The organism is Bradyrhizobium sp. Bra78 (assembly GCF_024519855.1).
Lineage (GTDB): Bacteria > Pseudomonadota > Alphaproteobacteria > Rhizobiales > Xanthobacteraceae > Bradyrhizobium > Bradyrhizobium japonicum_G.
Window position 1 is genome coordinate 165,504 of the sequence record NZ_JALJRE010000013.1, and the last position, 49,061, is coordinate 214,564.

Genomic DNA, 49,061 nt, shown 5'->3' on the forward strand with positions numbered 1-49,061 from the left:
GTCGCGCAGTTCCGAATGAGTCAGATCGACGCCCGAGGCAATTGCGCTCTTCAGCGCCATCCACAGCAGCGCACATGCGATGAAGACGGTCAAAGCTACGTGGATCGAGAACCAGAATCGGGTGGGAATCTCGGCGAGAGCGGGTGCCAACAAGGCGACCTGCGATGCTGCCCGATCAGACTCGGCACTGCGCTCGAATGAAGCCTCGCCGTCACCGTGCTGTGCGCTTGAACTCATCGGGACGTGGCACCCTTCTGCCGATGCACGTTCGTTCTCGAAAGCAGACGCCGCCCGCCATCGCGCGCCGCGCGATAAATTCGATAGCAACCAATTGTAATCATTACATATTCCGACACAAAGAATACTACAATTGCCGCGTCAGCCGGTTACGACCTTCGCGAGCAGGCTATGAAAATGCATACCGGCTTTATCGCGCCAATCAAGAACTGATCTCGTTATCCGGACCAGGCGTTGGATGAAGGCCTTTCACGCGACGCGGCCTTCCGGTCGCCGTCATGGAGATTCCGCCTTCGCGTAGACAAGCTGCGGCGCTTTCGCTTGCCCGCAATCCCCCCGCTGTGATTACTTCCCCCGCCCGGGTGCGGATGCTATCAGGGCCGTCGGTGCACAGGCAGTCGCCCATCGTGCATTGCTCAAACGTTCCACTGCGTGAGCTTGTGTCTTCACCGTCATCGTCGTGGTCCTGAGCGGCCTGGCCTCAGCCCTGAATTCGCGTTTATGAACAACTCTCCCATCGGCCAAAACGAAAGCGTCGACTATCGTCCCGATATCGATGGACTCCGAGCGATTGCAGTCGTTTCGGTCGTCGCGTTCCACGCGTTTCCCGGCCTCGCGCCGGGCGGGTATGTCGGAGTCGACATCTTTTTCGTGATCTCCGGCTTTCTGATCTCCTCGATCATCATGAAAGGTCTGGATCAGAACAGCTTCAGCTTCGCCGACTTCTATGCCCGGCGCATATTGCGGATTTTCCCTGCGCTGATCGTGGTCCTGGGATCGTGCCTGATCTTCGGCTGGTTCACGCTGGTGCCTCACAAATATCAGCAACTCGGTCAGGAGATCGAGGCCGGCACGACCTTCGTGGCAAACATCCTGTTCTGGCGGCAATCGGGATATTTCGACACCGCAGCAGAGGCGAAGCCGCTGCTGCATCTGTGGTCGCTGGGCGTTGAAGAGCAATTCTATATCGTTTGGCCGCTGGTACTTTACCTGTGCGCTCGCGCGCGCATGAAGCAGTTGCCGGTCATCGTCGCCATCATGGTCGTTTCATTCGCGGCGAATTGCTACGCGGTCAGGATCGAGGCGGCCGACGCCTTCTACCTGCCGCACGCCCGATTTTGGGAGCTACTGGCCGGGGCAGTTCTCGCCTGGTTCAAACTTTCGGGCGCGACACGGGTCAAATCCGCCATCGACCAGTCCTTTCAGGCTCGCACCGGCCGCACGATCTCGCTCGCCGACCTGGAATCCGTCATTGGATTATGCCTGATCGCGATTGCTCTCTACCGTCTGAACAAGGACAGTCTCTTTCCCGGCTGGCGCGCATTATTGCCGGTGGGAGGTGCGTTCCTGCTGATTTCGGCCGGCCAGCAGGCGTGGCTCAACCGAAATGTCCTTTCAAATCGCGCGATCGTCTTCATCGGTCTGATAAGCTATCCGCTTTATCTTTGGCACTGGCCCGTCCTGTATTTCATCCGAACGAACGTGCTCGTTCCCTCCACGGCCCAACTTGTCGGCGCCATGGCATTGAGCGTTCTTCTTGCATGGCTCACGTATGTCGTCGTTGAGCTTCCGCTCAGGCGCAGCAAATCTCGCTGGCGTTCCCTCAGCCTATCGGCGACGGCGACTGCCGCAATCATGGCAGCGGTGCTCGGCGCCGGCTTTGCAGCCAATATCACCAACGGGCTTCCGCAACGAAACCTGGACAACGTTGCGAGCGTGCTGCAGTACCGGAAATACAACTACTGGATCGACTACAGGAACGACCACTGCCTGCTGTTCGGCAAGGAGCAGATTTTCTCGCCGATTTGTGTCGAGGCAGACAAGATCGCTGCCGGCGCTCCGGTGCTGGCCATCTGGGGCGACTCCCATGGCGCCCATCTTTACCGCGGGATCAAGGACAACCCGGCAAGCGACAGGTTCGCCATCGCTCAATTCACGTCGAGTTCCTGTCCGCCCGTCTTTGATTTCGACAAGGTTGGCGTTCCGCTCTGCCGTCCGATCAACGACTCGATCCGAAAGGAATTTGGGGAGATCAAACCCAAAGTCGTCGTGCTAGCTCATGACTGGCCGCAATCGGAGAAAGAGGACGCGCTCGACCGACTTGCCGGGACGGTGGAAATCCTGAGGAACATGGGGGTTGAAAGAATTGTCCTGATAGGCCCGGTGCCGCATTGGGAGGGAACGCTGCCCGATGTGCTGTCACGCTATGTCGGTGAGCACCATTCGGCGACGTTGCCCGGCCGCATGACCTTCGGAGTGGTCCACCACATGGAGGATATCGATCGCGATATGGCCGGGCGGGCCGCCACCCTCGGGATCGAGTACATTTCGCCAATCAAGCAGCTGTGCAATACGGATGGTTGCCTGACCATGGTGCCGGACGCACCCGATATTCCAATGGCGTGGGATGCCGCGCACTTCACCCGCGAAGGTTCGCGCTATTTCGTCAATCTCGTTGCCGAGAAGCTGTTTGCCCTGCCCCGGCTTGGCAGCACCGCACCGGCAAATACGCTGACCCGCTAGGTCGAGCTATCCGCGGTCTCGGCTCTGGCAAGCATCGCCTTCGCTTTCTCGAGCTGTTGCTCCAACACGTCGCGGTGCTCGGCCTGAACGCCGGCCGCGACCCTGCGCGCCCATCGCTCGGGCAGGAATTCGTTGAGCAGGATCATTGTCCATCGCAGGGCATAGAGCGGCAGGCAGACGCGCAGTCGCACGTCGAAACCGCGTTCTGCGCCGAACAGGCCGACCATGCCCTGGCGGAATTGCCGCGCAAGATCGGGCGACAAATTCATGCCGGGATGCAACATGAAATCGCATGTCAGCTTCACCGGGTCATCCCAGCCGAAATATTCGAAATCCAGGAACACGAGACGCCCATCCGGCCGCTGCAATGCGTTGTGAAAACCGAAATCGGACGGACTAAGGCAACGGGCGGACGAATCGAGCGGTGCGTCGAAATCCACATGCTCTCCACGGCACAGTTCCTTCGCACGCTCCACCGTACGAACGGCAGTTCCGGCAAATCGGACGGCGAGAAAAGCATCGAGATGTGCGTGCGAAGCCGCGGCGTCCTTCAGCACCGCAAACCGCCGCTCTACCTGCGCAACAATATCTGCGGGACTGAAGCAGGCCTCGGACGCGGTCGGCATCATGGCAGCGGTTTGGTGGCCGGAAAGCTTAAGCAGTTCGCCCACGAATGCTATCGCCGCCTCGACCGTGGACGCATTTGCCACGGGGGACTGTCCGTCGATCCAGTCATACAGTGCGAACCCTGACATGGGATCAGAGGCCAGCGGCGCCGGTACCTGCGTCGCACCGGCCTGTCGCATGAACTGAAGGGCCCTGAACTCCGTAGCCAGCCGGTCGCGCGGATCGGATGCCTGCCGGGGATATTGCTTGAGCGCAAAGCGCGCGCCGTCGACCGCGGTGATCCGGAACAATCGGTTGTTGCCGCCGGCTCGCACCGGCTCGATCGATCGTATCGGAGCCCCGATCAGATCGACCGCGATCCGCGTGGTCTCGTCGAGTATGTTGGCCGCGGCGGCTTCCGGTTCGCCAAGGACATGCCGCGTGATATCAGCCCAGGTCGCCTTGGCGATGATCGCACCGCTGCCGACGGGCGCGTTCCCAGACGTGAACAGAACCCGGCTGACGTCGCCTGGAAATGCCGGATCTACGAACACTTCCTCGAGGTCGTCTATGAAAACGGTGCAACCGAGCATCCCGATGCGCGCGATCTTCTCGGCGCGCGTGTCTGCGAAGAAGACGTTTGGGCGCACGAGTCCGCTGCGGTCCTGCTCGAAGAAGCCCCGCGCCTCCATCCAGCGCAAGGCGCCCTCGCGCAGGTCGGCTCGCGTCTCGTCATAGTTCGCAAATCGGGTCTTGTGGCTGACGATGAACAGGCTGAGTCCGCGCCGATGAGCCGCCTCGAAGAACTCCATCACGCCGGGAAACGGTACGGCCTCGTGCATGCGCGGCCCGTAGACCTCACCTTGCAGGACCTGCCACTTGATTTCGCCGTGATCGAGCTTGCGGACCGAGTCGCGCAGCTGCTTCTTGGTGCCCTCGAAATCGGCGGCAACCCAGCCTCGCCCGCGCGCGGCCTCTACGAAAACCGCGTCGTAATTCGCGATAGTGTTGTCGAAATCGACTCCGATCCGCACGAAACCCGCCTACTTCAGCTGTGACCCACCCGGGGCGCTCCGAGGCCCGACTCGGCTGGACGCCGGCCGTATCGCGTCAACCAGGCCACCGATCGTCCCCGCAGAAAATATGTCATGTCGACCTCTCCGAGGGCGGCATTTATCCGGGAATAAGGTTCGACGAGCACTTTGTCGATTCCTAAGTTTCAGCCGTTCCAGGCCGTTTTTGCAGAGCCCCGTTCGCAGTTTCCGGCGCCGGCCACGCCAGGCGGGACGTCCGGCAAACGGAGCGGAGGCCCATTCCGGTTTCTTCGCGTAGGGCCCTTCCAGTCGGCTTGCGATATCAGCTATAATTCGGCGCAGCACGCGGGAGTTGTTTTGCATGATCGACACGGCGTTCGTTTCGGCCGAAGAGCAGTCGTTAACCAACCGGTTCATCGACGAGGGGTTCATCACGACCCCGGCGGATGACCGCGCCGGGCTTGATCGGATTCAGCGGCGGGCCGCGGAACTCGCGGCGGATTTCCTGCGCCTGCCCCATTCCAACGATCCGCAGGATCTACTGGACAACATTCATACGCGGGTCAGCGTCGCCGAGCTCAACGCACTCCGAATGCACGTGATCACCGGTCTCAATGCGGAGCCGTGGCTGCGCCCGACCTATTTCCGCCTGGCGCGCTCGACGATCGAGACCATCGTCGGCAACGAGCTCTGCATGCAGCGCCGGGTCAATCTCAGCATCCAGCTCCCCGGCGACGACTCCTCCCTGCTCGCCACACATTCCGACGTCTGGTCGGGCGACTCGCCGTTCGAGGTCGTGGTATGGGTGCCCCTGGTCAATGTCCACCGGACCAAAGCGATGTACCTGCTGTCGCCGTCCCTGAACGGCGAGATGCAGGACCGGATGGCGAGCCTGCGCAGCGCTGAGGAGCTGTACAAGACGATCAAGCCGCACGCGACCTTCATCGAGATCCCCTACGGTCACGTGATGCTGTTCAACCAGACCCTGATGCACGGCAATCGCGTCAACGAGGAATCCAGCACGCGCTGGAGCATGAACTGCCGCTTCAAGAGCATCATGTCGCCCTACGCGGACAAGCGCTTCGGCGAGTTCTTCGAACCGATCCTGCTGCGCCCGGCGACACGGGTCGGAATGCAATACAAGCTGCCGGGAGGCTTCCATGGCTGAGCGAGCCGGCCATCGCGGCTATATCGGCGCCCGGCCGCTGAACGGCAGCCGCACTCCGCAGCACGTCCAGAACATCGTGATCCGCGACTACGCGAAGCGGAAGAACCTGCAATATCTGCTCAGCGCCACCGAGCATATCATGCCCGGCAGCTACATGGTGCTCGAGGACATCCTGGACGAGTTGCCGCGGCTGCGCGGCCTGATCCTCTACAGCATCTTCATGCTGCCGCCCGACGAAGCGCGGCGACGGGAGATCTACGACCGCGTGCTGCGCGAGGGCTGCGACCTGCACGCAGCCGTCGAGGAGATCACGCTTTCGTCGCGGGACGGCATTCAGGCCGTCGAGGACATCCTGCTGGTCAACAAATTCGCGACCATCCTCTGACAATGTCGCGAACAGCCTGTGGCGACCATGGCTTCATCTTCTTCGAGTGAAACGACCGAGCTGCGCCGGACGACGTCGCTACGCGCGCAGAATCCGGAAGTCTACTATTCCAATGACGCCATCGTCACTGCGGACGACGCGACGATCAGCGAGCTGAAACGCATCGCCGCAGGCAATCCGCGTTTGCGCAGCCGGCTATGCACGCATCCGGATCCATCGTCCGGCCTTCATGAGATGCTGATCGTGCATCATCGCGAGGCCTATGTTCGACCCCACATGCACCTGGGCAAGCCGGAGTCGTTTTATGTAATGGAAGGAACCGCGCAGGCGGTAATCTTCGAAGACGATGGCCGCATTCGCGACGTGTTCGAGATGGCGCCCTACGGACAAGGCTCCCTCTGCTACTACCGGATGCCCGAAAAGGTGTTCCATTCGCTTCTGATCACCTCGGAATGGCTGGTGTTTCACGAAACCACCGCTGGCCCGTTCGATCCGTCTCGCACGGCCTTTCCCGACTGGGCCCCTGATGGCAGCGATGCCTCAGAGGTCCACGAATACGTGGCGAGGATCGCCATGCTTGCCGCCGGGCATCGAGCCGGGCAAGGCAAGGTTCTGCGAGCGTGAGCGTCTTTGCCGGTTTCGATGATTTTCGCATGAAGACTGCCTCGAAAGCAGCAGCTCACCGTTCCTGGAGACGGCCAGGCATTGCCTATGTCTACCTGGCAATGGCACTGGCGATCGCCGCGAGCGTGCCTGCGCTGTTCGCGCGCCAGGTCTTCGGCGACGACTGGACCGTCTACTACATCTATTGGACCCAAGGCGCAGTCGGTCTTGCGCGCCTGCTATGGGAGGCAGCCCATGCCGGCTTTGCCATCCCCATGACCGTGTCTGTTGCGCTTTTGCCCGACATGCCCGATCTCGCCGCGCGGCTCGCCGGACTGGGTTGCCATATCGTGAACGGCATATTGCTTTACGCCGTTCTTTCACGATCACCGCATACAAGGCGGATCAGGGACCTCGTCACGGCGCTGTTCCTGCTCAGCCCATTCTATGCAATTCGCCTGACGCAAAACGCGGTCTATGACTTCTTTCTCCTGTTCTATTTGCTGTCCTACGAGTTGAGCTACTCGAAGGTCCGGGCACTCCGATGGACGGCGCCGTTCAGCCTGCTCTTCGCATTGTCCCTCGAGACACTGATCGCCCTCGAGCCGCTCCGCATCGTGCTGGCGCGGTCCCCGACCGAACGTTGGACGCAGACGCTCGCACGTCTTGTTCCGTTCTGGCTGGCCATCGCGGTCATGATCGTGCTGCGGCTGACAATTCTGGGAAAGAGCGGTCACTACGCCGGGCAGTATGGTTTCACGCCTGACATTGCCGTCATCAGCCAGGCACTGGCTACCCATCTGCTGGCCTTCCCGCGCGGCCTCGCCTACGCATACTCCCAAGGCTTCAAGCTTCTCGGCCGCCCCGTTTCGACCATGCTGACATTCGCAGCGATCGCCGTATTCGTCCTGTTCTCATCAGGCGCACTGCGGACGTCCTGGATGCTCAAGAGCCGCGCCTCGACCGGAAGCCTGCTGCTTTTGCTGCTGTTGGGAGCCGCAATGGCCGTCCTCGGCGCCATTCCCTACGCGCTTGCCGGGCTCTATGGCGACATGGGACGGGGCGAATCGAGACTGCTCTTTCCATCGCAATTCGGCATGTTGATCCTGATGGCCGCCATCATGCAGATGATTCCGACACCCCGTCTTCGTACGGCGGCCGCTGGTGGCGTGATCACAATTTTCGCACTTTCGTTGGTGCACGATTCCAAATGGCTGCTGTACGACGGGCTGGTCACCGGTGACATGCAGCGGCAGGTCCGTGCAGCCTTGCTGGCGGATCCCGAGCCCAAGGTCGTGAAGCTCCTGATCTCGGACAGTTACGGCATTCCATTCCGCGCGCGGTGCCTTGCGGCAAATGACATGAATGTCGCACAAGCGACGCTGCGTGACGAAGGTCGAGGACGATCGTTTGTCTACACCGACTTTTGCGGGGATCTTACTTCAGGGGCCGCCTCGCGCGGCCGCTGCTCGATTTCCTACCTCGAATTCTTTCCTTGCCCACAACGCCAGGAGACCTGGCGTTATCGCGCCGCGCCCGCGATTCCGCCGCTCAATGACATGAGCTTGTTCGAGATCCTGAGGGAGGTCCTCGAGGATGCTCCTTCAGCCACCGGAGGCCGTGGGGAGCTCATGCAATTGAAGGATGGCGAGCCGACGCCCCTGGCGAGAGCGGAGTATCGGCCGCCGTGCCGACGGCCTGGCGTCCGTGGGGCGGCTTGGCTCCTGGCCCTGCCGTCACCCGCATGCGATGAAGCATCTCCGGGAGTTCAGTAGAACGTCCAGATCGAACCTGGACCCGGGCCCGGCAACTTAAGAATTGTGACGCAGCCTGCGGCGCTATATAGGCTTCAGCGACGCCGCGTGTGTTTTGGCGCCGATGTTCGCCCGTCATTCCGCAAAGAGCCCGAACAGTGACCGACTCTTGCCGCCTCCGCCCTTCGACCGATCCGTGGCCGGTCATTGACCTCTCGAGCGAATTCGGTCGGCGCGCGACAGCCACAGGGGCGCAGCATGGCTGAGGACAAGCTTTTCAACTATTACGAACGTCAAAACATCCTGCCGACGTTCGCGAATTTCAAGTCACCCGGCGAACTCGATGCCTATGCCCGTGCGCGCCGCGAGCTGTTTTCGGACAAGCTGGTGTTGCCGCCACGCCTGTTCCGTGACGCCGAGGTCCTCGAGTTCGGTCCGGATTCCGGCGAGAACGCCCTGGTGTTTGCCGGCTGGGGCGCAAACATGACGCTCGCCGAACCGAACCGGCAGGCCCACGCGCGGATTCAGGCCTATTTCTCGCATTTCGGGCAGACCGCCCGCCTTCGCGAGCTGGCATCGTCAGATGTCGAAGGATTTGGGAGCGATCGCCGCTTCGACGTGGTCGATGCCGAAGGCTTCATCTACACGATCCAGCCGAGCGCGACCTGGCTTCGCATTTTCCATCGCCTGCTCAATCCGGACGGATATGCCATCGTTTCGTATTACGAGCGCTACGGCGGCTTCTTCGAACTCGCGCTCAAGGCCATCCATGCGGCCGGCAAGGCCTTGTCGGAACGTCCAGCGCTGGAAACGGCGAAGCTGCTGTACGAGGCGAAATGGAACAGCATTCCGCACACCCGCAGCTTCGAATCCTGGCTGATGGACGTGCTCGAAAATCCCTTCGTCCGACGCCGGTATTTCCTCGATGCCGTGGAATTGTGCACGTCGGCGCATGAACTGGGGTTCGACATCCATTCGGCATGGCCGTCGTACCACGACAATGTTGACGTCTACTGGCACAGGAAGGTCCTGTCCTCCGACGAAAAGCTGCGTCGCTCCGTGCGCCATCTCGAGCGGAGCCGACTGAGCTTCCTCGGCGGACGAAAGCTCTATCTCGTCGGCAAGGCCGACGCGGTGAGCACGATCACGACCTTGATCGAAGGTCTGCTCGTCGACGTCGACAGGCTGATCGACGACCCCTTCGGAGACAGCCTTCCCCGTGTGATCTCGAGCCTCGCCGAATTGCGCGACACAGCGCGCGCGACCGAGATCTTCGCTGACGATGCTGCCGACATCGCAGCAATCAACGCGACGCTCGACAGTTTCCATCGCATCTTCAGCGCGATCGGACAGCGCGATTTTTCCGCGGTCACGGCCCTCACCCGAACTGAAGCGGCGTTCATCAACACCTGGGGACAGCCGACGCACTTCCTCGTCGTTCGCAAGCGTTTCGAGGAAGAGTAGCAAGTGCGTCCTGGCATTGGCATCATCGGGACCGGCATGGTCGGCCAGATGTGCCATCTTGCCAATTTCGTTGCCAATCCCACCTGCCGCGTGGTCGCGATCGCCGATCTCCGACCGGATCTCGCTGCCGCGGCGGCGCAAAAATTCGGCATCACGCGAGTCTACGCCACACACCGGGAACTGCTTGCCGACAACGAAATATCCGGCGTGGTCGTGGTGACGAAACGCCGGGCCACGGGCCCGATCGTCCTGGATGCGCTGAACGCCGGACGGCACGTGCTGTCGGAGAAGCCGATGGCCTACACGACGGCACAGGCAAGCACGCTCGTCGCGGCTGCCCGGCGGCAGAGCCTTGTCTACAGCATCGGCTACATGAAGCGCCACGACGCCGGCGTGGCGCGCGCGCTGGCCGAGCTGGCGCGCATTCGAAGCGAAGGGACGCTCGGACGCATGATCGGCGCGCGAGGCTGGTGTTTCGCCGGGAACACCGGCGGATCGCGCGAGACCTTCGTCATGACCGGCGAGACCCGGCCCGACGGGCTCGAGCTCTGGCAGGACGGTCCGGACTGGATGCCGATCGCGATGCGGCCGGGCTACGACAACTTTCTGAACGTCTTCAGCCACATCATCAATCTGGCGCGCCATGTGCTCGGGCCTTCGCCCGCTGTGGCCGAAAGCAGCGTCGAAGTCTCCGGCGCCGCGCGCCTCACTCTCGACTTCGACGGCGTCGGCTGCGTGCTGGAACTTGCAAATGGATCGGAGGGCGCCTGGCGCGAAGGACTGACGATCAACTTCGAGCGCGGCGCCGTGACCATCGAACTGCCGGCTCCCTTTGCCGGGGAAGAGGCGCAGATCATCCTCGACTGCGATGGTCGTCTCACCCGGCTGCCGCGCGAAAAGAGTTGGGCCTTTCGACGTCAGGCCGATGCATTCGTCTCCGATATCATCGAACGAAAGGCTCCCCTGGCGTCCGGCGAGGATTCGATCGTCGACATTGCACTGGCAGAGGCGGTCTGGAAGCGGCAGGTCACTGGCTAGGCTTCGCGCCTTCGATCGGCAGGATGCCGGCGATCGGCCCAACGTCGATCGTGACCTGCGCGAGTTGATCCAGGAACTGCGATACATCGCAGCGCGCAAGCAGCCGGCAGGCGTAATATCTCCGAGCCAGCACCATGTTCGGCGCGGCGGCGGGGCCAGGCTGCAATGAGATCGTCGCCTGCCGTCCCGACGGATCGAAATGGCGGAACGCGCTTCCGGGCGCCGTGCGCGCCTCTTCCATTTCCCGGAGGATCGACGGCCTCTCCGCACGCAGCGCGAAACCGAAGAAGGGCTGATTGCCCCAAGCGAGCCGGAGGATGCCGCTGACCTCGGCGAGACCGAACGGCACGTGTCGCGACGGGAAATCGACGAAGCCGTCGTCGAGCGCGAAGACCGTCGCAGCCGGCTGGGTCCGGCTGGCGAGAGCGCGCGCCAGGGCCTCCTGCTTCAGTGTCCTCGCCTGCATGAAAATGTAGCCGTTCCACAGCATGCCGATCGACAGCATCGTTCCCAATCCGAACACGACTGCAAAGGCGAGGCCGGGACGGGTCCAACGTTCGGCCGCCCGCTTGAAGGCGAGCAGCGTCAGCGCCGACGGTAGGCCGAACATCAGGAGATGACGGCTCTCATAGAAATGCGATGTCGCAGGCCTCAGGCCGGCGATGAGATAGGGGAGCGACAATGCCAGGAACAGAATTACGGCGAGCGCGAGCGGCAGGGCGTTCAAGCTCCGACAGCCGGTCGGCTCTGTGTCGGAGCGCAGCAGCATCAACGCGATGCCGACGAGGACCGCGGCAAGGATGAAGAGCTTTGGGCTGTCGACCGCCGCGTGAAGGGTGTTGACGACGACGTCGGTGTAGCCGGTGGCAAAAAAGACCCTCCACCCCTGCACCAATTCGCCCAGGTTCGGCAAATGGGCGTTGTAGTGCTGCGCATATACGCCGCTACGCTTGAACCAGACATTGAGCGCGCCCCAATAGACCAGAGGCAGCACGACCAGTTCGGGATAAGCCACGGCGCAGCGCCAGGCCGCGCGCCATGTGCGGCGAACGAAGCCCTGCCCCGCGTCACAGGCCCGCCAAAAGGCAACGAAGAGACCGAACATCAGGAAGGCGTAGAGCACGATCGTCGAGTTCAATGCGAAGCTCAGCAGGAACACGAGCGCACACATCACGCGGAGCAGCAGGGATCGCAAGCCGCCGGCGCCATAGGCGAGACTGAGCAGCCACGCGCCGACGAACGACAGCCCAAAGCTCAGGACGTAGACCGCGTTCGCCTTGCCCGCCCAGAGCTGGTAGCCGGGATAGGTCCAGACGATCAGTGCAACGCCGACGGCCTCGGCGCGGTCGAGCAGATTGAGCCGCGTGGCCGTCAGCACCAGGCATGTCGCGCCGAAGAGAATTCCGGCGATCGCCATCGATACCATCGCAACAATTGGAGCGCCCGTCCAATTTGCGAAGGTGTCGTAGCTGTAGAAAATCGGATGGCCGGCACCGGACAGCAGGAAATCGATGTCGATGACGAAATCAGGACGCGGCTTGAGCACCAGCCAGTCGTCCATGAAGAGACCGTCGTTCAGCAGCATAGGCGCGTGCGCAGCCAGCAACACCACGAGGAGGATTGCTATCGGGCGCAACAGCGAGGATTTGCCCGGACGGTGGAGTAAGGTCATCGGGCGTAGATTTCGCACGCTTGCCAGAGCCCCGCAAGGGAGCGAAGCCGGCCTCCCTTGACCGGAAAAATCCGACCACCTATAGACTTTTCAGTCTGGCTCGGCCTGAGAGGCAACCGGGGCGATTTTCCGCAAATGAACATGCTTCCGGGTCCCGCGCAGATCGCTGCGATTTGTCTCAGTGCCGCGCTTCCGCTGCTTTTGATGTGCTATGCGCGGATCATTCGCGGATCTGGCCGTCGCTTTCGGCTGGGATGCGTGAGCGTGGTCGTTCTCTTTGTCATCGCCTGCATCGCGATTCCGGGTCAACGAAATCTTGACGACGTGCTCGGCGGTCTCTTCCTGCTGGCGACGGCGATCATGCTTTGCTACGTTCTGTTCAGCCTGCTGGCCTGGGGTTTCACGCTGACGCTGCTCACGTCACTGGTCCAGGCCGGGCGCCCCCTCACGTCGGAGCAATGGGCCGCGGCCTACATGCAGGGCGGCGACATCGGGACCTTCGCGCACAATCGACTGAAGCTCCTGACCGGTTCGGGACTGGTGATGACGACCGATGACAAGCTGGCGCCGACGGCCAAGGGGTTGGCGGTGACTTATCTCGTCAAGCTGGTTCGCTTGTCGACCGGCCTTGGGTGAATTTTCGATGTCCTTTGCTGTCGGGTTCATCGCCGCCATCGCCTTCGCCCTGCTGGCACCAGTCCTGCAATTCATGGCCCGCGCTTTCGCGTGGTCGATTGCGCCGGTGATCCTGCTCGCAATCGGTGCAATCGTCTCACATGGTTTCGGCGTCGTACTCGGCGTTTTGATCGTCCCGCAATTCCGGTATTGGGACGCCGCCTCGATTTTCGCGTTTTGCGTCATGGGCTATGTTTTCGCCTTTGGGGCGGTGTACAAGTCGGTTTCGCTGGAGATCCTGCTGAGCCTCGTCGACCGGCCGGAGCGGACCGCCCCGCTATCCGAGGTCGTCGAACGCCAGGTTCCACATCTGTTCCAGGGACGAGCTAAGATTCTTGTCGATGGCGGGCTGGTCGAACAGGTCGACTCGCGCTTTGCCGCGACTGCGGCCGGCCGGAACATGGCAGGCCGCATCGGTCGTTTGCGCCGATTCTTCGGCATTGGAGACACGGGCCTCTACGACTTTATCGATTAGTTGCCTTGAGGACACGCCCCCGCCCAATTGTGACAGTTCCGCAGACCGGTGTGTCGGCGCGATGTTGTTCGGTCGGCGCGGATGACTTAGAGTTGCATCCGGTTTCAACTATACAGAGTGGCCGGAAACGGCAGTATCCGATGACATCTCCCAAGGCCGCCAAAAAGCTGACCATCGTCATTCCGGCATTGAACGAGCAGGACAAGATTGCCGACACCATCGACGGTGTCTTGCCGCTGGCCCGCGAGCTGCTCGACGATTTCGAGATCTTCCTGATCGACGATGGCAGCGATGACGCGACCGGCGCGATCATGGACGACTACGCGACCAGGGATTCGCGGATCATCGTGCGGCATCACGCGGAACGGCGCGGCGTCGGCGCTGGCTTCAAATACGCGCTGTCCCATGCGAAGTTCGATGCCATCACGCTGATCCCCGGCGATCACGCCTTTCAGGACGAAGGCATCGCCAGGATGTTCAAGGCGGCGGGCGCCGCCGACATTGTGATCACCTACCGCGACAATCAATCGGACCGTTCCGTCAATCGCTCGATCCAGTCGCATTCGCTGCGGTTCATCCTCAATTGCCTGTTCGGCTTCTGGTTGTCCGACTACCACAGCATGATCATCTACCCCGTGAAATGGCTGCGCCAGATCGCGGTGGACGTCGACGGCTACGGCTACCAGATCTGCTCCCTGATCTCGCTGCTCCAGCTCGGCCTCACCCACGTCCAGGTGCCCGTGAGCCTGAATGCGGAGCTGAAGGGATCATCGCGCGCGCTGCGTCCGCACACCTATCTGCAGCTCGGCCAGACCATCCTTTCGCTGCTTCGCCGCGTGCCGATCCGCAACATTGATCTCAGCCAGGTGCCTTCGGACGCCGGGCGGACCGCTGCTCGCTGAGCGGCGGTCGAAGACCGCGCGCGCGACCATCGGGTCGCGACAGGTCTGTCTCAGGCCTTGAGGGCCTATCTCCGGGATTCAAGACGCGAGACCTTGTCCAGCCCGCCAGCAACTAATCTAACTATTTGATTTCGCTGGCAGGAGTGGCAGGGCTCGAACCTGCGACCCCCGGTTTTGGAGACCGGTGCTCTACCAATTGAGCTACACTCCTACGAACCTGCGTTGCCGCGGCTCAGGGCCGCTTTCAAGCACAGGGGGCGACCGGATTGCAAGGGAGAAGCGCACCGGCGCCGCTTGTTCACACCGCGACTTCTGGGCGAAGGTTGGTCTCCAACGACAAGAACAACCCGGGAGCCCCCATGACCGCCCAAGCTGCCACGACAGCCCCCTCCACAGCCCAGACTCCGCCTTTGCCGGAAGCCCGCCCCGAAACGCTCGGGCTGTCGCGTCCCCGCCTCCAGGCCATGTCGGACGCTTTCAAGCGCGAAATCGACAAGGGAACCGTTCCCGGCGTCACCGTGCTGGTGGCGCGGCGGGGCCAGGTCGGCTGGTTCGAGGCGCTCGGCAGGCAGAACCCGGCGGCCCCGGCACCGATGGCGCAAGATTCGATCTTCCGGATCTTCTCGATGACCAAGCCGATCGTCTCGGTTGGCATCATGGCGCTGGTCGAGGACGGTTACCTCCTCCTGAACGACCCTGTGGCCAAATTCATCCCGGAGTTCGGCGATCAAAAGGTCGGCGTGGTCAGCGGCGGCAAGCTGGAACTGGTTCCGCCCAAGCGGGCGATGACGGTGCAGGACCTGCTCCGCCACACCTCGGGCCTCACCTATGAGCACCAGGGCGATGGCCCCGTGCACAAGATCTACCAGGACTCGCGGGTACGCAGCCGCAAGATCACCAATGCCGAGCACGCCGCGATGGTGGCGAGCTTCCCGCTGGTCTGCCATCCCGGTGACGAGTTCAACTACAGCCGCTCCACCGATATCCTCGGCCGCATCATCGAGGTCGCCAGCGGCAAATCACTCGGCGCGTTCCTGACCGAGCGCGTGCTTGCCCCGCTCCGAATGGCCGAGACCGGCTTTGCCACGAGCGAGGCCAATGCCGGTCGGCTGGCCGAGCCGTTCGCGGCCGATCCCTGGACCGGCGACAAGGTCGCGCTGTTCAACATGCTCGAGCAGCCTGTGATGGAGTCCGGCGGCGGCGGTCTCGTCTCGACCACGATGGACTATGCCCGCTTCGCGCTGATGCTGCGCAATGGCGGCACGCTCGACGGCAACAGGATCATCGGCCGCAAGACGCTGGAGCTGATGGCCTCCGATCACCTCGGGCCGCACGTCGTGACCAACGGCACGCTGCTGTCGCCCGGGCACGGCTTCGGCCTCGGCTTCGCCGTGCGCCGCGAGGCCGGCATCGCGCCCTTCCCCGGCAGCGTCGGCCAGTATTTCTGGAGCGGCATTGCCGGAACGTTCTTCTGGATCGATCCGAAGGAGGATCTGTTCGCGGTGTTCATGAGCCAGGGCCCGGGCCAGCGCGACTACACGCGGACGCTGGTGCGGGATCTGGTCTACGCGGCGGTTGAGTAGCCTTTTCAGGCACGCGCCAACACGGCAGGCTCCGCAACAGACGGCGCGGAGCCAACCTGGCCTTGTGCCATGGAGACGACGATTTGCGCCGCCTCGCGCAGCGAGGTGGCAAACAGATCGGCCTTCGCCGTCTCACGCAGCTCGTCGATGTTTGCGACGTCCTCCGCCCAGCATCCAACCATGATGGACGCATGCGGCAGCTTGCGGCGAAGCCGGCGCACCGCGTAGCGCAGATGCGCCGGGCTCGTGATGCCGACATAGCCCAGACAGACCAAGGCCACGCCTGACGTCTCGAGACGGAAGATGCTGGCGGTGGACAAGGCCTCCGGTCCTTCGACACGGCTGCCGACGCCATGCGCGCGGCACAGCTGCGCGAGCATGATCGCACCGGCCTCGTCGAGCATGGTACGGCCGCCAATGCAGAGCACGGCATTTTCGCCGCGAAATGGCTCCGCAAGTTTGGCTGCATCGAGCACGGGGATGTCCGGTCGGTCACTGGCCGGGGCGACGGTTTCGACGGCATCGGCTGCTTCGGCATCCTCGGTGCGCTCACTCCCGACGGGACGGCCGTCATCCAGGTCGGAGAGATCGTCGACAAATTCAACCACGGTATCGCGGATGCGTGCGAGCCGGATCTGGTCCAGGGCAGCGCGGTCGAGGTCCGATTGGGCCAGTTGCATACCCTTGAGCGCGACTTCATCGTAATAGGCCGCGAGCGACCGCTCCTTGAGAAATTGCTCGGCCTTTTCGGCCGCTTCGGTCGGGTCCCCGGCCAGCATGCGCTGATAAAAGATCTCCGGAGGCGACAGCGCCGGGCGATCGCCGAACATGACGTCCAGAAAGGACAGCCTTTCGACGTGGCGGCCCAGCACGACCAGACAGACGGTGAGCGGCGTGGCGAGGACCAGCCCGATCGGTCCCCACAGCGCCGTCCAGAACGTTGCCGAGACGACGACAGCCACGGGCGAAAGCCCCGTGGTGTGACCGTACAACAGAGGTTCGACGACCTGCCCGACCAGCGGTTCGATGACGAAGAAAAGCGCCGCCGTCCAGGCCAACATCCACCAGCCCGGATCGACCGCCACCGCGAGCGCAAGTGGAAACGCCGCAGCTATGATCGAGCCGATATAAGGCACAAAGCGAAGCACGGCCGCGAGAATGCCCCACAGCGCTGCGCTGGGAATCCCGATCAGCCACAGGCCGGTTCCAATCAACACGCCGAAACCCGTATTAAGCATGAGCTGATTGAGGAAAAGCCGGCTCAAGCGAGCCGCTGCGTCGTCGAGTGCCGCGGTCGTCCGTTGCAGATCGTGTGAGCCGGCTAGCCTGATCAGGCGGTTTCGAAGATCTTCGCGCTGAATCAGGATGAAGATCACGAAGATGACGATGATGCCTGTCGTCGCCAGCGGCGACACCAGGGGCGCGATCAGCGAGCGCAGGCTCTCCAGCGCGCCGGGATCAGGCTGCAGCACCTCCACTGGGACGGGCTTGACGCCGGGGTGAGCCGGCGTGCCGGAGGTCAGCGGGTTGGCCGGCGCGACCGACTTGGGCTTGTCCAGCTCCTTGCCCAGGTCCTGAAGCATCTCGGCGGCACGCTCGAGCGTGGAACTGCCCCCTGCGACGCCGCGCACCGACTGGATCTTGGACAGAATCGTGACTTGGTACTTCGGCAGATCGCCAGCCAAGCCGTTCAGCTGCGTGGCGATCACGCTTCCCAAGGCGAAAATGATGGCGAAGGCAAACAGCACGACACCGACGACAGCCAGCGCACGCGGGGCATGGAGACGCTGCACCAACCTGACGGGTGCTGCAAGAACGAAGCTCAGCAGAATGGCGAGCGCGACAGGAACGAAGATTTCCCGCCCGAGATAGAGCCCCGCGACGATAATGACGCTCAGGATCGCCGCGCCCACCGTGACAACCATTGCGGAGACGTCGTCGGCGGATTGCGGCTTGATCACCGTGGGGATCATCTGTCTCGCTTTTCGCCCTCGCCCACCCTACCGGTTGACGATGAATGCGAGGGCTAACGAGCCGGAAAGTGGTTGGTTCCTCGCCGGATCGGCTCGGCCAACCGTCTTCCCTCCTGCGCGAGGCCCTCAGCTGATCGTCGCGCCGCCGTCGATCACCATGGTCTGGCCGGTCATGAAGTCCCCGGCCGCGGATCCCAGGAACACGGCGGCACCGGCGATCTCGTCGGGAATGCCGATGCGCAACAGCGGTGAGCGCGCGGTCGACGCCTTCAAATTCTCCGGATTGTCCCACAGCGCTTTCGCAAAATCGGTCTTGATCAGGCCGGGCGCGATGCAGTTCACGCGGATGTTGTGCTTGCCGTATTCGCAGGCGAGGTTGCGCGCGAGCTGCATGTCGGCGGCCTTCGAGATCGCGTAGGCGCCGAGGATGGTCGAGCCCTTGAGACCGCCGATCGAGGACACGATGATGACCGAGCCGTCCTTGCGCTCGATCATCTGCGGCACCACCATCGAGATCAGCCAGTTGTTGGCGACGATGTTGTTGTCGAGGATCTTCCTGAATTGATCGTCGGAGATGCCCGCGAGCGGACCGTAATACGGGTTCGAGGCGGCGTTGCAGACCAGCACGTCGATCTTGCCGAAGGCGCGGTTGCTTTCGTCGACCAAATTTTGCAGATTTTCCTTGGACGAGATGTTGGCGGCGACCGCGACCGCCGTGCCCTTGCCGAACTTGCCGTTGATGCCCCTGGCGACTTCCTCGCAGACGTCGGCCTTGCGCGAGGAGATCACGACCTTGGCGCCGTGCTCGGCCATGCGCTCGGCGATCGCAAGCCCGATGCCGCGCGTCGATCCGGTGATGACGGCGACTTTCCCCTTCATGTCGAACAAGGTCATGTTTCTCTCCCAGAGTGCGTTATGATTGGTTCGAAGCTTACGCCGCGTCCGCGCGAGCGGATAATGACTTAGGCAAGTTTTGGCCTCAGGCGAGCTTCTTGACTTCCGGACCCGCCAGCTGATGCATTGCCGCGTGCGCATCGTCCGCGATCCACGGCTGCTGGTTCACCATCGGCAGCCGCCAGACCGTGCGCTCGGGGCTTGCGAAATGATCGAGCCGCGTGATCGAGCAATTGTCGATGTCGAACGACAGCGCCTTCTCCAGCTGCCCCTCGAGCGCGAGCCCGAGCGCCGCCTTGATGGTGCCGCCATGGGCGACCGCGATCACGTCCTGGCCGGCTGCCTCGGCATTGATCCGCTCGATGGTGCGGCGCGTGCGGTTGTAGAGGTCCATGAAGCTTTCCCCGCCGGGCGCGGGCTCGTTGATGTCGGCGAACCAGCTCGAGCCGACGGGGCGGCTTGCGATGAACTGGGCGCGGTTCATGCCCTGCCAGCGCCCGAGGTTCTGCTCGGCAAGGTCTGCTTCCCACTTCATCGACGCAGGCCGGGGAAAGCCGGCCGCCCAGATCGCTTCGGCGGTCTGATGCGTACGCATCAGATTGCTCGAATACCAGACTGCCTTGCGTGGCAGCACCTTGGCAACAGCATTGAACACGTAGGTGTCGCTGGTGTCGCAGGCGAGATCGCTCTGGCCGTAGATGTTGCCGCCGTCATTGCGCACCGGCGCGTGACGGACCCACCACCAGCGTGTCGTGACCACATTGGGCTTGTCTGCGCCTGCCATCGAACCCCTTCCATCCCGTGTGATGTCGCTGTACGTCAGGTGTGAACGTGTCTCAAGACACTTTACTGTTTCAAATTCTGTTTGAAATTCCGTCGCACGGCAAGCGTCGCGCGCGCACAAAGGGAGAAACGCATGGGCCGTCTGCAAGGCAAATCCGTCATCATCACCGGCGCCGGCAGCGGCATCGGCCGCGCCGCCGCGCTGCTGTTCACCAGGGAAGGCGCCAAGCTGATCGCGGTCGACCGCACCGAGGCGGTGAAGGAGACCGTCGACGAGGTGAAGAAGGCCGGCGGCGTCGCGGAAGCCATGATGGCGGACGCGGGCTCCGAACAGGACGTCATCGCCGTGATCGACAGGGCGGTGAAGGCGCATGGCCGTCTCGACGTGATCTGGGCCAATGCCGGCGTCAGCGGCGGTCTCGTCCCGCTCGGCGAGCAGACCGTGGAGCAGTGGCAGGAGGTTTTGCGGATCAATCTGATCGGACCGTTCCTCGCGGTGAAGCATGCCATGCCGCACATGGTGAAGCAGCAGTCCGGCGCGATCGTGCTCACCGCGTCCGTCGCCGGTCTCAAGGCCGGCGCCAGCGGTCATCCCTATGCCGCGAGCAAGGCCGGCGTCATCAGCCTGGTGCAGACCACGGCGTATTCGCTCACCGGCACCGGCGTGCGCATCAACGCGGTCTGCCCGGGCCTGATCGAGACCGGCATGACCAAGCCGATCTTCGACCGCGCCAAGGAGCGCGGCACCTCCGACAAGATCGGCCAGCTCAATCCGCTCAAGCGCCCCGGCCAACCGCACGAACTCGCCGCGATGGGATTGTTCCTGGCCAGCGACGAAGCCTCGTATGTGAACGGCCAGGCGTTCCCGGTGGACGGCGGCCTGACGGCGTCGATGCCGTATACGGGCAAGCCGGTTTAGCACACAGTGTCGTCACGGCCTTCGCCGGGACGACGGCGGAGAGATAGCGAGCCGGCTGCATCAACCTCGTCATTGCGAGCAATGACGGAGTGCGGGGCGACGCCGTCGCTTTTCTCATTTCGTATTTTCAATTGCAGACACGCCTTCGCATCCTCGCGGCCTGTTCGCCCGAGCTTTGCTTCGTCGCCTTCCCCCCAAATGAAAGAGGGCGCAGGGAAGACCGGGTGCCGGCTGGCACCCGCGGTCCACTGTGCGAAGTTGCAGTGAGAAATCTGCACAGCGGCATACAGGTGTAGCCAGGACATCCGGCCTTCCCTGCGCAGTGGCTTTACGGCTTATGTCGCGCTCTCCCCGGGGAGCGATGCACTATTGCCCCCGTCGCCTTGCGGATGGCTGATGCGCGCGCCCGGTTGGACGGCACACATCACCACAAGACTTGACGCACAGACCCCGGGCGCCAGGACCACACGATTTTGCCGTACGCGGATCACACCGGTCGTGTGCGCGAGGCCTTCACTCACGGTTGCCCGCCCTGCGAAGCCGTTCGCGCCGATGTGGCCTGCGTCCACCGCCGTCCGGCCCGCGTTCGTGACGATCGCGATACGCCCCTCTTCCTTGGGCCGGAGTGAGACGACAGATACGTCGTTTCCGAATTTCGGTAAAGTGGAATATTTTCGCCGACCGGCATGGACCCATGGATGGCGTGTTTTGCCCGTCGGGCAACGCAAGGGATTGTGATGCGTAGGGTGGGTTAGCGCAGCGTAACCCACCTCTTGTGCGTCCGCGGAAAGAGAAATGGTGGGTTACGCTGCGCTAACCCACCCTACGATCCTCTGTGTTGATTTGCGCAATCAGCCACCGCGTTGGTATGGTTCCTGCAAGCACCTCAGCCTCACTCCCCCTGACAGAACGAGACAATGCCAAGCTCAAGACCCGACCGGATTCGCAAGCTCCTCGCCGACCTCGTCGGCTTCGACACCGTCAGTGACCGCACCAACCTGCCGCTGATTGCCCATATCGAAAGCTACCTCGCCGCGTTCGGCATCAAGGGCGAGCGCATCGTCGATGTAACAGGGCAAAAGGCCTCGCTGTGGGTCACGATCGGCCCCGAGGACCGCCCGGGCCTAGTGCTGTCGGGCCATACCGACGTCGTGCCTGTGGTGGGGCAGGACTGGAGCCACGATCCGTTCAAGCTGGTCGAGCGCGACGGCAAGCTCTACGGCCGCGGCACCACCGATATGAAGGGCTTCGTCGCGGTGTGCCTTGCCATGGTGCCGGAGATGGTGGAGGCCAAGCTCGCAACGCCGATCCATCTCGCCATCTCCTACGACGAGGAGATCGGCTGCGTCGGCGTCCGGCCGATGCTCGGCGAGGTCGCCAAGAAGAAGGTCCGGCCGCTCGGCGCCTTCATCGGCGAGCCGACCGAGATGAAGGTCATCATCGGCCACAAGGGCAAGCACGGCGTGCGCGCGACCTTTCACGGGCTCGCCCGCCATTCCTCGATTGCGCCCGAGGGCGTCAACGCGATCGAATATGCGGCCGAGCTGATCGTCGAGATCCGCCGCCGCGCCGTGGCGCTCGCAGCCGTACGCGCAACCGACAGCCTCTACGACGTTCCGCACTCGACGCTGCTCACCAGCATCGTGCATGGCGGCGCAGCGCTGAACATCGTGCCCGATACCTGCACGGTGGATTTTGAATGCCGCGGTATCGGCATCACCGAGTCGCGCGAGGTGACGGATGCGATCGTCGCCTGGGCCAAGGCTGAGATCGAGCCCGCGATGAAGGTGCGACACCCGGAGTGCGGCATCGATTTCGAGGAGATCCTCGACTACCCCGCGCTCGACACCGCGGCGGATGCGACAATCGTCACGCTCGCCAAGAGCCTTGCGGGCCGCAACGATCACGCCAAGGTCGCCTTCGGCACCGAAGCCAGCCTGTTCGCCAGCATGGCCGATATCCCCTCGGTGGTGATCGGCCCGGGATCGATCGCGCAGGCGCATACGCCGGATGAGTTCGTGGAGATGGCAGAGCTGGAGAAGTGCGCAGGCTTCGTGGAGAAGCTGATCGCGCATTGCGCGAAGGGGTAGCGCGCCTCCTCGTCATTGCGAGGAGCTCTTGCGACGAAACAATCCAGACCGTCACCGCGGAGATACTCTGGATTGCTTCGCTTCGCTCGCAATGACGGAGTGTCGAGAGACACCGTAGCCCGCATGAGTGAAGCGACATGCGGGACCCTTGCCCCGGATATCACTGCGCTCGTCCGGGCTACGAACGCAAAGCAAAAGGCGCGGCCATCGACCGCGCCTTTGCATTCCCTAAACCGCCCCCGCCTTCTGCGCGTATTCCCATGACGCCTGCGACAGCGGCACGGTGCGCTTGGCGGATTCGAGCGCCTTGGCATTCGCTGCGGTGCCGTCCCGGACGCGGCCGGCTATTCCCTGCGTGATGCCGGCGAGGCGGAACAAATTGTAAGCAAAATACCAGTTGAGATCGGGCACCGTCATCTTGGTGACGTTGCAATAGATCTGCGCGGCCTCTTCCACGCTCGGGATGTTGAGCGCCTTGAGGTCGGCGCCCTGCAGGCCCGGCATGATCCACTGCATCAGCAGATAGGTGAAGTCGGCCATGGGATCGCCGAGCGTCGACAGCTCCCAGTCCAGCACGGCCTGCACGCGCGGTTCCGTCGCGTGGAAAATCATGTTGTCGAGGCGGTAGTCGCCGTGGACGATCGAGACGCGCGCCTGCTCCGGCACCGTCTTCGGCAGCCATTCGGCGACCTTCTCGAATTCTGGAATGTGCTGGGTCTCAGACGCGCGATACTGCTTGGTCCAGCGGTCGATCTGCCGCGCAAAGTAATTGCCGGGCTTGCCGAACTCGCCAAGGCCGATCGCGACGGGATCGTACATGTGGAGTTTTGCGAGTGTCTCGATCTTGCTGGTGAATATCTTGCGGCGATCCTCCGGCGTCTGGCTCGGCAGCGTCGGATCCCAGAACACCCGGCCATCCTCCATCGACATGATGTAGAAGGCCGAACCGATAACGCCGTCGTCCTGGCACAGCGCATAGGCGCGCGCGACCGGAAAACCCTGCTTTCCGAGGGCGGCGATGACGCGATATTCGCGATCGACCGCATGCGCCGACGGCAGCAGCTTGCCGAACGGCTTTCTGCGCATCACGTAGGAGCGGTTCGGCGTGTCGAGCCGGTAGGTCGGATTGGACTGGCCGCCCTTGAACTGCAGGACCACCAGCGGGCCTTCATAGCCTTCGACGTTGTCGCGCATCCAGGCTTCGAGCCGCATCTCGTCGATACGATGACGCTCCTCGACCGGCTTGGTGCCCGAGAATTCCTCGTCTTTCCTGACGCCGTCAGCCACGGTGACGCTCCCTCTTCAGTCCTGACCATTTCAGGTCGGGCATGATCCTAATCGGTAACCGCTGACGCACTTGCGTCAAGCGGTCATTCCGAATGCGGATCATGCCCTGTCGTTTCTTCAAGACGGGAGCGCGCTTTCGCCCTCCCCCTTAGCGATTGGGAGAGTTGGCATACTTCCGAACCTCGAGCCTGGCAATGGCGCGATTGTGCACCTCATCCGGACCGTCGGCGAGCCGCAGCGTGCGGATGCCCGCATAGTCCTTGGCCAGACCCGCCTCGTCGGAAACGCCAGCGCCGCCGAAAGCCTGGATCGCCTCGTCGATGATCTTCAGAGCCATGTTGGGCGCTGCGACCTTGATCATGGCGATCTCGGCCTGCGCGGTCTTGTTGCCGACCTTGTCCATCATGTCGGCGGCCTTGAGGCACAGCAGCCGCGTCATCTCGATATTGGTGCGGGCCTCGCCGATGCGCTGCTCCCACACCGAATGCTCGACGATCTTTTTGCCGAAGGCGGTGCGCGACATCAGCCGCTTCACCATCTTCTCCAGCGCCTCCTCGGCCTTGCCGATGGTGCGCATGCAGTGATGGATGCGGCCCGGACCAAGGCGGCCCTGCGCAATCTCGAAGCCGCGGCCCTCACCGAGCAGGATGTTCTCCTTCGGCACCCGCACGTTCTCGAGCAGCACCTGGGCGTGGCCGTGCGGCGCGTCGTCGAAGCCGAACACGGGGAGCATCTTCTCGACCTTGATGCCGGGGGTGTCGAGCGGAACCAGTATCTGCGACTGCTGCTGATGCTTGGCCGCCTTGAAATCGGTCTTGCCCATCAGGATCGCGATCTTGCAGCGGGGATCGCCGACGCCGGACGACCACCATTTGCGGCCGTTGATGACGTAGTGATCGCCGTCCTTCTCGATGCGGGTCTCGATGTTGGTGGCATCGGACGAGGCCACCGCCGGTTCCGTCATCAGGAAGGCGGAGCGGATCTCGCCGTCCATCAGCGGCCGCAGCCATTTGCGCTTCTGCTCCTTGGAGCCGTAGCGCATGAACACTTCCATGTTGCCGGTGTCGGGCGCGGAACAATTGAAGACTTCCGAGGCCCAGGAGATGTGGCCCATCTGCTCCGACAGCAGCGCGTATTCGAGATTGGACAATCCCGCACCGCGGAATTCATCATCCTCATGCTCGTTCGGCGGCATGAACATGTTCCAGAGACCTTCGGCCTTGGCCTTCTTCTTCAGGTCTTCCAGCACCGGGATCACCTTCCAGCGCTCGCCGGCCTTGTCCTGCTCGTTGTAGATCGGCACCGCCGGACGCACGTGCTTGGTCATGAACGACTGCACGCGGTCGAGCCATTCCTTCTGCTTGGGCGACAGATCGAAATCCATGGGACGCTCCTCGGTCTCTCTTTGAAAGCCTGCTTTGCGCCGGACTGTCCTCCCGCCCCGCGCGCCCCGCAAGCGTGAATGCGCAAGCTGGCGAGCTTCCGGGAACCGACCGCGTGTTGCGAACGAGTCCCGATTGCGGATTGACTTTTCCCGGCCTTCAAACGATAGTTTCATACAAGTGTTTGAAATGCAACTCCCTCCCTGAGGGGCACCCATGGCCAGCGATCATACCCGGACGTCCATTCTCGCCGCCGCCGAACGGCTCTACGCCGATCGCGGGTTCGGCGACGTGACGCTGCGCGACATCGTCGCGGAGGCCAATGTCAATCTGGCTGCGGTGAACTATCATTTCGGCTCGAAGGACGAGCTGATCGCGGAATTATTTGTCACACGCTCGATCGCCACCAATCGCGAGCGACTGCGCGAGTTGAAGGCGGCGGAAGAAGAAGGCGGCGGCCGTGCGCCGATCGAGGTGATCCTGCATGCGCTGGTCGGCCCGACGCTGCGCGGCTGCCTCGGCCCCGAGAACCAGCGCTCGACCGCGGCGCGCTTCATGATCCGCGCCTCGATCGAATCCGTGCCGCCGATCCGCCGGATCAAGAACCGCGAGATCGACCATTTGCGCAAGTTCGCCGGCGCGATGCGCCGGGCCCTGCCCGACCGCAGCGACGTCGATATCTACTGGGGCCTGAATTTCGCGCTCGCCATGGCGCACCACACCATCCGCGAGAGCGAACGGCTGACGAAACTGTCGGAAGGCAAATGCGATCTCGACGACGTCGAGGACGTGGTCGCCCGCGTGGTCAGCGTGGCGACGATGGCGCTGACGGCGCCACGGACGGAGGCTAAGGCGCCGGCGCGCGCGCTCGCGAGAGACGCGCGCTAGCCCCTCACATCATCGCGATGCAGTCGATCTCGACATCGAAGGGGCCGAACCATTCCGGCGTGCAGACGAATATCCTCGCCGGCGGATCTAGCGGGAAATAGCGCGCATAGACCGTGTTGAACGCGGCGAAGTGTTTCGTCGAGGTGCAGTAGACGTTGCACTTCATGACGTTGTCCAGCGAAGCACCGGCCGCCCGAAGGCACAGCTTCAACTGCTCCATGACGATCTCGCTCTGCCGCTCGATCGGCATCTCCTTGAGCTCGCCCGTCTCCGGGTCGAACGGCGGCAGCCCGGCGACGAAGATCATGCTGCCGGCGCGCGTGACCGGCGAGGTCGGCGCCTTCCAGCGGTCGAGAAACGTCGAGATCGGTTCGACGCGGAGCGCTTCGCGTTTCATGGCGGCCACCTTCGGTTCGAGCGGGACTGACGGCTGACTACATCATCCTGCAGCCGTCATGTTTCGCTTCTGATCGAAGTGTAGTCGTGGAAGCGCTTTACGCTCCCTGCGGCATCTCCTCGGCCTCTTCCTTGGCGAGCAGCAGCAGCATCTCGATGCCCATCTCGCCTTCCTGCGGCGAGCGGATGAACTTTATTTCGTCCGCGCTTTGCCGCAGCGCGGCAATGATGGCCACGGCCTGATTGGCCGTTGCCGCCTCGGTCGCCAGAATGGCCTTCTGGTTCTTGGCTTGAAACCCGATCGTGTACGACATGCACGTCCCTCCCGAAGTCAGTGAAGAGATCGAATCTGAGTCGCGCGCGAAGCGAAAGCCTGTGTGTTTACGGACCGGGTTTATCTGGGGATTGCGCGCAAGCCTCGCGCAAGGCCGCGCGAGCGTCACACTGCTGCCATCAACGCTTATGCCAGCCCGAGCATCGCGCGCGCGTCGGCAGCGGTCGCAACGCTCGCACCCAGGCTCTTCAGGATGCCTGCCGCATGGGCGACCAGCTCGGCATTGGTCTGCGCCAGCACACCCTTCGACATATAGAGATTGTCCTCCATGCCGACGCGGACATGGCCGCCGAGCAGATACGCCTGCGCCACCATCGGGAATTCGGCGCGGCCGATGCCGAAGCCGGACCAGATCGCGCCCGGCGGCAGCAGGCTGCGGGCGTAGAACATCGTCTCGGGCGTCGCGGAGAAGCCGTACTTCACCCCCAGGACCAGCGAGAACAGCCCCGGGCCCTTCAGCGTGCCGTCGGCGAACAGGTCGCGCGCCAGGTGGCAGTCGCCGGAATCGAACAGCTCGATCTCCGGCAGCACGCCGGCCGCCGTCATCCGGCCGGCCATGATGCGGACGTTGCGCGGAGTGTTGATCACGACCTCGCCGCCGGAATTCATGGTGTTGAGATCGAGCGTGCAGATGTCGGGCTTGAGCAGCTCGATATGCTCCACGCGCTTTTCGGGTTGCAGCAGCGTGGTGCCTGCAGCGGCGATGCGGGGGTCTTCGACCGAAGGCACGAAGCGACCGCCGGGGCCGGTGGTGAGATTGATGACGAGGCTGGTGTTGCGGGCGCGGATCTTCGCCATCACCTCGCGGTAGAGATCGATCTCCATCGAAGGCCGCCCCGTGGCGGGATCGCGCACGTGGATGTGGACAATGGCAGCGCCTGCTTCGCCGGCTTCCAGCGCCGAGGTCGCGATCTGCTCGGGCGTGATGGGCAGATATGGCGACTGCTCGGGCTTGGTCAGATTGCCCGTGATCGCGCAGGTGATGATGGTTTTGCCGGTCATGCGATCAGATGATCCCCTGCTTCTTCAGATCCTCGATCTTCCCCGCATCATAGCCGAGCTTGTCGCCGAGCACTTCCTGCGTATGCTCGCCGAGCAGCGGCGGGGCGCGGTAATTCTTGATCGGGGTCTCCGAGAGGGTCAGCGCGTTGCGGATCAGCGAAAGATCGGGCTCGAAGGGATGGTTGACCTTCACCCGCATGCCGCGCGACTGGACGTGCGGATCGGAAAACACCTGCTCGAAATTGTTGATCGGACCAGAGGGCACGCCGGCCTCCTCCAGCTTGTCCAGCCAATAGGATACCTTCTGCTTCAGGAACAGGCCGGCGAAGATCGCCATGATCTCCCTGCCGTGGACGACGCGGTCGTTGTTCTTGACGAAGCGCTTGTCGCTGGCGAGCTCGGGCTCGCCGAGCACGGCGCAGGTGCGCTGGAACTGGCCGTCATTGCCCACCACCAGCATCAGCTCGCCGTCGGTGCAGCGGAACACGCCGGCCGGCATGCCGCCATTGCCCCAGGTGCCGCGGCGCGGTGGGGTCTTGCCGTTGACGAGGTAGATCTGCAGCCAGTGCGACAATGACGCGATGACCGTGTCGAACAGGCAGACGTCGATGTGCTGTCCGACACCCCCATTGACGTCGCGATGGTAGAGCGCCGAGAGAATTCCGATCGAGGTGTTCATGCCGGTCATGTAGTCGACGATCGACGGTCCGACCTTCATCGGGCCCTCGCCGGGCTCGCCGTCGATATGGCCGGTGACGCTCATCAGGCCGCCCATGGCCTGCAGGATGGCGTCATAGCCGGCGCGCGGCGCGTAGGGGCCGGTCTGGCCGAAGCCGGTCACCGAGCAGTAGATGATGCCGGGATTGATCGCCTTGATCGTCTCGTAGTCGAGGCCGTAGCGCTTGAGATCGCCGACCTTGTAGTTCTCCATGAAGACGTCGACGTCCTTGGCGAGCTCGCGGATGATCGCCTGCCCCTCGGGCTTGGCGATGTTGACGGTGACGGACTTCTTGTTGCGGTTGGCGCAAAGGTAGAACGAATTGTTGTTGTTCGCCTTGCCCTCGGGGTCGGTGAGGTAAGGCGGCCCGAAGGCGCGCGCGTCGTCGCCGGTGCCCGGCCGCTCGATCTTGATCACCTCCGCACCTAAGTCGCCCAGCATCTGGGCCGACAGCGGCCCGGCAAGCACGCGGGTGAGGTCAAGGATCTTGATGCCTGAAAGCGGCAGGGCCGACATGTCGATTTCCTCCGGGAACGGGATATTGGCGCGGCGGCCTTCAGCCGTGGCTGCGCTCCCTGCGGATACACTATTTTGGTGCCCTGAGCACTGCACTCCGGGCATACGGCTATCCCCGCCCCGGCGGCCCGGATAGGCGGCGGAGTGAATTTCCGCAGCGCGAATATTCTCAGGTCGCGGCCGCAGCGGCGACTTGCGGGCGCCGGCGGCCGAGCAGGACCAGGATCAGCACCGTCGCGCAGGAGCAGACGAAGGTGAGCCCCAGCGCGCCGCGGCTCCCGAACTGGGTGAGCAGACCGACGAGCAGCGGCGGTGAGAGCGCGGATGCCAGATTGAGCGGCAGCGCGATCATCGACATCGCCTTGGCGAACTCGGCCTGGTCGTAGAACACGAGCGGGATCGTCGCCCGCGCCACCGCCATCGCGCCGCTGCCGGCGCCATAGAGCAGGACGAAGACCGCGACCGCCCAGGTCGCGCCTTCGTTCGTCATCAGGAGCATCATGGCCACCGGCAATGCCGTGCCCGCGACGAGCCCGGTCGTGATCCCGTCCCATCGTCCGCCGCCGAGGAGATCCAGCCCGCGGGCGCTGACCTGGATCACGCCCAGCATCGAGCCGAACGCAAGCGCCTGCGCCGGCGCCAGACCTTCCGCCCGGAGCAGCTCGATCATAATGGCGCCGATGCCGAAATTGACGAAAGCATTGAGGGTGATCGCGCAGACCACGAGGCCGAAGGTGCTCCTTGGGATCGCGGGCGGCGGCGACGCCTTGACCGGCGCACCACCATGATCCTTTGCAATTTTCCGGCGCGGCGCGAAGAACGTGTAGAGCGGAAGGCTGATGACGAGCAGCATCGCCGCATAGACCAGGCAGGTCCCGCGCCAGCCGAAATAACCGCTTAGAAAGGAGGTGGTCGGCCAGAAGATGCTGCTGGAGAGACCCGTCACCAGCATGAGCGCGCCGATGGCATTCTTGGCCTGCCGCCCGGCGACTTCGTTGAGCATGATATAGGCGCCGGTCGACAGCGTGGCGCTGCCGCCCATGCCGAGAATGACCCAGGCCACCAAATAGAGCATCGGCTCGCGCGCGAAATACAGGACGACGTAGCCCGGCACGGCAACAACCGTGCCCGCCATCATCACCTTGCGTGCACCGTGCCGCGCAAAGGCCCTGGCGAGCCAGGGCGCGCACAGCCCCATCGTGACGTAAAGCACCGAGCTGCCCGCGAACACCATCGGCAGGCTCATGCCGAGATCGGCCGCAAGGTCGCGGCCGACAACGGCCGGAAGGCCGATCGTGCCCCATCCGATCAGTTGGGTGATCGCCAGCACCAGCAGGACGCCGACGAGCCTGCCGTCAGATTTCAGAAACCGCATTCCAAACGTCGCCTGCCCGGAAGGCGCGGATCACGCCTGTCAGCATGTCTTAGCCTGAGACTCGGCCAGCGGGAATATAGGTTCCGAGTAGCATAGCAGCGCTGCCCGCAGAGCGGCCCTGCCGAACCAGCAGCAAGCAGGGTCGATATTCTCGCCTAGCTGCCGAGCGCGCTCTCGCCCGCCTCACGGCCGGGTACGCTGACATGGACCTCATGTCCCTCGCGAAGGGCCAGGGATGCCGCGGCGACCGCCGATTCGAACGCGGCTTCCTTGGTGGCGTATCTACTCTTGACGTCGCCGTCGTGCAGCACGCCCCATGCGTCCTGCACCGGCACGATGGCATATTGAGCAAGGCCCATTGTTCAACTCCTCCCGTTCTCAGGTCTATCGCTCCGTGAGCTGCGGATGCGCCGCCGTCACGCGCCACACGGTGTTGCCGCTGTCGTCGGCGACCAGCAGCGCGCCGGTCTTGTCGATGGCGACGCCGACGGGCCGCCCGCGCGCCTGGTTGTCATCGTTGAGGAAGCCGGTGACGACGTCCTGCGGCGGGCCGCTCGGCTTGCCGTCCGTGAACGGCACGAACACGACCTTGTAGCCGTTCAAGACCAGCCTGTTCCAACTGCCGTGCTCGCCGACGAAGGCACCGCCCCGATAGGCGGCCGGCAGGCTCGTGCCGGTGTTGAAAACCATCCCGAGCGGCGCGACATGCGAGCTCAGCGCATAGTCCGGCACGATTGCCTTGGCGACGAGGTCAGGCCGCTGCGGCATGACGCGGGGATCGACGTGCTGGCCGTAATAGCTGTAGGGCCAGCCGTAAAACCCGCCGTCCTTCACCGAGGTCATGTAATCGGGGACGAGATCGGGACCGAGCTCGTCGCGCTCGTTCACCACCGTCCAAAGCGCGCCGGTCCGCGGCTCGAAGCTGAGGCCGTTGGGATTGCGCAGGCCGCTCGCAAAAATGCGCCAGCGGCCGCTTGCACGGTCGACCTCGAGGATGGCGGCGCGATTGTGCTCGGCCTCCATGCCGTTCTCGGTGATGTTGCTGTTGGAGCCGACGCCGGCATAGAGCCTTGAACCGTCGGCGCTCGCGACCAGGCTCTTGGTCCAGTGATGGTCGATCGGCCCGCCCGGCAGCTGGGTCAGCACCGTGCCCGGCGCGGTGATTTTCACATCCCCCTCGGCGTACGGATATTTCACGATTGCATCGGTGTTGGCGACATAGAGGTCGTTGCCGACCAGCGCGACGCCGAAGGGCGAGTTGAGATGGTCGAGGAAGACGCTTTTCGTGTCCGGCACGCCGTCGCCGTTGCTGTCGCGCAGCAGCGTGATGCGGTTGCTCTCGCCGGTGTCGCCGCCCGACGTCGCCCAGGACTCGATGTAACCCATCACGATTTCCTTGGGCCGCTTGATCGGGGCGCCCTTCGGCGCCTTGGATTCCACGACCAGCACGTCACCGTTGGGAAGCACGTAGAGGAATCGCGGATGCTGCAAACCGGTCGCGAAGGCCTTGGCCTGCAAGCCCTGCGCGACGGCCGGCGTCTCGTCCTTCTTCCAGCCGACGATGCGGGCGATGTGCATCGGCGGCAGGAGGTATTGCTGGATGTCAGGGAGCGTCGGGTTGGCGCCGGTTTGCGCCTTGGGATCGCCGCTGCCGTCGTTGCATGCGGCCAGACACAGCAGCGAAGAGCACAACAATGCGCGAGCGATTGGAGATTTCATCGCGCAACTCCGACGCCGTGGCGATACACCATGGCCCAGCCGAGCCAGCCGGTGACCGGCACGATCAATACGGTGACCGCTGAAAGAATGAGCCCGGTCGGCCACACCGAGGTCCAGGCGTCGCGCGTGTGGATCAACGTATTGACGATCGCAAGGATCAGCGCCACCGCATTTCCGACCAGGTGGGGCCAGGCCGGCGCCTGCGCCCGCACCAGGCGGTTGCCGAGGAAATCGGTCAGGCCGGCGATGGCCGCCAGAATGCCGAAGATGACGCCGACGACCAGAAGCCAGGCTGAAAAATCCGCCCACATGATCTCGGCGCTGACGACATAGGAGATGTCGGTGAGCAGGGCCCCGACGAAGCACGAGATCGGTATCGGCACCAGCATCGGATGAATCGGATGACCCGCGATCTGCGCGGTGGTGCGCACGCGCACGTCTTCCTGCACGGTTGGCCTCGTGTGTCTTTCGCCCTGCCCGACGGCCAACTCGTGCTGGCGGTGATGGTTCCTACGCGGAGACCGGCATGCCGGCCTGATACGCCGCATATGCGCGCTTCAAGCCGTCCTCGAGCGAGGTCGTCGCGTGCCAGCCGAGCCTGGCGAGGCGGCTGACGTCGAGCAGCTTGCGCGGCGTGCCGTCAGGACGCGAGGCGTCGAAGGCGATCTCGCCGCTGTAACCGACGACGGCGGCCACGACGCGTGCGAACTCGGCGATGGTGATGTCCTCGCCGGTGCCGATGTTGACCAGCTCCGCGCTCGAATAGGTCTTCATCAGGTGGACGCAGGCATCCGCCATGTCGTCGACATAAAGGAACTCGCGCCGCGGCGTGCCGGTGCCCCAGACCACGACGCTCTTCGCGCCCGAAACTTTCGCCTCGTGGAAGCGGCGGATCAGGGCGGCGACCACGTGGCTCAGCTCGGGGTGATAATTGTCGCCGGGGCCGTAGAGATTGGTCGGCATCACGCTGATGAAGTCGCTGCCATATTGGGCCCGATAGGCCTCCGCCATCTTGATGCCGGCGATCTTGGCGATCGCATAGGGCTCGTTGGTCGGCTCCAGCGGACCGGTCAACACGGAATCCTCGCGCAGCGGCTGAGGGGCCAGCTTCGGATAGATGCAGGACGAGCCGAGGAACATCAGCTTCTCGGCGCCGTTTTGATGCGCGGCCTGGATCACATTGGCCGCGATCGCGATGTTGTCGTAGATGAACTCGGCGCGCAGCGTGTTGTTGGCGACGATGCCGCCGACCTTGGCCGCGGCGAGGAACACCACCTGCGGCCGCGTCCTCGCAAACCAGTCGAACACGGCGGCCTGGTTGCAGAGATCGACCTCGCGCCGGTCCACCGTGACGAGCCTGACGTCCTCCCGCGCCAGCCGGCGCGCAAGGGCGCTGCCGACCATGCCGCGATGGCCGGCGACGTAGACGGACTTGCCCTTGAGCTCAAACGCTGCGTTTGCCACTGCCGGCGTCCCGCTTTGCCTCGGCCAGATCGCTCGCCATCATCTCCTCGACGAGCTGGGCGAAGGTGCGCTTCGGCTTCCAGCCGAGAACCTGATGCGCCTTGCTGGCGTCGCCGACGAGAAGATCGACCTCGGTTGGCCGGAAATAGGTCGGATCGATCTTCACCACCGTCTTGCCGCTGGCCTCATCGACGCCGGTCTCCTCGACGCCCACTCCGCGCCAGGCGATGCGGCGGCCGACATGGGCGAACGACAGCTCGACCATCTCCCGAACCGAACGGGTCTCGCCGGTGGCGAGCACGAAATCGTCGGGCTTGTCGGCTTGCAGGATCTTGTGCATGCCCTCGACATAGTCGCGCGCATGGCCCCAGTCGCGCTTGGCCTCGAGATTGCCGAGATAGAGCGTCTGTTCGAGGCCGACCTCGATGCGGGCGACGCCACGGGTGATCTTGCGGGTGACGAACGTCTCGCCGCGGATCGGGCTCTCGTGGTTGAACAGGATGCCGTTGCTGGCGAACATGCCGTAGGCTTCGCGGTAGTTCACCGTGATCCAGTAGCCGTAGAGTTTTGCGACGCCGTAGGGCGAGCGCGGATAGAACGGCGTCGTCTCCTTCTGCGGGATCTCCTGCACTAGGCCGTAGAGCTCGGAGGTCGAGGCCTGGTAGAACCGCGTCTCCTTCTCCATGCCGAGGATGCGGACCGCTTCCAGCAGCCGCAGCACGCCGACGGCGTCGGCGTTCGCGGTGTATTCCGGGCTCTCGAAGCTGACGGCGACGTGGCTCTGGGCGGCGAGATTGTAGATCTCGGTCGGGCGGATCTGCTGCACCAGGCGGATCAGATTGGTCGAATCCGTCATGTCGCCGTAGTGCATCAGGAACGGCACGTTGCCGGCATGCGGATCTTGGTAGAGATGATCGACCCGCGCGGTGTTGAATGAGGACGAGCGCCGCTTGATGCCGTGCACGACATAGCCGAGCGACAGCAGATATTCGGCGAGATAGGCGCCGTCCTGCCCGGTAATGCCGGTGATCAGAGCGATCCGCTCAGCCATATGTGCACCTGCTCCTAACTGTATCCCAAGAGGACAGCGGCGTTCCGTTCCAGCCGCCGTCCTTCTCTGACATATCGACCGTCGGGGTCAACCCAATACGGCGATGCAACGCCAGGAGACGTCCGCCTCGAGGTCCGCCCAGCCGAAGCCCTTCCGGCCTACAAACCGGCACGAGGTTTTTGTGCATAAGTCGCGGCCCCAGGGGCCCGGAACCTCGCTGGCGAAGCCTGTTGCACGTACCATCTTAGGTAGATTTTTGAGCTTTGCCCTGCCGGCGTTCGCCATTTTCGAGGAGGGATCCTTGTTCGATTTCGCGCAAGCTGCCGTGGCGCAAATTGGAAGCCGCTGCCGCGCTTCTGATTCCCTGAATGGGATACGCGCAATTCTGTTCGCTTCTGCCCTGCTGGCTGCCCCCTGCCTTGCCCAGCAGGCAGGCGATCCCGCCAGTCCGGCGGCGGAGACGAAAGCCGTCCAGCCCGCTGCCAAGGATGGGACTGCCAACCCGAAAAAAGCCAACGTGAAGGACGCTGCCGCGGCGCGGACGGAAATTTCCGACTGCGCCGGCGGCGAGATTTTCCAGGCGCTCGCCAATACGGCCAACAGCGCTGCGATCATCTACAACAGCAATCTCGTGCCCGCCGGAAGCAATGTCGAATTCGGGATCGCGAGCTCTCTCGATCCGGAGGCGCATTATTTCGCGGTCTTCCTGGAGAACAAGGAAGTCCCGCGGGACGAGGTCAGGCACGGCGCCCGCGCGCGAAGAGCGGGCGAAACCGACGACCTCGTCGTGAAGCGCTTGCTGAAGTCCGGCGACACGATCGTTTCGATCGACGTTCCCAATGATGTCGCGGGATGGTGGACCCGGCGGAACCTCTACATCTACCAGTGCGACAGCACGCGAAGGCCGCTCAACGTTTCCTACCTGCCGGTCTATCTCAGCCCCTACTCCCTGAGCATCGGGCTGGCACTCGCGATCGTGCTCGCCGCCTATTTTCTCTCCGCGAAGGCCTTTGCGCGTTTGAGCGGGACGTCGTCGAAAGGCGTTCAAGCCTGGAACCCAATCCGGATCACGGCCGGCTCCGACAATCGCGGCAGTCTCTCGGCCTTCCAGGTGTTCTTCTTCACGATCCTGGTTTTTGCGATGCTCGCCTATATCCTGCTTCGCACGGGCGTGCTCTCCGACCTGTCAACCACGATCCTGCAATTGCTCGGCATCGCAGGCATCGGGGCCGCGGCCGCCAAGGGAGCGGAGTCCTCAAAGATAGCGCTCGAGCCCACAAATCAGGCCTGGCTCATGAACAAGGGCTGGTTCGACAAGGACTCGACCCGCGCCACACCGGAGCCGAGCTTCTACGACCTTATCTCGAGCGACGGCGGTTTCGACGTTTACCGCTTTCAGAGCCTGATATTCACAGGCGCGGTAGGGCTCGCGCTTTTCGCCGGCGGCGTGTTTCAGCTTGCGTCCTTCACGGTACCGCAGAACATCCTCGGTATTCTGGGTCTCAGCCAGGTGGTGTATATCGCAGGGAAGCTCGTGACCTCGAACAACGCAACGCAGTTGAACGCGGTCGTCACCGATCTGCGCAACGCCGAAACCGCTTATCGCGAAGCCGCTCAGGCCACCAGCGATACCCAGGAGGCAAGAGACAAGGTCGCCCGTGCGAGAGCCGCCTTCGTCGACAAGGCGGGAGGGGCGGCAAAGCTTTTCACCGACGTCACCAACCGTCCTGTCGACGCTGCCAAGCTCCAGCCGTCACCGGGACCGACTTGATCTCCGGGTTCGGGAGTCGGGACTCATCAATCGATGGGGGCTGGAGCCGGTGAAGCGCCCGGTTCGAAATGGCGATCGTCCTCTGATTCAGCGAGAATGAGGATCCGCTGAATTTCCGTCACCCTCGTCTCGGCGGAGCTTCCTGATGAATGCCGCGATGGCATCATAAGCTTGCAGCAATGGTGGGGTCAGAGAAAAGAAGGAGCCGAGCGCGATTGCAATGATGGCGTGCCGAAGCGAAAAACCCTCATCCGCCTCCACCAGCCGGCTGTTGGGATTGATCAATGCCGGCGACAGGTCGCTCTGTCCACTCTCAGCATTAGACCTCCGCGGCTTTCGCGGCGGGATCATGATCACGACGAAGAGAGCATTAATCAGCAGCCAAATGCCGAGGATAATGAACAGGGTGCGCATCGGAAATCCAAAAAAATACAATTGGAAAAATCAGTCACGTCGCTTCTAGGTATGTTCGTTCACGCTTCCGTCACAATCATCCAGGTACTCGTGACAAGCTAGTTGATGGCCGGCCTATCGAGTTGCCTTCCCGACTCCAAGTTCAAGATCTGGGTGTGCGCTATCTTGTGTCTTGCGGTAAGTCCGAGAGCAATCGTTTGATCTCGGCTCCATCCGGGTTCGCCGCGCGCCCGCCGCTCTCGATAATCGATCAACCAGACAGTTTCTTCATGAGTGAGGCCCGCGAAGACGTCACGCCGCTCGGAATCAGTCTCTATTTCGCTCAGGTAGGTGACGTGTGTCCGCAGCTTCTCTGCCGTCATGTTGGTTTCTTCGCTTGCCGATTTGCTATGATTGCGGTCTTCGCAGGGGAATGACCTGTCCCGAGCTCACCGGCTCTGGAGGTTCGGGTGAAGTTGATTCCGGTCTTTTTCCGGCCTTGAACCTCGTCCAGCGAAGCTTGGTCGTGTAGCCGTAGAGCACGTTGAGCCAGGTCTCAGACAGCGTCGCGCTCGTGAAAGGCAGTTCGGGCATGTTCCAGTCTGCGTCGTCCTCGATGCCAGGATCCATAGGCACCGGAACCGCCGACCCGGCCCATACGATGCCGCCCCCAGGAAGTTGGACATATTCGCAGAGATCCCCGTCCGTCCAGTCCTGGACCAAAAGGGCAAGACCTCTGGGATGATCGGCGAAGAAAAAGCCGACGATCTGGTGAGTGTCGATTGAGCGGACGAGATAAGCGGGCATTGGCAATCCAAAAATTGTAGATTGCCTCTTTTTCCCGAACTTGCCAAGCCCCCCGCCCGCTGGGATTTGAGCTTACTTGCCCGATGATTTGTTCAGGTCGTAGCTCGCGGCAGCTCGAAAGAAGGGTCTTCCCAACAGGGGTCCGATTGACGTTGTTCCTGTTTTTCCCGAGTTCTCAACCGAACGGTTGATGTTTTGCAGTGCGGAGCAGGTACATTCGGCGTGATTCACCAATCGAGCGGTTTTGGTTTGACCGCGGTCAACGAAAGCGCAGACTCGAAAAACCGGGATTTTGCATCACCCTCCCGGGGCTGGAGCAGCGCCGTCCGCCGTTACATTTCAAGCGGACGGCGCTGTTGGAAACATACGGATTGCCCCCGGAGCAGCAAACGACACCGGACAACGGCGGTTCGCCGTCGGCTGGTCATGAAGTAGGGTCGACTATCCGTCTTCAGGGTGAAGTGCAGCCTTCATGCTCCGCAGCCTGGCTATTCTCCACATGATTTGTTCCACCAGGCCCGTATCGAAATCGGACAGCTGAACGACGAGTTCCTTGAATCTCTGAATCTTCCTATCGAAGATCGAGCAACGCTCACACATCGTATGCAATGGCCCTGGCAAAAAGGCTGCTCCCGATACTCACACGGGCAAAGCAATCAAGTATCGAAGCAAAATTAACGCTCGCAGCATGTGGCGTAAAGGACGCACTCCGACGCATCACGATTGCACGGCCCGCGGCCGCGTCGGGACCGGCAGGGCGCTTCCGTCAAAGTGCGGACGGCGGCGATCTTTTCGGGTCGACATAAAGGTCTATAATGAATTTTTTAATCGACAGGTATTGCCTTGCCATCATCCATTGAACTGATCGTTGCTTCTCTGGTGGAATTGAAGGACCGGCCGGGGCTGGCAGAACTGCGAGAGCATCGGTGCCAGTTGCTCGAGCAACTCCGCACCGTATCCGGTATTGATCCGACCCGGACCATCGAGCGGATTGAGGAAGACATTCGGACGATTGATGAGGGGCTCGAGCAACTCAAGCCCCCGCCAGGAACGTTGCCCGACAACGACTGGCGCTGACTCAGATCTGCGCCTTCAAAAGCAGCCTTGTCTGCCGCTCCATTTGAAGCGCGAGCTGTTTGCGCTCAAACTTGAGGGCGGCTTGTTCGTCGAGCGTGATGTGCCCTTCTCGCTCGAGAACGTTGATCAGAAAAACCTGGTCTTCAATATGCCTTTGGCGCTTTTGGATATCTTCCATGAGGCCTTCGAGCTCGGTTCGGAGGTCTGTATCCATAGTTGATGCCCTTCAATCGCATGCTGAAATGCATTCACTATGTGTCCGAGACCTTAAGCAAGGTTTGCCGTTCGAATTGCTGCCGTATCGGCCACCATAAATAATGTAAATAAAAAGCGCGTGCCGTTAACTCCGGAAGCGTGTTGCCCGAGGTACTATGAGGATGATCCCCGGCCGGACCGTTCGGTAGGCCGCCCGTCTGCCCTGCCGCCCAAACATCGAAACGCTCAGAGGTTGCGTTGATGGCCGGCGACCGAGAAGGCAGGCCGTACATTCCGACCTTCCGGCCATTGACGCGCCCCGGGATCCGAATCGACGACAGCAGGATCATGCTGGCTGACCTGATGCGGTCCTCAGCGCCCGGCGCCGACGCGCGCGTCGAAGTCCTCGGCAAAGCTCCCTGGACTACCCCTGCCCCGGTTCGCGGACCCTCATGCACTTCGCCTTTATCGGAAGAGGCGATACCTGAGGTTGCCACATCGCAGCACAGCAATAATCCAATTCAGCAGTAAAATCAGATTGCTAAAGAGCAGAAAATGCGCAGACTTTGTGCGGCGCGGCAAACGCCCCGGTGTCGAGGATTGGGAAAGGGCTAAGCTGCCTCAGTTGCACGCCTATTGGGCGCGAAAGTCGAAGCCTTGAGCGATTACTGCAAGCTGTGTCTGAAATGTCATAGGTAAGATCACAGCATTTTGCTAACTCTTCCCGGTCAATACTATTTGTTAAATGCCTTTTATGGTGGGGACGATGAAGCCGGCGTATTTTGCCTTCGCAACGATCATCCTGGCGGCCGCCCCGGCACAAGCGGAGCAGTTCTCAATCAATGACGCCCTGCGTCAGGCGATGCAGACCAACCCGGGTGTGGGTGAGGCATCGGCAAACCGTCGTGCAACCGAGAGCGAACTCCGCCAGACCCAGAGTACGCTCTTACCGCAAGTGCGGATTGACGCCAGCTATGGGCCGGAAAAGTTCGACCAGCCCCCTGGCTTTGTAGCTCCAAGCATTGCGGTCCCGACGACGGGATCGGGGCCGTGGCGGAACGGGAGCCAGGAATCGGTCGTCGTCCGGCAGCTTCTTTTTGATGGTTTCACCTCGATCCACGAGGTGTGGCGCCAAAATGCGCGCGTGAACGCCGCCGCAGCACGCGTCAAGGAACGAACCGAGCTCATCGCCCTTGATGCCGCCGAGGCTTACGTTGACGTCGTGCGGTACATGCGTTTGGTCGGCCTGGCCGAGCAGAACGTTGCCAATCATGACAAGATCTTCTCGAACGTAAACTCGCGGTTTTCGGGCGGACGGGCCGGCGAAGGCGACCTTGAGCAGTCAAGGGAACGCGTCGAAAGTGCCCGCGCGGCCCTGGCCGAGTTTCGCCGTAGCCTCGAGGATGCACGGGCAAAGTTCCGCAAGGTCGTTGGCGTAGAGCCCTACAATGTGCGCTTCCCCGGCCCGTTGCGGGGGCTTCCGGCCAGCCGGGATGAAGCACTCGCGGTCACGCTGCGGTTCAACTCCACGATTGCGGCGGCTCAATCGGATGCCGATGCCGCCAAGCATGCCTTCAAGTCCACGGACGGTCTGTTCACCCCCAAATTCTATCTTGAGGGTCGGGCGACGCATTACGACAACTCCTTCCCCTACGTTGCGGCCGCCGGCTCGCCCGCCGTTACCCATGAGGACTACAGCGGCAAAGTCGTGATGTCCTGGGACATCTTCCGCGGCGGACAGGATGCCTGGAATCGCTCGGAAAAGGCCGAACGGTTCACGGAAGCCACGGCACGGCACGCCCGCTTGCAGCGGGACGCATATGAGTCCATCGACAAGGCCTGGAACGCTCGCACGATAACACAGACCCGCATTTCGGCGCTGACCGGCCAGCTGGAGGCGGATCGCAAAACCATCGCCGCGTTCCAGAAGGAGTATGAGCTGGGCCAACGCTCGCTCATCGACCTTCTGAATGCCCAAAACCAGTTCTTCAATGCGCAGGTTTCGCTGACGTCGGCGCGAGCAGTCGTGGTGTTTGCCGATTATCAGTTGCTCGCCGCGACTGGAACGCTGATCGAATATCTGAAGGCTCCTCCCCCGGTCGACGCGGCTCCAACCGATCTCAACCTGTTCGGCCTGCCGGATTACAAGGCGCCCACGTTCCGCTGGACGCTTCCGCAGAGCGGTTCTGAGCCGCTGCGGGTTGCTGTCCCGGCGCCGACGGCCGCGCCGGTTCGGCTGTCATATGCTGCGACCGAGCCCACCACGACGGGTTTCGGCGATCGCTGGTCGGGCGAGCCCGACAAGACCGCCGCCTCGGCCAAAGTCGCTGGCGTGTCCGCCTGGTTTGCACAGCGTGCAGGCTCCAGTGGGCCGATCGTGCTCGATGGCTCGACGGGACAGCGCAGCTCATATGCCCCGACCGAGAAGCCCCATTGGCTCCTGACCGCATTCTCGCCAGCTGCAAAGTAGCGACATCGGTCGACCGACCAACTAAAAGCCCGCACAGATGTGCGGGCTTTTTTAGTTCCAGGCCTGCCCCCGATAACGCACGGATAGCTTTCCTGCCTGCGATCGTTAATCCTTAATCGCGCCCGTCCAAATAAGTAAATGAATTAACTGGCAGTTTGTCGTATTCTGCGACGACTTTGCCAAGCTCGTTTCATCGCTTTTCATTTAAGGCTTATCAGCTTGTTGTTTCGTCAAACAAAGAAGTCCTCGGCAGAAGGCGCACGCCCGCATAACATCGGCGAAGAGTCCACGGCATCGGTTCGGGCCGAGAAGGTCGGAGCGAAACAAGGCGATCCCTTGCTGGACTCGCTGATCTTCCTGGCCGGGCATCACGGCAGAGCCGTGACCCGCGATGGCTTGCTCGGCGGCCTGCCGATCCTCGATGGACGCCTGACGGTTTCTCTCTATGAGCGGGCGGCGCGCCGTGCCGGCCTGGAGACTGAGGCCACCAAACGCAAGCTGCTGGACATCCCCTCTCTCGTTCTTCCCGTCGTGCTGATCATGAAGAACGGAGCGACGCTGATCTTGCTGAGCATTGACGAGGGCAAGCGTACCGCCAGGGTGATTGACCCAAGCGACCGGCCGTATGTGCCGCAGATATTGACGTTGGACGTCATCGCCGCCGGTTATACGGGGTATGCTTTTCTGGTCCGGGCGGCCGCCGAGTCGGACGCGCGAGCCGTCGCGGCCGGCAGCCTTCCCCGGCAGCACTGGTTCTGGTCCGTCGTAAAGGCCCATTGGCGCAACTACGGGCATATCGCGCTGGCGGCCCTGCTGATCAATGTTCTGGCCCTGGCCATGCCGCTCTTCACAATGAGCGTCTATGACCGGGTCATCCCGAACGGAGCTATCCCCTCGCTCATTGCTCTTTCGATCGGCATGGGCCTCGCAATCGTCTTTGATCTGATCCTGCGGATGGTCCGGAGCAAGATGATCGACGTGACGGGCAAGACGATCGATGTCGTCCTTGCAGCCAACATTTTCGAGCATGTTATGGCTGTGAAGTTGTCGCAACGGCCGACATCCGTCGGCATTATTGCCAACCAGCTTCGGGATTTCGATTCCGTTCGCGAATTCTTCACCTCGGGCAGCGTGGTCTCGGCAACCGATCTGCTCTTTGCCATCCTGTTCGTAGCGGTTCTCTTCGTGGTCGCGGGACCCTTGGCTTGGGTGCCGTTGCTGATGCTGCCGGTCATGATCTTAATTGGACTGGTCTTACAACGCCCGCTCAATCGGGCGATGAAACGCTTGCAAGCCGAGTCGGCAGCTCGCCACGGCGTGCTCGTCGAATCGCTCGCCGGTCTGGAAACTGTGCGCGCGTCCGGCGGTGAAGCACGGATGCAGACGGCTTGGGAGCGTTCGGTTGCAGCGACAGCAAGGTCCGGCGAGGCCGTACACTTCTGGTCGTCCCTGGCGCTGACCGCGGCCAACTCGGCACAGATGCTGACAAGTCTGCTCCTGGTCGTAATTGGCGTATTCCTGATCCAGAACGGCACCCTGACAGTCGGTGCGCTGGTCGCAGCCAACATGCTCGCCGGCCGCGTTTTGGCGCCGATTGCAGGCATCGCGTCCGTGATCACCCGTGGCACCCAAACTTTTTCGTCGCTCAAATCCATCGACCGAATCATGAGCTTGGAACGGGAACGTTCACCGGAACGGACCTATGTCGCCAGAAAGATCGAGCAAGGCACCATCAGTTTCGAAAACGTCTCCTTCGCTTACCCCAATGCGCCTGGAAAGGCGCTGGAGAAGGTCACGTTCAAGGTTCAGAGCGGTGAGCGCGTTGGAATCATTGGTCGAGTTGGTTCGGGGAAGACGACTGTCGGGCGCCTGTTGCTCTCGTTCTACGAGGCGCAAGATGGCCGCATCCTGATCGATAGCGTCGACTCGCGCCAGTATGATCCCGCTGACTTGCGCGCCGGCATCGGCTTTGCCATGCAGGACACCGATCTGTTCTTCGGGAAGCTGCGCGACAACATAACCTTGGGCTATCCGGCCGCGACGGACGAAGAAGTGCTTGCGGCTTCGCGCCTGGCCGGAGTGGAAAGCTTCATCGCAGGGCACCCCATGGGCTACGACATGCCCATAGCAGAGGGCGGACGCAGCCTGTCGGGCGGTCAAAAGCAAGCCATCGGCTTGGCGCGCGTCTTGATCCGCAAACCCAAGATCCTGTTTCTGGACGAGCCAACCGCCCATTTCGACGTCCGCAGCGAAAGCGAGTTCCTCGAACGACTCAAGACGCTCGATAATGCGCAAATGACCATCATCATCTCCACTCATCGTCTTTCACTGCTGTCGATGGTCGATCGCCTGCTGCTGTTCGACAACGGGCGGCTGGTCGCCGATGGACCGCGCGACCACGTCTTGAGCTTGTTGCAAGGAAAGGCTCCGTCGACCGAGTCTGTCGCCAATCCCAGAGTGGTTCAACCCGTCCCCCCGGCGCAGAAATCCAATGTCAGCTGATTTCACTTACGCCAACGACATCCGTGCAGCCGTCAAGCTGAGGACGCCGAAAACCTCGCGAATGTTGCTGTGGGCCTTCTTCGGCCTGTTTGCGACATTCCTGACGTGGGCTCATTTCGCTGTGCTCGAAGAGGTCAAGCGCGGCAATGGCAAGGTCGTTCCCTCGCGGCAAATTCAGGTTGTCCAGTCGCTGGAAGGCGGGATCGTCGGCGACATTCTCGTCCAGGAAGGCGCCACGGTTCAGCAAGGCCAGTCGTTGATGCGGATCGAGGACACCAAGTTCGCGTCCGAATTCGGCGAGATACGGGAACGCCGCGCCGCGATGGCGGCCCGCGTTGCGCGCCTGGATGCCGAAGCGAGGGGGCGCAACGAGATCGTATTTCCGGACCAGATCGAGGGGGTTGTACCTGCGACCGTGGCGACGGAACGAAGCGTGTTCAAGGCCCGCGCGCAGAAGATCGCGCAAGACATCGACGTTCTCACCCAGCAGATCACGAGGCTGAGCCAATCGTCCGCGCTGCTCGATCGCGAGCTGACGCTGACCCGGAAGCTGTACGAACAGAAGGTCGTCCCCGAGATCGAGATGCTCCGGCTGGAGCGTCAGTCCGCGGAGGTCAGGGGTCAGATGGCCGAAGCCAAATCGAAGATCGCGACCACGATCTCGACATTTCGCGCGCAAGCCGACGAGGACCTCGCCAAGTCCAGGGGCGATCTCGCCGTCCTCGACGAGAATATCAAGTCGGCGCAGGACAGGGTTCGCAGGACGGATCTGCGTTCGCCGGTTCGCGGCATCGTCAATAAACTGAACGTAACCACGATCGGTGCCGTCGTTCAGCCCGGTGCGAACCTCATGGACATCGTTCCGCTCGACGATACCTTGCTGGTCGAAGGCAAGATCAGGCCGCAGGATATTGCCTTCATCCGCCCGGGCCAGGATGCCGTCGTCAAGATATCCGCCTATGACTCCTCGGTTTACGGCCATCTGGCCGGCAAGGTCGAGCGGATCAGCGCTGACACGATCCTCGACGACAAGAGCGAGTCGGCGCAGCGACCGGAGACCTACTACCGGGTGATGGTTCGAACCGACAAGAACCATTTGGGCACTGAAGAGGCTCCGCTCCCGATCATCCCGGGCATGATCTCGACGGTCGAGATCCTGACCGGCAAGAAGAGCGTTCTGGATTATATCCTGAAGCCGGCTCGCACCTTGCGGGATGAGGCTTTGCGCGAGCACTAGGCCGGGCGGCGCTCGCCTTGCTTAATGCGTCCTTAACCCGCGCCTGCAAGCTTTAGCGTTGCTGGAGGTGCGCGGTTCATCGCGCCGGCTCATTCCTGGCCCCCCTTCCCCGGCTTTAACCCGACTTAAGCGCGCCCGAGCGCACGCTGGCTCCCGATAAACAGGTCGGGATGACGATCAGGCGCGCAAAGACGCCGGCGACGTCCCGAAATATGGGGGCGGTCAATGAAGTCGCGTTTTGGACAGCGGCGGCAGGACTTTCTGGCGCTCGCAGCAGCCATGGTGGTCTCGCTCAACGGTTTTTCGACCTCGGCCGCGCTCGCCGCCGATGTCGGGCCGGCCGATTCGACTGAAATCGCGCCATCCGGCGCGGACACCATTCAGGCTCCCGCGACGTTCTTCACGATCAACGCGGTGCTGGCAAAGCTGGACCGCGAGCGCGGCCGGGGACCAAATGCCGTGCGCCTGGCGGCGCTGACGCCGCCCTCCCCCACGGCGACGGACGCTCAACCTGAAGCGGCCCCTCTTTCAGGCATGGCCCCGCTCGGCAATGAACCGTTCGGCCTCTTCACCTTCCGGGCGCCTGACAGCGAGGTCTGGCGCAAATGGCGTGCGGTCGAAGGAGAGATCGCCCGCGAGCAAGCCGTGCTCGAGCGCTGCAGGTCCGAGGCCGCGAGCTGCCCGCCTAACGCCGCGCAGTTCCTCAGGCTTGTCGGTGCAGTCAAGGCAAAGTCCGGGCGCGCCCGGCTCGAGGAAGCCAATCTGGGTGTCAACACCGCGATCCGCTATGTCAGCGATCTCGCCCAATATCGTGAGCTCGACCGCTGGAGCTCGCCACTGGCGAGCTTTGCGACGGGCAAAGGCGATTGCGAAGACTATGCGATCGCCAAATACGCCGCGTTGCGCGAAGCCGGTTTCCCGGACGCCGACATGCGCCTGCTCCTCGTCCGTGACCGGACCGTGCGGCAGGACCACGCGGTGCTTGCGGCTCGTCTCGACGGCCGCTGGCTGATCCTGGACAACCGGTGGGCGGGCTTGCGGGAGGACAACGGCGAGCTGAATTTCGCCCCGCTGTTCGCGATCAATCACGACGGCGTGCATCTGTTCGCCAAGCCTTATGCGAAGGCTCAGCCGCTCACGGCCGAAGCTGCGCCGGCGGCGGCGGGATCGGAATGGGCGGGCTCGGGGCCGGCGGACACCGGTGGCGGCGGGTCACTGAGCACGCTGCCGGTGCTTCTCTGACACATTGCTTGGACTAGCCTGGGCAGCTCAGCACCATAGGCGCCGATCAGCACTCTCTCGCTGCTGGCCGTGTAGTTTCGCAGCTCAGCCGAGAGAAAGCGATGCGGCGACAAGGCTGGTCGCCTTGCCGCCGCATATCGGCTCATCCAACGTCTACCGGCAGAGCGCATGTCTGCCACGGCAGTTGCGTCAGAAGGTATGAACGGTCGCTGCCGCAGGAATTCCGGTAGAGACATGCGCCAGGTCAAGCTTGTCCGTACCGGTACCGCTTGCAGAGTACCAGAGTTCGTGCGTGGTGTTGTTGAAGAAGAAGCTATTCGCCGCTCCGTTCCATGCTCCGGCAGATGCTTCGTTCGGGACCCCCGCGCTCGACGAGACAAATTGAGCGGCAGAGATCGACGCTGCTGTTCCAATCGTCAAAGCCTGGCTGGCAACGTCGACAAAGATCCCGTCGGTGCTCTGCAGATCCGCGATCGTATCGTGGCCGTTGAGCGCCGCCGTGGCTTCAAGAACGAACTTGTCGTTGCCCGCACCACCAATCAGGACGTCATCGCCTCCCAACCCACGGATGGTATCGTCACCGATACCGCCCGACAGAACGTTCGCGGCCGAATTCCCGGTCAAGGTATCATTGAAGTCGGATCCCTTGATGTTGGCTTGCGGATCGAGCGGATCGCCCACGGTGGCCGTAACCCCCGTCCCGGAAGCGGAGTAGTCGTTGAACAGCGTCCCCGGCGACACCAAAGTCATCCCGAGACTGCTCGTCGAACTGTCACCGTCCGCGTCCGTCAATGCCACGTCGAACGACATGCTGACAGAGGGAATGGTTGTTGCGGTCGTCACATAAGAGAACGTGCCGATGTCGAACGATTCGCCATTGAGCGCAGGGTTATTGAAGGTCGGAGTCTGCAGTGCGTTCTCGATCTCGATCCGGTCGTAACCGGTGCCCGACGCGTGCACCAGGACGGTATCGTGAAGGTCCAGCCCCGTGACCAGGTAGCCTCCATTCCCGTCCGTGATCAGTGACGCCAGATTGACGCTGACCCCATTCACCTCGATTGACGTGATCGTGTTGAGCTGAGGATCATCGGCGAGATGCGCGGAATCCGTGGCCGTCGTGTTGCCCGACGTGTCGTTATTCGCATTGTAGATTCGCACCCATACTTCGATCGAATCTGCGGGCGGACTGCCGTTCACTTGAACGATACCGAACTGGAAGTCGTTGATGTTGTAGTGCGTCGAGTAGCTGTACTCGTTGTTATTCCCGCTCGTGACCGTTGCACTGTTGACGAAATCAATTCGCAGATTGTCGCCGTCGTTCATCGAGTTGTTGGCAACGCCGATGCCGGTCGTACTTGCGGACACGGAACTTCCGCCCGACGCGTTCGACGTTCCGTTGGGTTGCTGCACATAGCCCGAGAACAGCAGATCCTGAGTCGTGTTGGCAACGTCCAACGCCTTGAACTGCTGCGTGTTCTGGCCAAGAGACGAGAAGTCGTTGACCGTTCGGGTCTCGGTCGCTCCGATCTGAGCGAACAGCTGCATCGTGTACTGATCGTTGCTGGTGGCAAGGCTGCCATCCGGGTTCAACGTAACGGCAAACACCTCGGTGCCGCCTCCGCCAGGAGCGCTCCCGATCCAGCCCTGCAGCTGGAGGGGGGTGGCCGGGTTGGAATCGTTGTCCACGAGGTAGAGGTGGATGTTCTGCCCGCCGGAGGTGAGAGTTGCGGTGCTGCCGTTTACAACGCCAACCGCCAATTCGCCGTTCGTGATGTTTGCGAACGAAATCGTTCCAGGCTGATCGGCCCCGACGTTGTTGTCGATGTTGTGGTCGAAGTCGAGGTATGCGGTAAAGCTCGCGCCGATACTGTTGTTCAGAATGGCGTAGTCCGGAGAAATCGTGCTCGGGCCATCGTCATGGAAGGTCAGCGCCTGGCCGATATTGATGCTCGACGAGCTGTTGGTGGAATCGCCGTCCTTGTCCGTGATCGTGTCGGCTCGCGTCAGCGTGATCAGGTCCGCCGCCGACAGCGTCACCGTATCGTCCGGATTGGTCGCATTCGGATGCTGCAGCGCGCGGATCTGGTCCAGCGTTACGACGCCGGCAGCATCCACGGTGACCGTGAAGGCCAACGTCGCCGTCGCGCCGACATGCCCCTCGACCGTATTGCCGTTCAGCACCAGCAGGATGTGCTGCCCGGTCGCAACGTCGATCAGGCCGGAATCCACGCTCGCGCTCTTGACGCCGAGCGCATAGGCCGATGCGATCGTGCCGGCACCGTCCGCACCGTAATTGCTCACCACCGAGAAGTTGTCGGCAAAGTTCGCCGTCGCGTTGATCGCAAGGTTGGTCTCGTCGACCACCAGGGCATCCGCCGGCGCCGCCGTCGTCGTCACCGTGATGCTCGGGCCATCATCATGGAACGTCAGCGCCTGGCCGATATTGATGCTCGACGA

At 62.5% G+C, this 49,061-nt stretch carries 43 protein-coding genes and 1 tRNA gene (1 of these 44 only partly in view); 21 read left to right on the forward strand and 23 right to left on the reverse strand.

Annotated elements, in window-relative coordinates; genetic code table 11:
- Nucleotides 1-237: the beginning of a hypothetical protein gene (locus OC450_RS26775; protein ID WP_262048958.1), read on the reverse strand. It extends 1,923 nt beyond the left edge of the window; only the first 237 of its 2,160 coding nucleotides appear in the window; the start codon lies at nucleotides 235-237; the stop codon falls past the left edge of the window.
- Nucleotides 238-738: 501 nt separating this feature from the next.
- Between OC450_RS26775 and OC450_RS26780 the strand changes: the two genes are divergently transcribed.
- Nucleotides 739-2,760 (forward strand): acyltransferase family protein, encoded by a 2,022-nt coding sequence (locus OC450_RS26780; protein WP_211386674.1) that lies wholly within the window; start codon nucleotides 739-741, stop codon nucleotides 2,758-2,760.
- Here OC450_RS26780 and OC450_RS26785 read toward each other — a convergent pair.
- Nucleotides 2,757-4,178: a phosphotransferase family protein gene (locus OC450_RS26785; protein WP_262048959.1), complete on the reverse strand. Its 1,422-nt coding sequence runs from the start codon at nucleotides 4,176-4,178 to the stop codon at nucleotides 2,757-2,759. The genes OC450_RS26780 and OC450_RS26785 overlap by 4 nt on opposite strands.
- On the opposite strand from OC450_RS26785, the gene OC450_RS26790 reads away from it, so the two are divergent.
- From OC450_RS26790 to OC450_RS26820, 7 genes are all read left to right on the forward strand, one after another.
- Nucleotides 4,155-4,424: a hypothetical protein gene (locus tag OC450_RS26790; protein WP_211386676.1), complete on the forward strand. Its 270-nt coding sequence runs from the start codon at nucleotides 4,155-4,157 to the stop codon at nucleotides 4,422-4,424. The two genes, OC450_RS26785 and OC450_RS26790, sit on opposite strands and share 24 nt — an antisense overlap.
- A 337-nt stretch (nucleotides 4,425-4,761) precedes the next feature.
- On the forward strand, nucleotides 4,762-5,568 hold the full coding sequence (locus OC450_RS26795) for a sporadic carbohydrate cluster 2OG-Fe(II) oxygenase (RefSeq protein ID WP_211386677.1): 807 nt from the start codon (nucleotides 4,762-4,764) through the stop codon (nucleotides 5,566-5,568).
- On the forward strand, nucleotides 5,561-5,953 hold the full coding sequence (locus OC450_RS26800; protein WP_262048960.1) for an LIC12192 family sporadic carbohydrate cluster protein: 393 nt from the start codon (nucleotides 5,561-5,563) through the stop codon (nucleotides 5,951-5,953). Before OC450_RS26795 ends, OC450_RS26800 begins: the two co-directional genes overlap by 8 nt.
- Before the next feature lie 27 nt (nucleotides 5,954-5,980).
- Entirely contained in the window at nucleotides 5,981-6,577 is a 597-nt protein-coding gene (locus OC450_RS26805) for a WbuC family cupin fold metalloprotein (RefSeq protein ID WP_211386720.1), read from the forward strand.
- Entirely contained in the window at nucleotides 6,574-8,331 is a 1,758-nt protein-coding gene (locus OC450_RS26810) for a hypothetical protein (protein WP_256808398.1), read from the forward strand. The genes OC450_RS26805 and OC450_RS26810 overlap by 4 nt, the downstream gene beginning before the upstream one ends.
- Before the next feature lie 237 nt (nucleotides 8,332-8,568).
- On the forward strand, nucleotides 8,569-9,774 hold the full coding sequence (locus OC450_RS26815; RefSeq protein ID WP_262048961.1) for a class I SAM-dependent methyltransferase: 1,206 nt from the start codon (nucleotides 8,569-8,571) through the stop codon (nucleotides 9,772-9,774).
- 3 nt (nucleotides 9,775-9,777) lie between these two features.
- Nucleotides 9,778-10,812, forward strand: a complete 1,035-nt coding sequence (locus OC450_RS26820; RefSeq protein WP_262048962.1) for a Gfo/Idh/MocA family protein — start codon at nucleotides 9,778-9,780, stop codon at nucleotides 10,810-10,812.
- Here the strand turns inward: OC450_RS26820 and OC450_RS26825 are convergent.
- The gene (locus OC450_RS26825) at nucleotides 10,802-12,484 is read right to left on the reverse strand and encodes a hypothetical protein (protein ID WP_262048963.1); all 1,683 of its coding nucleotides are present in this window, start codon (nucleotides 12,482-12,484) and stop codon (nucleotides 10,802-10,804) included. The genes OC450_RS26820 and OC450_RS26825 overlap by 11 nt on opposite strands.
- A 264-nt stretch (nucleotides 12,485-12,748) precedes the next feature.
- Here OC450_RS26825 and OC450_RS26830 point away from each other — a divergent pair, with 264 nt between their 5' ends.
- From OC450_RS26830 to OC450_RS26840, 3 genes are all read left to right on the forward strand, one after another.
- Nucleotides 12,749-13,120: a hypothetical protein gene (locus OC450_RS26830; protein WP_262048964.1), complete on the forward strand. Its 372-nt coding sequence runs from the start codon at nucleotides 12,749-12,751 to the stop codon at nucleotides 13,118-13,120.
- Nucleotides 13,121-13,127: 7 nt separating this feature from the next.
- Entirely contained in the window at nucleotides 13,128-13,634 is a 507-nt protein-coding gene (locus OC450_RS26835; protein ID WP_211386682.1) for a hypothetical protein, read from the forward strand.
- Between the two features lie 140 nt (nucleotides 13,635-13,774).
- A complete protein-coding gene (locus OC450_RS26840) occupies nucleotides 13,775-14,536 on the forward strand; it encodes a glycosyltransferase family 2 protein (RefSeq protein ID WP_211386683.1) in 762 nt (253 codons plus the stop codon).
- A gap of 135 nt (nucleotides 14,537-14,671) precedes the next feature.
- On the opposite strand, the gene OC450_RS26845 is transcribed toward OC450_RS26840, so the two are convergent.
- Nucleotides 14,672-14,747, reverse strand: a tRNA-Trp gene (locus tag OC450_RS26845).
- Nucleotides 14,748-14,895: 148 nt separating this feature from the next.
- Here OC450_RS26845 and OC450_RS26850 point away from each other — a divergent pair.
- Entirely contained in the window at nucleotides 14,896-16,119 is a 1,224-nt protein-coding gene (locus OC450_RS26850) for a serine hydrolase domain-containing protein (RefSeq protein ID WP_211386684.1), read from the forward strand.
- Between the two features lie 5 nt (nucleotides 16,120-16,124).
- Here OC450_RS26850 and OC450_RS26855 read toward each other — a convergent pair whose 3' ends face one another.
- The 3 genes from OC450_RS26855 to OC450_RS26865 all read right to left on the reverse strand — a co-directional run bounded on the left by OC450_RS26855 (nucleotide 16,125) and on the right by OC450_RS26865 (nucleotide 19,770).
- Nucleotides 16,125-18,092, reverse strand: a complete 1,968-nt coding sequence (locus tag OC450_RS26855; protein ID WP_211386685.1) for an AI-2E family transporter — start codon at nucleotides 18,090-18,092, stop codon at nucleotides 16,125-16,127.
- A 126-nt stretch (nucleotides 18,093-18,218) separates the two neighbouring features.
- Nucleotides 18,219-18,986 (reverse strand): SDR family NAD(P)-dependent oxidoreductase, encoded by a 768-nt coding sequence (locus tag OC450_RS26860; protein ID WP_256808400.1) that lies wholly within the window; start codon nucleotides 18,984-18,986, stop codon nucleotides 18,219-18,221.
- A gap of 85 nt (nucleotides 18,987-19,071) precedes the next feature.
- Complete coding sequence (locus OC450_RS26865) at nucleotides 19,072-19,770, reverse strand: histidine phosphatase family protein (RefSeq protein ID WP_211386687.1); 699 nt, start codon at nucleotides 19,768-19,770, stop codon at nucleotides 19,072-19,074.
- A gap of 132 nt (nucleotides 19,771-19,902) precedes the next feature.
- Here OC450_RS26865 and OC450_RS26870 point away from each other — a divergent pair, with 132 nt between their 5' ends.
- Together OC450_RS26870 and argE are read left to right on the forward strand one after the other, a co-directional pair.
- Entirely contained in the window at nucleotides 19,903-20,688 is a 786-nt protein-coding gene (locus OC450_RS26870) for an SDR family NAD(P)-dependent oxidoreductase (protein WP_256808401.1), read from the forward strand.
- A 917-nt stretch (nucleotides 20,689-21,605) separates the two neighbouring features.
- Nucleotides 21,606-22,778 carry an acetylornithine deacetylase gene (gene argE, locus OC450_RS26875; RefSeq protein ID WP_262048965.1) on the forward strand — a complete coding sequence of 391 codons (1,173 nt, stop codon included), beginning with the start codon at nucleotides 21,606-21,608 and terminating at the stop codon, nucleotides 22,776-22,778.
- A gap of 228 nt (nucleotides 22,779-23,006) precedes the next feature.
- Here the strand turns inward: argE and OC450_RS26880 are convergent, their stop codons facing one another.
- Both OC450_RS26880 and OC450_RS26885 read right to left on the reverse strand, forming a co-directional pair.
- Nucleotides 23,007-24,065, reverse strand: a complete 1,059-nt coding sequence (locus tag OC450_RS26880; protein WP_262048966.1) for a phosphotransferase family protein — start codon at nucleotides 24,063-24,065, stop codon at nucleotides 23,007-23,009.
- Nucleotides 24,066-24,213: 148 nt separating this feature from the next.
- Nucleotides 24,214-25,449: an acyl-CoA dehydrogenase family protein gene (locus tag OC450_RS26885; RefSeq protein ID WP_256808861.1), complete on the reverse strand. Its 1,236-nt coding sequence runs from the start codon at nucleotides 25,447-25,449 to the stop codon at nucleotides 24,214-24,216.
- Nucleotides 25,450-25,663: 214 nt separating this feature from the next.
- Between OC450_RS26885 and OC450_RS26890 the strand changes: the two genes are divergently transcribed.
- Nucleotides 25,664-26,335: a TetR/AcrR family transcriptional regulator gene (locus OC450_RS26890; protein WP_211386693.1), complete on the forward strand. Its 672-nt coding sequence runs from the start codon at nucleotides 25,664-25,666 to the stop codon at nucleotides 26,333-26,335.
- 4 nt (nucleotides 26,336-26,339) lie between these two features.
- Here the strand turns inward: OC450_RS26890 and OC450_RS26895 are convergent, their stop codons facing one another.
- The 10 genes from OC450_RS26895 to gmd all read right to left on the reverse strand — a co-directional run bounded on the left by OC450_RS26895 (nucleotide 26,340) and on the right by gmd (nucleotide 34,910).
- Nucleotides 26,340-26,732 carry a RidA family protein gene (locus tag OC450_RS26895; RefSeq protein ID WP_211386694.1) on the reverse strand — a complete coding sequence of 131 codons (393 nt, stop codon included), beginning with the start codon at nucleotides 26,730-26,732 and terminating at the stop codon, nucleotides 26,340-26,342.
- A gap of 97 nt (nucleotides 26,733-26,829) precedes the next feature.
- Nucleotides 26,830-27,045: a hypothetical protein gene (locus OC450_RS26900; RefSeq protein ID WP_211386695.1), complete on the reverse strand. Its 216-nt coding sequence runs from the start codon at nucleotides 27,043-27,045 to the stop codon at nucleotides 26,830-26,832.
- Between the two features lie 146 nt (nucleotides 27,046-27,191).
- Nucleotides 27,192-28,067, reverse strand: coding sequence for a 3-keto-5-aminohexanoate cleavage protein (locus OC450_RS26905; protein ID WP_256808858.1), 876 nt, complete (start codon nucleotides 28,065-28,067; stop codon nucleotides 27,192-27,194).
- 4 nt (nucleotides 28,068-28,071) lie between these two features.
- Nucleotides 28,072-29,301 carry a CaiB/BaiF CoA transferase family protein gene (locus OC450_RS26910; RefSeq protein WP_256808856.1) on the reverse strand — a complete coding sequence of 410 codons (1,230 nt, stop codon included), beginning with the start codon at nucleotides 29,299-29,301 and terminating at the stop codon, nucleotides 28,072-28,074.
- 169 nt (nucleotides 29,302-29,470) lie between these two features.
- Entirely contained in the window at nucleotides 29,471-30,676 is a 1,206-nt protein-coding gene (locus tag OC450_RS26915; protein ID WP_256808855.1) for an MFS transporter, read from the reverse strand.
- Nucleotides 30,677-30,831: 155 nt separating this feature from the next.
- On the reverse strand, nucleotides 30,832-31,035 hold the full coding sequence (locus OC450_RS26920) for a hypothetical protein (RefSeq protein WP_211386699.1): 204 nt from the start codon (nucleotides 31,033-31,035) through the stop codon (nucleotides 30,832-30,834).
- Nucleotides 31,036-31,060: 25 nt separating this feature from the next.
- Entirely contained in the window at nucleotides 31,061-32,395 is a 1,335-nt protein-coding gene (locus tag OC450_RS26925; protein WP_262048967.1) for a PQQ-dependent sugar dehydrogenase, read from the reverse strand.
- A complete protein-coding gene (locus OC450_RS26930) occupies nucleotides 32,392-32,844 on the reverse strand; it encodes a DUF2231 domain-containing protein (protein ID WP_262048968.1) in 453 nt (150 codons plus the stop codon). Before OC450_RS26930 ends, OC450_RS26925 begins: the two co-directional genes overlap by 4 nt.
- A gap of 61 nt (nucleotides 32,845-32,905) precedes the next feature.
- Nucleotides 32,906-33,859 (reverse strand): GDP-L-fucose synthase family protein, encoded by a 954-nt coding sequence (locus tag OC450_RS26935; protein WP_211386702.1) that lies wholly within the window; start codon nucleotides 33,857-33,859, stop codon nucleotides 32,906-32,908.
- Nucleotides 33,840-34,910, reverse strand: coding sequence for a GDP-mannose 4,6-dehydratase (gene gmd, locus OC450_RS26940; protein WP_211386703.1), 1,071 nt, complete (start codon nucleotides 34,908-34,910; stop codon nucleotides 33,840-33,842). The genes OC450_RS26935 and gmd overlap by 20 nt, the downstream gene beginning before the upstream one ends.
- Nucleotides 34,911-35,427: 517 nt before the next feature.
- Between gmd and OC450_RS26945 the strand changes: the two genes are divergently transcribed.
- Nucleotides 35,428-36,681: a hypothetical protein gene (locus tag OC450_RS26945; RefSeq protein ID WP_256808849.1), complete on the forward strand. Its 1,254-nt coding sequence runs from the start codon at nucleotides 35,428-35,430 to the stop codon at nucleotides 36,679-36,681.
- A gap of 87 nt (nucleotides 36,682-36,768) precedes the next feature.
- Here the strand turns inward: OC450_RS26945 and OC450_RS26950 are convergent, their stop codons facing one another.
- Both OC450_RS26950 and OC450_RS26955 read right to left on the reverse strand, forming a co-directional pair.
- Nucleotides 36,769-37,095: a hypothetical protein gene (locus OC450_RS26950; RefSeq protein WP_211386705.1), complete on the reverse strand. Its 327-nt coding sequence runs from the start codon at nucleotides 37,093-37,095 to the stop codon at nucleotides 36,769-36,771.
- Between the two features lie 387 nt (nucleotides 37,096-37,482).
- On the reverse strand, nucleotides 37,483-37,881 hold the full coding sequence (locus tag OC450_RS26955) for a hypothetical protein (RefSeq protein ID WP_211386707.1): 399 nt from the start codon (nucleotides 37,879-37,881) through the stop codon (nucleotides 37,483-37,485).
- Nucleotides 37,882-38,724: 843 nt separating this feature from the next.
- Here OC450_RS26955 and OC450_RS26960 point away from each other — a divergent pair.
- A complete protein-coding gene (locus OC450_RS26960; protein WP_256808847.1) occupies nucleotides 38,725-38,958 on the forward strand; it encodes a hypothetical protein in 234 nt (77 codons plus the stop codon).
- A 1-nt stretch (nucleotide 38,959) separates the two neighbouring features.
- Here the strand turns inward: OC450_RS26960 and OC450_RS26965 are convergent, their stop codons facing one another.
- Entirely contained in the window at nucleotides 38,960-39,136 is a 177-nt protein-coding gene (locus tag OC450_RS26965; protein WP_211386709.1) for a hypothetical protein, read from the reverse strand.
- A 783-nt stretch (nucleotides 39,137-39,919) separates the two neighbouring features.
- On the opposite strand from OC450_RS26965, the gene OC450_RS26970 reads away from it, so the two are divergent.
- From OC450_RS26970 to OC450_RS26985, 4 genes are all read left to right on the forward strand, one after another.
- On the forward strand, nucleotides 39,920-41,623 hold the full coding sequence (locus OC450_RS26970; protein ID WP_262048969.1) for a TolC family outer membrane protein: 1,704 nt from the start codon (nucleotides 39,920-39,922) through the stop codon (nucleotides 41,621-41,623).
- Nucleotides 41,624-41,845: 222 nt separating this feature from the next.
- A complete protein-coding gene (locus tag OC450_RS26975; RefSeq protein ID WP_410050525.1) occupies nucleotides 41,846-44,125 on the forward strand; it encodes a type I secretion system permease/ATPase in 2,280 nt (759 codons plus the stop codon).
- A complete protein-coding gene (locus OC450_RS26980; RefSeq protein WP_211386711.1) occupies nucleotides 44,115-45,362 on the forward strand; it encodes an HlyD family type I secretion periplasmic adaptor subunit in 1,248 nt (415 codons plus the stop codon). The genes OC450_RS26975 and OC450_RS26980 overlap by 11 nt, the downstream gene beginning before the upstream one ends.
- Nucleotides 45,363-45,587: 225 nt before the next feature.
- Nucleotides 45,588-46,604 (forward strand): transglutaminase-like cysteine peptidase, encoded by a 1,017-nt coding sequence (locus OC450_RS26985; protein WP_262048970.1) that lies wholly within the window; start codon nucleotides 45,588-45,590, stop codon nucleotides 46,602-46,604.
- Between the two features lie 189 nt (nucleotides 46,605-46,793).
- Here OC450_RS26985 and OC450_RS26990 read toward each other — a convergent pair.
- A partial coding sequence (locus OC450_RS26990; RefSeq protein WP_262048971.1) for a DUF5801 repeats-in-toxin domain-containing protein occupies nucleotides 46,794-49,061 on the reverse strand: 2,268 nt, incomplete at its 5' end.

Coding starts and splice junctions, on each gene's coding strand:
- OC450_RS26920 (WP_211386699.1), bottom strand. CDS start 31,035: ATGGGCCTTGCTCAATATGCCATCGTGCCGGTGCAGGACGCATGGGGC.
- OC450_RS26855 (WP_211386685.1), bottom strand. CDS start 18,092: ATGATCCCCACGGTGATCAAGCCGCAATCCGCCGACGACGTCTCCGCA.
- gmd (WP_211386703.1), bottom strand. CDS start 34,910: ATGGCTGAGCGGATCGCTCTGATCACCGGCATTACCGGGCAGGACGGC.
- OC450_RS26790 (WP_211386676.1), top strand. CDS start 4,155: ATGAGCCGCCTCGAAGAACTCCATCACGCCGGGAAACGGTACGGCCTC.
- OC450_RS26905 (WP_256808858.1), bottom strand. CDS start 28,067: ATGACCGGCAAAACCATCATCACCTGCGCGATCACGGGCAATCTGACC.
- OC450_RS26860 (WP_256808400.1), bottom strand. CDS start 18,986: ATGACCTTGTTCGACATGAAGGGGAAAGTCGCCGTCATCACCGGATCG.
- OC450_RS26780 (WP_211386674.1), top strand. CDS start 739: ATGAACAACTCTCCCATCGGCCAAAACGAAAGCGTCGACTATCGTCCC.
- OC450_RS26815 (WP_262048961.1), top strand. CDS start 8,569: ATGGCTGAGGACAAGCTTTTCAACTATTACGAACGTCAAAACATCCTG.
- OC450_RS26890 (WP_211386693.1), top strand. CDS start 25,664: ATGGCCAGCGATCATACCCGGACGTCCATTCTCGCCGCCGCCGAACGG.
- OC450_RS26985 (WP_262048970.1), top strand. CDS start 45,588: ATGAAGTCGCGTTTTGGACAGCGGCGGCAGGACTTTCTGGCGCTCGCA.
- OC450_RS26900 (WP_211386695.1), bottom strand. CDS start 27,045: ATGTCGTACACGATCGGGTTTCAAGCCAAGAACCAGAAGGCCATTCTG.
- OC450_RS26840 (WP_211386683.1), top strand. CDS start 13,775: ATGACATCTCCCAAGGCCGCCAAAAAGCTGACCATCGTCATTCCGGCA.
- OC450_RS26980 (WP_211386711.1), top strand. CDS start 44,115: ATGTCAGCTGATTTCACTTACGCCAACGACATCCGTGCAGCCGTCAAG.
- OC450_RS26970 (WP_262048969.1), top strand. CDS start 39,920: ATGAAGCCGGCGTATTTTGCCTTCGCAACGATCATCCTGGCGGCCGCC.
- OC450_RS26870 (WP_256808401.1), top strand. CDS start 19,903: ATGGGCCGTCTGCAAGGCAAATCCGTCATCATCACCGGCGCCGGCAGC.
- OC450_RS26785 (WP_262048959.1), bottom strand. CDS start 4,178: ATGGAGTTCTTCGAGGCGGCTCATCGGCGCGGACTCAGCCTGTTCATC.
- OC450_RS26910 (WP_256808856.1), bottom strand. CDS start 29,301: ATGTCGGCCCTGCCGCTTTCAGGCATCAAGATCCTTGACCTCACCCGC.
- OC450_RS26965 (WP_211386709.1), bottom strand. CDS start 39,136: ATGGAAGATATCCAAAAGCGCCAAAGGCATATTGAAGACCAGGTTTTT.
- OC450_RS26955 (WP_211386707.1), bottom strand. CDS start 37,881: ATGCCCGCTTATCTCGTCCGCTCAATCGACACTCACCAGATCGTCGGC.
- OC450_RS26805 (WP_211386720.1), top strand. CDS start 5,981: ATGGCTTCATCTTCTTCGAGTGAAACGACCGAGCTGCGCCGGACGACG.
- OC450_RS26850 (WP_211386684.1), top strand. CDS start 14,896: ATGACCGCCCAAGCTGCCACGACAGCCCCCTCCACAGCCCAGACTCCG.
- OC450_RS26835 (WP_211386682.1), top strand. CDS start 13,128: ATGTCCTTTGCTGTCGGGTTCATCGCCGCCATCGCCTTCGCCCTGCTG.
- OC450_RS26865 (WP_211386687.1), bottom strand. CDS start 19,770: ATGGCAGGCGCAGACAAGCCCAATGTGGTCACGACACGCTGGTGGTGG.
- OC450_RS26915 (WP_256808855.1), bottom strand. CDS start 30,676: ATGCGGTTTCTGAAATCTGACGGCAGGCTCGTCGGCGTCCTGCTGGTG.
- OC450_RS26825 (WP_262048963.1), bottom strand. CDS start 12,484: ATGACCTTACTCCACCGTCCGGGCAAATCCTCGCTGTTGCGCCCGATA.
- OC450_RS26800 (WP_262048960.1), top strand. CDS start 5,561: ATGGCTGAGCGAGCCGGCCATCGCGGCTATATCGGCGCCCGGCCGCTG.
- argE (WP_262048965.1), top strand. CDS start 21,606: ATGCCAAGCTCAAGACCCGACCGGATTCGCAAGCTCCTCGCCGACCTC.
- OC450_RS26795 (WP_211386677.1), top strand. CDS start 4,762: ATGATCGACACGGCGTTCGTTTCGGCCGAAGAGCAGTCGTTAACCAAC.
- OC450_RS26885 (WP_256808861.1), bottom strand. CDS start 25,449: ATGGATTTCGATCTGTCGCCCAAGCAGAAGGAATGGCTCGACCGCGTG.
- OC450_RS26895 (WP_211386694.1), bottom strand. CDS start 26,732: ATGAAACGCGAAGCGCTCCGCGTCGAACCGATCTCGACGTTTCTCGAC.
- OC450_RS26925 (WP_262048967.1), bottom strand. CDS start 32,395: ATGAAATCTCCAATCGCTCGCGCATTGTTGTGCTCTTCGCTGCTGTGT.
- OC450_RS26950 (WP_211386705.1), bottom strand. CDS start 37,095: ATGCGCACCCTGTTCATTATCCTCGGCATTTGGCTGCTGATTAATGCT.